Origin of the sequence: Glaesserella sp. (assembly GCF_041814905.1) — a bacterium.
Classification (GTDB): Bacteria; Pseudomonadota; Gammaproteobacteria; order Enterobacterales; family Pasteurellaceae; genus Glaesserella.
On sequence record NZ_JBGXYA010000017.1, the window covers coordinates 1 to 57671 of the forward strand.

Annotated in this window: 46 protein-coding genes, 1 tRNA gene and 2 pseudogenes (1 of these 49 running past the window's edge); 25 read left to right on the top strand and 24 right to left on the bottom strand. The window is 41.3% G+C overall.

The genetic code is table 11. The features are described from left to right. Both ACEYJ7_RS02660 and thrA read right to left on the bottom strand, forming a co-directional pair. Positions 1–270: pseudogene (locus tag ACEYJ7_RS02660) on the bottom strand (homoserine kinase); the annotation flags it as partial. Continuing rightward, a complete protein-coding gene (gene thrA, locus ACEYJ7_RS02665) occupies positions 270–2726 on the bottom strand; it encodes a bifunctional aspartate kinase/homoserine dehydrogenase I (RefSeq protein ID WP_373777477.1) in 2457 nt (818 codons plus the stop codon). The gene thrA and the pseudogene ACEYJ7_RS02660, both read right to left, overlap by 1 nt. 371 nt (positions 2727–3097) lie before the next feature. Here thrA and sodA point away from each other — a divergent pair, with 371 nt between their 5' ends. Together sodA and ACEYJ7_RS02675 are read left to right on the top strand one after the other, a co-directional pair. After that, positions 3098–3739: a superoxide dismutase [Mn] gene (sodA, locus tag ACEYJ7_RS02670; RefSeq protein ID WP_373777478.1), complete on the top strand. Its 642-nt coding sequence runs from the start codon at positions 3098–3100 to the stop codon at positions 3737–3739. A gap of 106 nt (positions 3740–3845) precedes the next feature. Then, the gene (locus ACEYJ7_RS02675) at positions 3846–4574 is read left to right on the top strand and encodes a nitroreductase family protein (protein ID WP_373777479.1); all 729 of its coding nucleotides are present in this window, start codon (positions 3846–3848) and stop codon (positions 4572–4574) included. 17 nt (positions 4575–4591) lie between these two features. Here ACEYJ7_RS02675 and yacG read toward each other — a convergent pair whose 3' ends face one another. Genes yacG through ACEYJ7_RS02705 form a run of 6 tightly spaced genes read right to left on the bottom strand, consistent with a single transcriptional unit; the run spans position 4592 to position 9195 of the window. After that, positions 4592–4774, bottom strand: a complete 183-nt coding sequence (gene yacG, locus ACEYJ7_RS02680) for a DNA gyrase inhibitor YacG (RefSeq protein WP_373777480.1) — start codon at positions 4772–4774, stop codon at positions 4592–4594. Next, positions 4771–5397 carry a dephospho-CoA kinase gene (gene coaE / locus ACEYJ7_RS02685; RefSeq protein ID WP_373777481.1) on the bottom strand — a complete coding sequence of 209 codons (627 nt, stop codon included), beginning with the start codon at positions 5395–5397 and terminating at the stop codon, positions 4771–4773. The genes yacG and coaE overlap by 4 nt, the downstream gene beginning before the upstream one ends. 13 nt (positions 5398–5410) lie before the next feature. Continuing rightward, a complete protein-coding gene (locus ACEYJ7_RS02690) occupies positions 5411–6097 on the bottom strand; it encodes a prepilin peptidase (protein WP_373777482.1) in 687 nt (228 codons plus the stop codon). Beyond that, the gene (locus ACEYJ7_RS02695; RefSeq protein WP_373777483.1) at positions 6094–7290 is read right to left on the bottom strand and encodes a type II secretion system F family protein; all 1197 of its coding nucleotides are present in this window, start codon (positions 7288–7290) and stop codon (positions 6094–6096) included. Before ACEYJ7_RS02695 ends, ACEYJ7_RS02690 begins: the two co-directional genes overlap by 4 nt. Further along, positions 7290–8687 (bottom strand): GspE/PulE family protein, encoded by a 1398-nt coding sequence (locus ACEYJ7_RS02700; protein ID WP_373777484.1) that lies wholly within the window; start codon positions 8685–8687, stop codon positions 7290–7292. The genes ACEYJ7_RS02695 and ACEYJ7_RS02700 overlap by 1 nt, the downstream gene beginning before the upstream one ends. Before the next feature lie 43 nt (positions 8688–8730). Further along, the gene (locus ACEYJ7_RS02705) at positions 8731–9195 is read right to left on the bottom strand and encodes a prepilin-type N-terminal cleavage/methylation domain-containing protein (protein WP_373777485.1); all 465 of its coding nucleotides are present in this window, start codon (positions 9193–9195) and stop codon (positions 8731–8733) included. Positions 9196–9371: 176 nt separating this feature from the next. On the opposite strand from ACEYJ7_RS02705, the gene radA reads away from it, so the two are divergent. The 7 genes from radA (at position 9372) to ACEYJ7_RS02740 (ending at position 21465) form a co-directional block, all read left to right on the top strand. Beyond that, positions 9372–10751 (top strand): DNA repair protein RadA, encoded by a 1380-nt coding sequence (gene radA / locus ACEYJ7_RS02710; RefSeq protein ID WP_373777486.1) that lies wholly within the window; start codon positions 9372–9374, stop codon positions 10749–10751. A 288-nt stretch (positions 10752–11039) separates the two neighbouring features. Further along, a complete protein-coding gene (locus tag ACEYJ7_RS02715; protein ID WP_373777487.1) occupies positions 11040–13160 on the top strand; it encodes a type I secretion system permease/ATPase in 2121 nt (706 codons plus the stop codon). A 31-nt stretch (positions 13161–13191) separates the two neighbouring features. Beyond that, positions 13192–14631 (top strand): HlyD family type I secretion periplasmic adaptor subunit, encoded by a 1440-nt coding sequence (locus ACEYJ7_RS02720; protein WP_373777488.1) that lies wholly within the window; start codon positions 13192–13194, stop codon positions 14629–14631. Positions 14632–14786: 155 nt separating this feature from the next. After that, complete coding sequence (locus ACEYJ7_RS02725) at positions 14787–15536, top strand: hypothetical protein (protein ID WP_373777489.1); 750 nt, start codon at positions 14787–14789, stop codon at positions 15534–15536. 106 nt (positions 15537–15642) lie between these two features. Continuing rightward, positions 15643–16542, top strand: coding sequence for a hypothetical protein (locus ACEYJ7_RS02730; RefSeq protein WP_373777490.1), 900 nt, complete (start codon positions 15643–15645; stop codon positions 16540–16542). A 42-nt stretch (positions 16543–16584) separates the two neighbouring features. Next, complete coding sequence (locus tag ACEYJ7_RS02735) at positions 16585–17319, top strand: hypothetical protein (protein ID WP_373777491.1); 735 nt, start codon at positions 16585–16587, stop codon at positions 17317–17319. Between the two features lie 12 nt (positions 17320–17331). After that, the gene (locus tag ACEYJ7_RS02740) at positions 17332–21465 is read left to right on the top strand and encodes a calcium-binding protein (RefSeq protein ID WP_373777492.1); all 4134 of its coding nucleotides are present in this window, start codon (positions 17332–17334) and stop codon (positions 21463–21465) included. A gap of 112 nt (positions 21466–21577) precedes the next feature. Here the strand turns inward: ACEYJ7_RS02740 and ppc are convergent, their stop codons facing one another. Together ppc and prmB are read right to left on the bottom strand one after the other, a co-directional pair. Then, complete coding sequence (gene ppc / locus ACEYJ7_RS02745) at positions 21578–24217, bottom strand: phosphoenolpyruvate carboxylase (protein WP_373777493.1); 2640 nt, start codon at positions 24215–24217, stop codon at positions 21578–21580. Between the two features lie 114 nt (positions 24218–24331). Continuing rightward, positions 24332–25285, bottom strand: a complete 954-nt coding sequence (gene prmB / locus ACEYJ7_RS02750; protein WP_373777494.1) for a 50S ribosomal protein L3 N(5)-glutamine methyltransferase — start codon at positions 25283–25285, stop codon at positions 24332–24334. A 91-nt stretch (positions 25286–25376) separates the two neighbouring features. Between prmB and smrB the strand changes: the two genes are divergently transcribed. From smrB to ACEYJ7_RS02765, 3 genes are all read left to right on the top strand, one after another. Next, on the top strand, positions 25377–25907 hold the full coding sequence (smrB, locus tag ACEYJ7_RS02755; protein WP_373777495.1) for an endonuclease SmrB: 531 nt from the start codon (positions 25377–25379) through the stop codon (positions 25905–25907). A gap of 108 nt (positions 25908–26015) precedes the next feature. Continuing rightward, positions 26016–26879 carry an EamA family transporter gene (locus tag ACEYJ7_RS02760; protein ID WP_373777496.1) on the top strand — a complete coding sequence of 288 codons (864 nt, stop codon included), beginning with the start codon at positions 26016–26018 and terminating at the stop codon, positions 26877–26879. A gap of 52 nt (positions 26880–26931) precedes the next feature. Continuing rightward, positions 26932–29163 carry an ATP-binding protein gene (locus tag ACEYJ7_RS02765; RefSeq protein WP_373777497.1) on the top strand — a complete coding sequence of 744 codons (2232 nt, stop codon included), beginning with the start codon at positions 26932–26934 and terminating at the stop codon, positions 29161–29163. Between the two features lie 77 nt (positions 29164–29240). Here ACEYJ7_RS02765 and ubiH read toward each other — a convergent pair whose 3' ends face one another. Together ubiH and selD are read right to left on the bottom strand one after the other, a co-directional pair. Then, the gene (gene ubiH / locus ACEYJ7_RS02770; protein ID WP_373777498.1) at positions 29241–30437 is read right to left on the bottom strand and encodes a 2-octaprenyl-6-methoxyphenyl hydroxylase; all 1197 of its coding nucleotides are present in this window, start codon (positions 30435–30437) and stop codon (positions 29241–29243) included. Between the two features lie 53 nt (positions 30438–30490). Continuing rightward, on the bottom strand, positions 30491–31537 hold the full coding sequence (gene selD, locus ACEYJ7_RS02775; protein WP_373777499.1) for a selenide, water dikinase SelD: 1047 nt from the start codon (positions 31535–31537) through the stop codon (positions 30491–30493). 146 nt (positions 31538–31683) lie between these two features. Here selD and ACEYJ7_RS02780 point away from each other — a divergent pair, with 146 nt between their 5' ends. Further along, complete coding sequence (locus ACEYJ7_RS02780) at positions 31684–32118, top strand: type II toxin-antitoxin system RatA family toxin (RefSeq protein ID WP_373777500.1); 435 nt, start codon at positions 31684–31686, stop codon at positions 32116–32118. Continuing rightward, complete coding sequence (locus ACEYJ7_RS02785; RefSeq protein ID WP_373777501.1) at positions 32078–32407, top strand: RnfH family protein; 330 nt, start codon at positions 32078–32080, stop codon at positions 32405–32407. The genes ACEYJ7_RS02780 and ACEYJ7_RS02785 overlap by 41 nt, the downstream gene beginning before the upstream one ends. A gap of 78 nt (positions 32408–32485) precedes the next feature. On the opposite strand, the gene prfB is transcribed toward ACEYJ7_RS02785, so the two are convergent. Next, positions 32486–33584 (bottom strand): peptide chain release factor 2 gene (gene prfB / locus ACEYJ7_RS02790; RefSeq protein WP_373777502.1). Its coding sequence is split into 2 segments (ribosomal slippage): positions 32486–33508 and positions 33510–33584, totalling 1098 coding nucleotides; the frame shifts between segments, so codons are not numbered across the junction. A 139-nt stretch (positions 33585–33723) separates the two neighbouring features. Here prfB and cobB point away from each other — a divergent pair. After that, a pseudogene (cobB, locus tag ACEYJ7_RS02795) lies at positions 33724–34449 on the top strand (Sir2 family NAD+-dependent deacetylase); the annotation flags it as partial. A gap of 103 nt (positions 34450–34552) precedes the next feature. Here cobB and ACEYJ7_RS02800 read toward each other — a convergent pair. Further along, positions 34553–35194, bottom strand: a complete 642-nt coding sequence (locus tag ACEYJ7_RS02800) for a DUF2057 domain-containing protein (RefSeq protein ID WP_373777503.1) — start codon at positions 35192–35194, stop codon at positions 34553–34555. Between the two features lie 159 nt (positions 35195–35353). Between ACEYJ7_RS02800 and corC the strand changes: the two genes are divergently transcribed. The 5 genes from corC (at position 35354) to ACEYJ7_RS02825 (ending at position 39624) form a co-directional block, all read left to right on the top strand. Next, positions 35354–36244: a CNNM family magnesium/cobalt transport protein CorC gene (corC, locus tag ACEYJ7_RS02805; RefSeq protein WP_373777504.1), complete on the top strand. Its 891-nt coding sequence runs from the start codon at positions 35354–35356 to the stop codon at positions 36242–36244. Then, complete coding sequence (lnt, locus tag ACEYJ7_RS02810) at positions 36244–37764, top strand: apolipoprotein N-acyltransferase (RefSeq protein WP_373777505.1); 1521 nt, start codon at positions 36244–36246, stop codon at positions 37762–37764. The genes corC and lnt overlap by 1 nt, the downstream gene beginning before the upstream one ends. 125 nt (positions 37765–37889) lie before the next feature. After that, a complete protein-coding gene (rpoE, locus tag ACEYJ7_RS02815; RefSeq protein WP_373777506.1) occupies positions 37890–38468 on the top strand; it encodes an RNA polymerase sigma factor RpoE in 579 nt (192 codons plus the stop codon). A gap of 15 nt (positions 38469–38483) precedes the next feature. Continuing rightward, entirely contained in the window at positions 38484–39101 is a 618-nt protein-coding gene (locus ACEYJ7_RS02820) for a sigma-E factor negative regulatory protein (RefSeq protein WP_373777507.1), read from the top strand. A gap of 61 nt (positions 39102–39162) precedes the next feature. Then, positions 39163–39624, top strand: coding sequence for a DUF5358 family protein (locus ACEYJ7_RS02825; protein WP_373777508.1), 462 nt, complete (start codon positions 39163–39165; stop codon positions 39622–39624). Positions 39625–39704: 80 nt separating this feature from the next. On the opposite strand, the gene gyrA is transcribed toward ACEYJ7_RS02825, so the two are convergent. The 6 genes from gyrA to hflD form a co-directional block, all read right to left on the bottom strand. After that, complete coding sequence (gyrA, locus tag ACEYJ7_RS02830; protein ID WP_373777509.1) at positions 39705–42368, bottom strand: DNA topoisomerase (ATP-hydrolyzing) subunit A; 2664 nt, start codon at positions 42366–42368, stop codon at positions 39705–39707. 258 nt (positions 42369–42626) lie between these two features. Then, a tRNA-Leu gene (locus tag ACEYJ7_RS02835) sits at positions 42627–42711 on the bottom strand. Between the two features lie 87 nt (positions 42712–42798). Continuing rightward, entirely contained in the window at positions 42799–43677 is an 879-nt protein-coding gene (gene ubiA / locus ACEYJ7_RS02840) for a 4-hydroxybenzoate octaprenyltransferase (RefSeq protein WP_373777510.1), read from the bottom strand. 3 nt (positions 43678–43680) lie between these two features. Then, complete coding sequence (locus ACEYJ7_RS02845; protein WP_373777511.1) at positions 43681–44442, bottom strand: DeoR/GlpR family transcriptional regulator; 762 nt, start codon at positions 44440–44442, stop codon at positions 43681–43683. Between the two features lie 74 nt (positions 44443–44516). After that, the gene (gene purB, locus ACEYJ7_RS02850; RefSeq protein WP_373777512.1) at positions 44517–45887 is read right to left on the bottom strand and encodes an adenylosuccinate lyase; all 1371 of its coding nucleotides are present in this window, start codon (positions 45885–45887) and stop codon (positions 44517–44519) included. A 22-nt stretch (positions 45888–45909) separates the two neighbouring features. After that, positions 45910–46539, bottom strand: coding sequence for a high frequency lysogenization protein HflD (hflD, locus tag ACEYJ7_RS02855; protein ID WP_373777513.1), 630 nt, complete (start codon positions 46537–46539; stop codon positions 45910–45912). A gap of 449 nt (positions 46540–46988) precedes the next feature. Here hflD and lon point away from each other — a divergent pair, with 449 nt between their 5' ends. After that, complete coding sequence (gene lon, locus ACEYJ7_RS02860) at positions 46989–49394, top strand: endopeptidase La (RefSeq protein ID WP_373777514.1); 2406 nt, start codon at positions 46989–46991, stop codon at positions 49392–49394. Between the two features lie 112 nt (positions 49395–49506). Here the strand turns inward: lon and leuD are convergent, their stop codons facing one another. The 4 genes from leuD to rsuA form a co-directional block, all read right to left on the bottom strand. Further along, complete coding sequence (gene leuD / locus ACEYJ7_RS02865) at positions 49507–50109, bottom strand: 3-isopropylmalate dehydratase small subunit (protein ID WP_373777515.1); 603 nt, start codon at positions 50107–50109, stop codon at positions 49507–49509. Between the two features lie 10 nt (positions 50110–50119). Then, positions 50120–51529: a 3-isopropylmalate dehydratase large subunit gene (gene leuC / locus ACEYJ7_RS02870; RefSeq protein ID WP_373777516.1), complete on the bottom strand. Its 1410-nt coding sequence runs from the start codon at positions 51527–51529 to the stop codon at positions 50120–50122. Positions 51530–51855: 326 nt separating this feature from the next. Next, positions 51856–53043: a Bcr/CflA family multidrug efflux MFS transporter gene (locus ACEYJ7_RS02875; protein ID WP_373777517.1), complete on the bottom strand. Its 1188-nt coding sequence runs from the start codon at positions 53041–53043 to the stop codon at positions 51856–51858. Then, complete coding sequence (rsuA, locus tag ACEYJ7_RS02880) at positions 53043–53735, bottom strand: 16S rRNA pseudouridine(516) synthase RsuA (RefSeq protein WP_373777518.1); 693 nt, start codon at positions 53733–53735, stop codon at positions 53043–53045. Before rsuA ends, ACEYJ7_RS02875 begins: the two co-directional genes overlap by 1 nt. Before the next feature lie 134 nt (positions 53736–53869). On the opposite strand from rsuA, the gene ACEYJ7_RS02885 reads away from it, so the two are divergent. The 4 genes from ACEYJ7_RS02885 to ACEYJ7_RS02900 form a co-directional block, all read left to right on the top strand. After that, positions 53870–54523: a YchE family NAAT transporter gene (locus ACEYJ7_RS02885; protein ID WP_373777519.1), complete on the top strand. Its 654-nt coding sequence runs from the start codon at positions 53870–53872 to the stop codon at positions 54521–54523. Between the two features lie 5 nt (positions 54524–54528). Continuing rightward, positions 54529–56061, top strand: a complete 1533-nt coding sequence (locus ACEYJ7_RS02890) for a peptide ABC transporter substrate-binding protein (protein ID WP_373777520.1) — start codon at positions 54529–54531, stop codon at positions 56059–56061. Between the two features lie 9 nt (positions 56062–56070). Continuing rightward, positions 56071–57168, top strand: a complete 1098-nt coding sequence (apbC, locus tag ACEYJ7_RS02895; protein WP_373777521.1) for an iron-sulfur cluster carrier protein ApbC — start codon at positions 56071–56073, stop codon at positions 57166–57168. 258 nt (positions 57169–57426) lie between these two features. Next, positions 57427–57671, top strand: part of the annotated coding region (locus ACEYJ7_RS02900) for a 2,3-bisphosphoglycerate-dependent phosphoglycerate mutase (RefSeq protein ID WP_373777522.1) (this coding region is incomplete at its 3' end). The annotated region continues 79 nt past the right edge of the window; 245 of its 324 annotated nt are in view.

Here is a 57671-nt window from a genome sequence, read left to right on the forward strand (position 1 = left end):
GCGTAGATTTTTCACCACACCACCACGCAATTTCAAGCGCTCGCTAAACAGCACATAGGCTTGATAGACGATATTTTTTTGCGGTTCTTTCGGCAGTTTACGCACAAAATAACCGACACTTTCCAACTCAAACGGTTGATCGCACTCTTCAATTTGTACTACATCACCGAGTAATGAACCGTCTATCGGCGAAATGGCGGTGCCGAGTGAGTCAAATCCAACACTTAAATTCGCACTTGAGGCAGGCGCATAAATGCGTAAGACAGACATTAGTTTGCTCCTCCGTGTAGTGTACGAAGAATATCCGCAAAAATACCTGCTGCGGTTACATCATTACCCGCGCCGTAACCGCGTAAAAGCAGTGGAATCGGGCTGTAATAACGGGTGTAGAAAGCAAGGGCGTTTTCGCCGTTTTTTACTTTATACAGCGGGTCGTCGCCATCGACTTCTTTGATGGCTACACGGCATTTACCGTTTTCAATCACGCCGACATAACGTAATACGTTACCACAAGCGGTCGCTTTCTCGATACGTTTTGCAAATTCGGTATCCAGTTCAGGCAACACGGTTAAAAACTCTTCCGCAGTTTTTCCGTCGGAGAAGCCGTTTGGTAATACGCCTTCCACTTCAATATCGTCTAATTCAAGGGGTAAACCGGTTTCACGGGCTAAAATTAATAGTTTACGTGCAACGTCCTGACCGGATAAATCATCACGCGGATCCGGCTCGGTAAAGCCTTTTTCTTTTGCGATTAAGGTTGCTTGTGAAAGGGTTAAACCTTCTTCTAATTTTCCGAAAATGAATGAAAGCGAACCGGATAAAATTCCTTCAAACTTTTCCACTTCATCGCCGGCAGCAAGTAGATTTTGTAAGTTTTCAATAACAGGCAAACCAGCACCGACATTGGTTTCATAAAGGAACTTGTGTTGGCTTTGGCGTGCATTTTTACGCATTTCCAAATAGTATTCGTAGCTTGATGTATTGGCTTTTTTATTTGGGGTAATCACGTGGAAACCTTCTTTTAACGCGCGCGCATATAAATTGGCGACCGATTGTGCTGTGGTACAATCCACAAATACCGGGTTAATCACGTGGTTTAATTTGATAAATGAAAGCAAAACATCAAAATCAGACGGTTGAGTTGCTGTTTCAAGATCGGTTTTCCAGTTGTCCAAGTTCAACCCATTTGCATTTAATAACATTTTAGTTGAGTTCGCTAAGGCGCAAACACGGATCTCAATATCCTTTTTTGCAAGATAGTCCTTTTGGTGTTTGATTTGCTCAATTAATTCACTCCCAACGCCACCAACGCCGACTAAAAAAACATCAACCACTTTTTTGTCATTAAAGAGATGTTGGTGCGTCGCTTTTACCGCTTCAATTGCTTTATTTAGCGGTACAACCGCTGAAATAGAGCGTTCTGACGAGCCTTGTGCAATCGCGGTAATGCTGATGTTGGCTTGAGCAAGGGCGGAGAAGAATTGTGCCGCAATTCCTTTAGCTGTCCGCATACCGTCACCTACTACAGAAACGATGGATAAATCTTTGATGACTTCAACCGGATCGAGTAATCCTTCTTTTAATTCTGCCGCAAATTCCGTATTCAGTGACACTAACGCTTTTTCTACAGATTTCACCGGGATACAAAAACTGATGCTGTATTCCGAAGAAGATTGGGTGATTAAAATTACTGAGATATTGGCCTTAGACATGGTAGAAAAAATACGGGCTGCCATACCGACCATACCTTGCATACCGGTTCCCGAGACGTTGAACATTGCGACATTATCTAAATTCGTAATTCCTTTTACTTTTAAACCGTCATTTGGAACATCGCCGCTGATAATTGTGCCTTTACCTTCCGGATTACCGGTATTCTTAATTAAACAAGGAATATTTAACGGTACTAACGGCCCGATGGTGCGCGGATGAATCACTTTTGCTCCAAAGTAAGAAAGCTCCATCGCTTCTTGGTAGCTCATCGACTCCAAACAGATTGCATCCGGTACTAAACGAGGATCACAGGTATAAACACCATCCACATCTGTCCAAATTTCACAGATATCCGCTTTTAAGCACGCAGCTAAACAGGCGGCAGAGTAGTCGGAACCGTTACGGCCGAGTAACACCAATTCGCCTTGTTCATTACCCGCAGTAAAACCCGCCATTAACACCACATTTTTCTTTGGAATTGAAGCGGCATCCACCCGTTTGGTTGATTCTTCAATATCCACGGAAGATTCTAAATAACTACCGTGAGCAAGTAATTTTTCAACAGGATTAATTTGGGTTACCTCATAACCTTTTGCCTCAAACCAAGCCCGCATCATCGCAATCGATAATTTTTCGCCACGGCTGTGTACCGTTGCACTGATATTATCCGGACAGAATTTATTTTTAGCCGCTTCGGCAGCGATGTTACAGATGTCGTCTAATTCCGCTTTGATAAAGGCACTTAATCCTTCACGGTCGAAATTGTTATTGACGGCATATAATCCGTTGATGATGTTGTTGAAAATGTCGGTGGCTTCGGTGAGATGAGATTCGTAGGATTCGCCGGTTTGGGCTTTATCGACAATGGCGACAAGATGGTTAGTGATTTTAGCGGGGGCGGATAGTACGCCTGCGGCTTGATCTGCCAGATGTGCTTTCTCGATGATATCGGCAGCCTGCATAAAGCGTTCCGGATTGGCTAAAGATGTGCCTCCAAATTTAAGAACTCGCATAGTTTCTCCTGTGGATAATGGTTTAATATTTGCAAAATTAGATACGAAAAAACCCGCTTGTCAGCGGGTTTTTCCTTTTATTCGTTCCCTTTTTTAACCACGAACACCCGCACTATGTTGGTACATAATGGTAATAATCGTTGTCATTGTCGTAGTTACAACATTCATCTCAATTTCCTAATTGGTTGAGGGTCTAAAACGGTTGAAAGAATGGGCGAAATCGGTTGCTTTGTCAATAAATTTTTTCCGTTTTACTTAGATTTTTATTTGTTTGTCTTAGATCAAAAAATCATATATTCCTTGACTATTATTTGCTACTATAAGCGGTGAGTTTACACTCAAATTTTACCAATTATTTTGAGGATTTAAAAATGGCATACACATTACCAGAATTAGGCTACGCTTATGATGCGTTAGAGCCGCATTTCGATGCAAAAACAATGGAAATCCACCATTCTAAACACCACCAAGCATATGTGAACAACGCAAACGCTGCATTAGAAGCGCATCCGGAATTATTAGATCAGTGTCCGGGTCAATTAATTTCTAATTTAGAGCAAGTTCCTGCGGACAAACGTACTGCCGTGCGTAACAATGCCGGCGGTCACGTAAACCATACGCTTTTCTGGAAAGGTTTAAAAAAGGGCACAACTTTACAAGGTGCGTTGAAAGATGCAATCGTGCGTGATTTTGGTTCTGTAGAGGCTTTCCAAGCAGAATTTGAAAAAGCGGCAACAACCCGTTTCGGTTCAGGCTGGGCATGGTTAGTCTTAGAAGACGGCAAATTAGCGGTGGTTTCAACGGCTAACCAAGATTCTCCGTTAATGGGTAAAGAAGTTGCGGGAGTTTCAGGCTATCCGATTTTAGGCTTAGATGTTTGGGAACACGCTTACTACTTAAATTACCAAAACCGCCGTCCGGATTACATCAAAGCATTCTGGCACGTAGTGAATTGGGATGAAGCAGCTCGTCGTTATGAGAAAAAATTAGAAAATTGCAGTTGCGCAAAATAAGTTAAGTTGATTTATTGCTAACAAGCGGTCAGTTTCGGAAAAAGTTTTGCAATTTGCAAAATTTTTGTAAGATCTGACCGCTTGTATTTTATCAGAGGAAATAAAAATGTCCCTTGCCGATTTGCTCCATCACCGTCGTTCCTTGCGTTATTATGATCCGTCCAAACCGATTGAGAGCGAAAAGGTAAAATATTGTCTGCAACTTGCAACGCTTGCTCCAAGTAGTTCGAACTTGCAACTTTATGAGTTCTATCACATTACCGAACAAAACCTGTTACAACAATTAGCCAGAGCATGTTTAAGTCAGCAACCGGCGACTACAGCGCAACAGATGGTGGTATTTGTCGCCCGCCAAGATCTGCATAAACAACGTGCGCAAGCCGTATTAGCCTTTGAACGCGATAATATCCAACGCAACAGCCCGCCCGAGGTTCGTGAGCGTCGTACCCGAGGTAAAACGCTTTACTATGGAAAATTGCTCCCGTTTTTCTATGCTCACTGTTTCGGGTTGGTTGGCGCATTTCGTAAAAGCATTGCTTGTGTTACTCACTTATTTCGCCCTGTGATGACGGATGTTTCCGAGTCGGACTGCCGTGTAATGACGCATAAAAGTTGTGCTTTGGCGGCGCAAACTTTTATGATTGCAATGGCGGAACAAGGCTATGATACTTGCCCGATGGAAGGGTTCGATAGCTATCACGTCAGAAAAATACTGAATTTGCCACGCGCAGCGGAAATTACGATGGTGATAGCGTGCGGCATTCGTGAAGAGGGACGCGGAATTTGGGGAGATCGTTTCCGAATCCCCTTTGAGCAGGTGTACAAGCGGTTATAATTTGTTCGGATAGGCGATTAAGCTTCTTTTTGCAACTCCGCACTCATTAAATCCTCTCCTTCGCCGGCAATACGTTTTTTTTCATCCGCCCAATCGCCTAAATCGATGAGCTGGCAACGTTTGCTGCAGAACGGGCGATATTTGTTCTCCGGCAACCAAGCTACTTCTTTTTGGCAAGTCGGGCAATTTACTACAGTCATGGTTTGTTTCCTTTTTGTACTGCTAAGGTTAAATAGTGCCGATGAAGGGAATGAACTTGTTGTTTAAGCCGAGGTAAGTTCTCTTCAAGCGGTAAGTTATTTTCGATAATATCATCGGCATAGCTTAAGCGTGTCAGGCGATCAACTTGCGAAGCAATCATATTGCGTATGGTTTCAATATTGCTTTGATCGCGTTTTAGGACTCGTTCCAATTGGATTTCAGGCAGAACATCTACCACCAGTATTCTATCGCATAATGATGTGAGCTGGTTTTCAATCAACAGCGGCACAACCCAAAGGGCATAAGGATAACGGACATTCTCAAGCTGGGTAAGCATTGTTTCGCGTATTGCCGGATGTAATAAATGATTTAACCAGCTTTTTTGTCGGTCATCTTCAAATATAATTTGGCGTAATGTGGCACGATTCAGTTCACCGTTTGAGGTTAAAATCGTTTGACCGAAATGCTCCGTAATTTTTGCCAATAACGGAGAGCCTTTTTCAACTACTTGTCGGGCAACCACATCCGCATCAATTACCGGCACGCCGATTTCGGCAAACAACCGCTCAATAGTGCTTTTTCCGCTGCCGATTCCGCCGGTTAAGCCGACAATATAAGTCATCCGAATGCTTCCGTTAAGTATTAAAAACGGTAGGAATTCTATCAATAAATAGGATAAAAGTCGAAATCGTGATAAAAGGAATAAAAGGCAATCGATGAATATTTTTCCGGCATATCAACTTATAGCATAGGGCAAAAAATAAGCCGCATAGTGATGAATAAAGTAGTAATAGCATCATCTGTTCTATGGTAAATAGCGGTGTAAGCGCAATCAATAAAACCACATCGCCTATGCCCAGCATCTCTTGATTAAACAGTCGGTTAGTTAGCGGGATAAAAATCGTGAAAAACAATGAAGTAAACAGTAAATTAAGTAAATGCAGATAGAGAGCTGTCTGATCGTAAAACAGGAGTTGGGCGATAGACAACATAAATATCAAGGCAACATAGCGGATATCGGTTAAGTAATAAACAGAATCCAACAATGAAAGATAAAGCAAAATCAGACTGATGAATATCAACGGTAGCGGTAATGTCTTGAATATCCATAAAACGAATGGAAAAAGCAAATAGAAAAGATAAAATCGCCGACAGGCTTTTACCTGTAAAGGTGATTTCGATAAAAATTCATTAAAAGTTATATCGGAGGGCAACATCTGCTGATAATCTTCATAAATCTGTTTATTAATTCTTAGTGGAAATTTAGCCCATTCTTGCTTAAACCAATATGCCAATATTAAGCCGATTAACAGTAGCATCATGAAATCACTCCGCCCATATCAAAAATCGGTAGATATAAACCGACAATAATGGTGCCGACAATTACGCCCATTACTAGCATTAACATGGGTTCTAACAGTTGCGAAAGTATATCGATTTGGTAATCAAGTTTTTGCTGATAAGTTTCGCTGACGTGTTCAAGCATTTTTGCCAACTGCCCGCTACGTTCACCCGTGGCAATCATTTGAATGACATCAGAGTTAAACACCATTGGATTGAGTCCTTCTGAAAAACGGTAGCCTTGTTTAAGCAATATCAACATAAACTGCACTTCTTTTTCTAAAATCGGATCGCTTTGTTTCGCGGATAAAAATGAATGTAAAATGAGATCTAATCGTAGGTGTGCGCCCAACATTAATCCACAATTTTGGCAAAAATAGATAATGCGGGATTGGTGAATAATGCTGTTAAAAATTGGTAACCGTCCTAACAAAGCGGTGTTGAACCGGCGTATCAGCGAAGTTTTCTTCGCTAAAATAATTATGCAAACGGCTGTAAGTAGTCCGAAAAGCAGTAGTGTCTGAATATGTTGTTGCAGAAATTCGGATAGAAAAAACAGCATCTCGGTAATTAACGGCAATGTTGCTTTTTTGCTGCTGTAAAGATCAGCAAATTTAGGCACAATAAAAATCAGTAATAGTAGGGAAAGGCTGACGGATATCGATAAAATAATCAGTGGATAAAACAGAATTTTTCTGACCTTTTTCATCATTTTGTCAAATTTTTCACGGGAATGCGCAATATTGGATAAAATTGTGGATAAATTTCCGCTGGCTTCTCCCATTTTAATCAGTTGAATTTCTTGTGGCTGTAAATATGTCGACTGTTTTTCTAATGCAGAGGAAAAAGAAAATCCTGCTTCGATTTGTTGAATAATTCCGTTCAACCATAAATAGAGTTTGCCGTTTTCGCAATTCTCCAACAACATCGATAGACTCTGCTTCAGAGGAATAGCGGCATTAATCAGTAGCGCGAGTTGACGGATAAGTTGCGTGATTTCACTCTGTTTTGGCTTTTGCGATAAAACAAAATTACGTTGAATTCGAATATGTTGATAACCTTTTTCCAGCAGCTGTTTTTCTACCTTGTCACGGCTTTGCGCAAGGTATTTCCCTTGTTGTTTCTGTTGAAATCGATTAATCGCTTTCCAGTGGAACTGGTAGATTCGGGGCATTATGTCTCTCCTCCCATTACTCTTTCAACTTCGGTGATATCCGTTACGCCCTGAGTTATCTTTTGTTTGGCACTGGCAAAGAGTGTCGGATAGTCCAAACAAGCGGTCTGTTTGTCGAAATAATTTGCAAATCGACTGAAACATTGGTAAACGCCGATGCGCCCTTTGTATCCTTGATAACAGCCTTCACAGCCCTTGCCTTTACATGTCGGGCAGATTTTGCGGACTAACCGTTGGGCAATGATTAACAGCAAGGCATTTTTAATTTCATAATCTTCAATGCCTAGTTGCTTTAGGCGTTCAATGGCAGACGGCGCATCGTTGGTATGTAAGGTGGAAAGCACCAAATGTCCGGTTTGTGCCGCCCGTAATGCGATTTTGGCACTTTCTTCATCACGAATTTCACCGAGCATAATAATGTCGGGATCTTGACGTAGAAAAGTGCGTAATAATTGGCTGAAATCCAGCTGAATGGCGTGATTGACTTGTGTTTGAATCAATCCCTCAATTTCGATTTCTATCGGATCTTCGGCAGTTAAAATATGCTTGTCGTTTTGGTTTAAATAGGTGAGGGCGCTATATAGCGTAATGCTTTTACCACTCCCGGTCGGGCCGGTTACCAAAATCAATCCCTGTGGCTGTTTTAACGCGTATAGTAACCTCTCTTTTTGCGTTTCATCAAAACCTAAAGAGAGGAAATCCAATTGAGTCGGTTTATTTTTTTGTAAACGCAACACGACCTTTTCGCCGTGATTCGTCGGCAGGGTTGAAACACGAAAATCCAACGTTTCAGCCAATGCCGTTGTAAAGCTGAATTGACCGTCTTGCGGTAAGCGGGATTCGCTGATGTCTAATTTTGCTAATAATTTCAAGCGGGAAATAATCCTTGCAGTGAATTGGTTGGAAAGTGTCTTGTAGATATGTAGAACACCGTCGATACGTAGCCGAATAATCAATTTGTCCTTATGCGGTTCAATATGAATATCCGAAGCATTTTTACTTAAACAGAACTTGAACAAATTATCCAATAACTGAATAATCGGGTCGGTAAAATTAAGCTGCTCCGATGGTTTTTCTGAAGAAAGGTAAGTGATTTCGGTATTTTCATGCAAGGGATGTTGTTCGGGAGAGAGCTGATTGAGCAGGTATTTCAGTTCTTCCGAAGTAACTAACACCGGCTCAATCTGCTTGTGGGTCATAAAGGCAAAAATTTCACAAGCGCTGAGATTTTTCTCATCATCAATCGCCAGCCATAATTTCTGTTCATCTTCTTTTACCGGTATGGCTAAATAACGTAGCAGTAGTTGTTTCTCTTCACAATTTTGCAGCCAACGGCTTTCCGAAATTTCAAATAATCGCTCGGTTTTATGTTCATAGATTGAATATTGACTCAGCATAAGCATTTCCCGAAAGGCACGCATAATACGTGCCGTTATTTAATTAATTTATTTTCGCTTGCGTGCTACCACAGAAATTCGCAGGGAATAAACTGGTATCCGAACCTGTACAACTGGTTGACCAAGTAATTGTGTTATTAGCAAACTTTGGAGTCATTTCATAACCGTAACCCTCAATACTGCTTTTGCCGCTTACGCTAATTACCCCGGCAGCGACAGAGACGGATTTAAGGTATTTAGCATCATCGTTAGAGGTTTTATTTGCCTGAATGCCATTTGCACCGCCGTTACAGTTCGTTAATGCACCGGTGTTGTAGATACAAATTTCAACATCGGATTTATAGGAGGCGGAGGCTCTTAACAGCTCCGAAAGTGCTGCCTTTTGGGTGTAGTTGGTGTAGGACGGAATGGCAATCGTTGCCAAAATAGCAATGATGGCGACCACGATCATCAATTCTATTAAGGTGAATGCCTTTTGTATCGGGCGGAATAACAAATTGTTTTTCATAATCTTTCCTTATGGTAGAGCGCGGAATTTGCGCTGCTATAAGTTTGCGTTTTTTGAGTTAAAAATCGACCGGCAAAAGTGATTTTGTCGATCTGCGTCGAAAAAATAAGATTGGACTGTTTATTTACACAGTATTTTTTGCTACCATTCGACTGATTTAACTTTTTGAGGTGAGTATGGCTAAAGCAGCAAAAACCGCTTATGTCTGTAATGATTGCGGCGCGGAATATTCCCGTTGGATGGGGCAGTGCCGCGCTTGTCTGGCATGGAATACCATCAGTGAAGTGCGTTTGATTTCGGCAAAGCAAGAGAGTAAAGGTGATCGTTTTAGCGGTTATGCCGGCACGACAACGGGTAAAGTTCAAACGCTGGCTGAAATTGATTTGCAGGAAGTGCCGCGTTTTTCCAGCGGATTTAACGAATTAGACCGTGTATTGGGTGGCGGCATTGTACCGGGTAGCGCTATTTTAATCGGCGGCCATCCCGGTGCGGGAAAAAGTACGCTATTGTTACAGGTCATGTGCGGGTTATCGCCTCATTTACCGACACTGTATGTAACCGGTGAAGAATCGTTACAACAGGTAGCCATGCGGGCGAACCGTTTAGGATTGCCGACCGCCCATTTAAAAATGTTGTCCGAAACTTCCGTGGAACATATTTGTAATATTGCCGATCAAGAAAAACCGAAGCTGATGGTGATCGACTCCATTCAAGTCATGCATCTTGCCGATATTCAATCTTCTCCGGGTAGTGTGGCGCAAGTACGCGAATGTGCCGCTTTTCTGACCCGCTATGCCAAAACCCGACAAGTCGCGATCATTATGGTCGGTCATGTGACGAAAGACGGCACGTTAGCCGGACCGAAAGTATTGGAACATGCCATTGATGCTTCTTTGTTGCTTGAAGGGGAAGCGGATTCTCGCTTTCGTACGCTGCGCAGTCATAAAAACCGTTTCGGTGCCGTGAATGAGCTGGGCGTTTTTGCTATGACGGAGCAAGGCTTACGGGAAGTGAAAAACCCATCGGCAATTTTTCTCAGTCGCAGTGACGAACAAACACCGGGTAGCTCCGTGATGGTCGTGTGGGAGGGAACCCGTCCATTACTGGTTGAAATTCAAGCGCTGGTCGACCATTCCATGTTGGCAAATCCGCGACGGGTTGCGGTAGGGTTGGAGCAAAACCGCTTATCGCTATTACTTGCCGTCTTACACCGGCACGGCGGGTTGCAAATGTCCGATCAAGACGTATTCGTCAATGTTGTCGGTGGTGTAAAAGTCACTGAAACCAGTGCGGATCTTGCCTTATTGCTGGCATTAATTTCCAGTTTTCGTAATCGCCCGTTGCCGCAAGATTTGGTGGTATTCGGTGAAGTCGGGCTCGCCGGCGAAATCCGCCCGGTTCCGAGCGGGCAAGAGCGTATCAGTGAAGCAGCAAAACACGGTTTTAAGCGGGCAATCGTACCGTTCGGTAATATGCCGAAAAAACCGATTAAAGAGATGACTGTTTTCACGGTAAAAAAATTAAGTGATGCATTGGATATCCTTAGCGGATTATAACGACAGCTCAATTTTGCCCTACCAATCGTTTTTGTAAATTTCTTATCAAAACGGACCGCTTGTAACCCTAACAAGCGGTCCGTTTTATATGGAAATTTGCAATATATCGCGTAATCAGTGAAATGTTTGATTAAATCTGACTGTTTGTTCAACTTTTTGATGTAATTGATATTTGTACATTTTGTGCAAAATAGCTATAAAATGATTTTTTATGTATAAAAATGAAAATAAAGTGAATATAATTATATTAATGTAAATTAAATGTGCAAATTTTTTATCAGATTATCTATGAACAATAACCAACCTAAAGATTTGGCTCTCGCAGCATTAGTGTTGCTAGCCAATTTTCACCGGATTTCAATTAACCCGACTCAAATCAAACACCAATTCGATACAGTCGGAGCAGGGCTTTCACAAACAAATTGGCTGCTTGCTGCGAAATCTCTCGGCTTAAAAGCAAGGGTGCTGAAAAAATCATCGGAACGTCTATCGTTTATGCATTTGCCCTTATTAGTTTGGCGAAATGATGGACAGCATTTTGTTTTAGCGCGAATAGATGCGGACAAAAAACGTTATCTTATTTACGATTTAACGACGGATTCACCGACGGTGCTTACTGAGATGGAATTCGACGAACGTTATCAAGGAGAGGTTATTGCCTTGACATCAAGAGCCTCAGTGTTGGGTAAATTAGCAAAGTTTGATTTTACGTGGTTCATTCCGGCGATTGTGAAATATCGTAGAATTTTGAGTGAAGTCATTATTGTATCTATTGTTTTACAAATTTTTGCGCTGATTACTCCGCTTTTCTTTCAGGTAGTGATGGATAAGGTGCTGGTACATCAAGGATTTAGTACTCTCAATGTTATAGCCGTTGCACTTGGTGTAGTGATAATTTTCGAAGTTGTTTTAGGCGGAGTGCGCACTTATGTGTTTGCACATACAACTAGTCGTATTGATGTTGAACTTGGAGCAAAACTTTTTCGTCATTTACTTTCTCTTCCTATCTCTTATTTTGAAAACCGTCGCGTCGGTGATACGGTCGCTCGTGTACGCGAACTAGAGCAAATTCGTAATTTCTTAACAGGGCAAGCACTTACTTCCGTTCTGGATTTATTGTTCTCATTTATTTTCCTGACTGTGATGTGGTATTACAGTGTATGGTTAACATTGGTTGTGATTATTTCGTTACCATGCTATGCGATATGGTCTGCAACTATTAGCCCGATTTTACGTCGTCGTTTAGATGAGAAATTTGCACGTAATGCAGATAACCAGTCATTTTTAGTGGAATCAGTTAGTGCAATGAATATGATTAAGTCAATGGCGGTCAGTCCGCAGATGATTGATCATTGGGATAAACAATTGGCGGGTTATGTTAAAGCAGGATTTAAGGTGACTAAACTTGCAACTATCGGACAACAAGGGGTACAACTCATTCAAAAACTGGTGATGGTCATTAACCTTTGGATAGGAGCGCATTTGGTTATTCGTGGAGAGATGACGGTAGGGCAGCTTATTGCATTTAATATGCTAGCCGGACAAGTCGCTGCACCTGTTATCCGCTTAGCACAATTATGGCAGGATTTTCAACAAGTCGGCATTTCTGTTAGTCGTTTAGGAGATATTCTAAATACACCAACCGAAAATCCCCAAAGCCGTTTATCTTCGCAGGATATTCGCGGGGAAATTCAATTTAATGAAGTCTTTTTTCGCTATCGCCCGGATGGTAACGAAATTCTTAATAACCTTTCGTTAACGATTAATGAGGGGGAAGTAGTCGGAATTGTAGGACGATCAGGATCGGGCAAAAGTACTTTAACCAAATTAATTCAGAGACTTTACATTCCTACACGCGGGAGGGTATTTATTGATGGTACTGATATTGCTTTGGTTGATCCGTCATGGTTACGCCGACAAATCGGTATTGTATTACAAGACAATATTCTGCTTAACCGTTCAATTCGAGACAATATTGCTTTAATTGAACCTGCAATACCAATGGAAAAAGTGATTTATGCGGCAAAACTTGCCGGGGCGCACGATTTTATTACCGATTTGCCCGAAGGCTATGACAGCATTGTCGGTGAACACGGAGCCAGTTTATCGGGGGGACAACGTCAGAGGATTGCCATTGCTCGAGCATTAATCACTAATCCGCGTATTTTAATTTTTGATGAAGCGACTAGTGCGTTGGATTATGAATCGGAACGTATCATTATGAAAAATATGCAACATATTTGCCAAGGCAGAACAGTGATTATTATTGCACATCGTCTTTCCACTGTACGACAAGCGAACAGAATTTTAGTGATGGATAAGGGAAAATTGGTCGAACAAGGTAATCATAGGCAGTTACTTGAACAGAAAGGGCTGTATTACTATTTGCATCAACTGCAATCCGATTAATCCGGTTGAAAAGAATAATAAGGAAAAGTATATGAGTCTTTGGTTGGAAGGTCTTTGTGAGTTAATAAAACGTTATCTAACGATTTTCAGCGAAACGTGGAAAATAAGACGGCAGTTTGATTCACCATTACGACAAGAGGATGAAAATGCCTTTTTACCTGCGCATTTAGAGCTGATTGAAAGTCCGATTTCGGCATTGCCAAAATGGATAGGGAGATTAATATTCGTCTTTTTGTTGATTGCCGTAGTATGGGCATATTTAGGTAAGGTTGATATTGTTGCGGTAGCGCCGGGAAAAATTATGCCGAGCGGGCGTAGTAAAACGATTCAACCGATAGAAACGGCAATGGTAAAACAAGTTTATGTGCGTAACGGACAAGAAGTCAAAAAGGATCAACTCCTAATGGAACTGGTTGCAATGGGAGCGGATGCTGATCACTCTAAATCGGAAGAGGCATTAAATGCGGCAATATTATCCAAGTATAGGCAAAAAGCGTTGCTAAATGCGATGGATAACAATGTAGAGCCAACATTTGTACAAGAGGTATTGAACCAATCAGAGCTTGTGTTACCTGTAGAAATACTTCAACAAGAGCAAGCATTAATTCGTAGCCAGTATACAACATGGTCGGCACAAAAAGAACGATTAAATGCAAGCATTAAACAGCGTGAAGCAGAAATTAAAACGACTGAAATCGAAGTTAATAAATTACGAGCGATGCAGAAATATGAGGTGGAACGACGTAACGATTTCAAAAGTTTGTATAAAACGGGAGGTGTTTCCAAACATGAATATTTCGTGCAGGAAAATAAGTTGATAGAACTTACGAATGAATTACATATACAACGTAGTAAATTAGATGAATTATCTGCCAGTTTGAATCAAGCCAAGCAGGAATACCGCTATTTTATCGAATCTTTTCGTCGGGATGTTTTAGAAGAACTACGTAAAGCCAATGAAAGTATCAGTCAATTGAGCCTGGAAGTCGAGAAATCAAAACAACGCCGACAGTTTACTGAAATTCGTTCACCGGTAGACGGCTCGGTTCAACAGTTGCAAACCTATACAATCGGTGGTGTGGTGACAACTGCCCAACCATTAATGGTTATTGTACCGAAGGACGACCAGTTAGAAATTGATGCGATGATTTCAAATAAAGATATCGGTTTTATTCAGGTTGGACAGGACGTAGTCATCAAAGTAGAAGCATTTCCTTATACTCGATATGGCTATATTACCGGTAAGATAAAACATATCAGTTTTGATGCAATTAATGATGAAGAACTGGGGCTGGTTTTTTCCACTACCATTTTAATGGATAAAAATTATTTAAATATTGATGGCAAAGAAATTCACTTAATGGCGGGAATGACGGTATCGGCAGAAATAAAAACAGGAAAACGTAGTGTAATGGATTATTTATTAAGTCCGTTAAAAACAACTGTTGATGAAAGTATGCGGGAGAGGTAATACAAGCGGTTTGTTTTAGCAGACAATTTGCAAAATTTTTGTCCGTTATTTAAAAACTGTGAAATACATCATGGTTTTTAGCAATTTAGCAATTTAGCAAGATAAGATGATCACCTCCTTGAAAGGCTTAAGATGAAATCAACTTGAGGAACCAAATGAAAAACATATTCCGAAAAAAGCGTTATTATTTTATCAGCTTGTTTATGTTGTTGTTCGGCATTGTTTATTACTGCTTGGATGATTATATCAGTTTGGTGCGCGCCGGTTATTGCCCGAAAACCCGAACCATTTTGACAAAAGAAGAACTTTATCGCAATGCTATGCGGGATTATCTCCAAGTCATGATAGAAATAAAACAGGAGTTGGCAGAAGAGTTTGAATCTAACCGAGAATTCCCTTATTACAATATTTGGCTGGGTAAACCAATAAACGGTTATGAGTTAAAAAATATGATAAAACCTATTTTAGGATCAAGTGTTTTATATTCTGAAAAGTTCTACAATAAATATCAAATTGAAATAAGAGCTTTAAATGATGTTGGTGAGATTAAAGACAGTGAGTTATTTCCGAAAAATAATGCATTGAATATTTATGATAATGCAAATATGAATTTTATTTATGCTTATGATTGTTGTACCGTTTATACGCGAGAGGAAGCTATTGAACGAGTTGCTTTTTTGGAAAGAGAGATTGATAAATATAAAAATTTTCTTAAACATGAAAAGGATTTTTTTGGAATAAAAAGGACGCCAACGGCATTCCGTTATTTAAATGTGAACGCTATGTTTACAGGGTTTGATGATGAGGTTATTGAAAATAATGCATTTAATATTCTCAGCTATTTTATACCGATTAATACTTGTGGCAATATTACAATAAATATGAGAAGTAATAATGATAAATAATAGGGGGATTTATGACTACACTTGCTCAAAATACAATGATGCCGAGTGCTTTTGAAAATTAAATAAAATGTCTTTTTGATTGGGTTTTTAATTGGCAGGAGGGAATATGAAAAAAGTTATAGTGTCAATATTGTTTATTTTTGTGGCTATTATCAGTTGGGGATATTATGAGTATCGTGTTGATCTCGAAAAATATCAATATTGGTATGAGATACTAGATAAAAATAAAAAGCCGGATAATATTTCATATCAAGAATATATAGATAAGAATAGAGAAGGATTTTGTTGGCGGGATAATACTTACTATACCAAAGAAGAATTAAAAGAAAAAGCGATGGTTAGTTTGATTGAAAAAGAACTGGAAATTGTCGAGTTATTTAACCAAGATAAAGCTATTAATGCGGTGCAAGAGGAAGTCTTAGCCGAAACAGCTCGTTATTGTAAGCGTAAGTATTGTGGTGTTTGGTATTCTCCAATAAAATTTCCTGAAAAAGAGATAAAAAATATTTTATATGAAGATAGAGTTTATTTAAAGGAATTTCCTTCCCCCAAAATTACCGAATCATTTCATCCAATAAAAATAGAAAAAGCGGAAGATTTAAAAAAATATTTTAGGCAATATGGAAGTGAACATTATGTTGTATTTATTGTTAAGTATATTTCTCATGAGCTGTTTAATTCGGATTACAGCGATGTAATTGATGAAAATGAGTTTGAAAGTAATGATAGAAAAAATAATATTCTGATTAAAAGAGTAGATTATTTACCTGAACATATAGGAGGCATGCCTAAAGGTGCCAATTATAAAATTCATGGCATCGGTTATCGACTGTTAAAAACCAAATATTTAGAATATTATCCGAGTAATAGAGAAAATGAACCCTTAAGTTTATACGAAAACAGTAGAACATATTTGTTAAGTAATTGTGGAGATGTGTTATATAGCCCTTTTTATGTTTATGATTGGAGAAAGAGTAAAAGATGGAAAATAACTATACCCAACTAAAAATTTATCCGTTATTAAATACTAATCGGAGAAAATAACCAAATGAAAAACATATTCCGAAAAAAACGTTATTATTTTATTAGCTTATTTATGCTGTTATTCGGCGTTGTTTATTACTGCTTGGATGACTATGTCAGTTTGGTACGCGCCGGTTATTGCCCGAAAACCCGAACCATTCTGACAAAAGAAGAACTCTATCGCAATGCCATGCGGGATTATCTCCAAGTTATGATAGACGTGAAGAATGAGTTGGCAGAGAAGAATGAATTTTACAAAAGCCTCCCCTATCTCAATAGTTTTCTAGGTGAGCCGGTAAATGGAGATAAATTAAAGAATATGTTTTTAGGAATCGGTATTGATGATGCTGATAAATTTTATAAAAAATATAAAGATAAAATTAAGGTTTTCGAGGATGTCGATAGTATTTTAGATAATGAGTTATTTCCTAAAAATAATTCATTTAATATTTACGATAATGTAATTATGAATTTTATTTATGCTTATGATTGTTGTACCGTTTATACGCGAGAAGAAGCTCTTGAACGAGTTGCTTTTTTGGAAAAAGGAATGGAAATGTATAAAGATGCACTTAAAACGGATTCTTTTAAAATAAAAAGGACGCCAACGGCATTCCGTTATTTAAATGTGAATTTTATGTTTACGGGGTTTGATGATGAAGTTATTGAAAATAATGCATTCGATATTCTTAGTTATTTTATACCGATTAACACCTGTGGCAATATTACGGTAAATATAAGATACAATGAAGATAAATAATGAGGAGGATTTATGACTACACTGACTCAAAATACCACGATGCCTAGCGCTTTTGAAATCGTATCGCTTTATTTATGGGGGCAGAAAACCCCGCCTACTCCCGGTGAATTAGCGGAGGGTAAATGGATTCGTCCTTTAGAAAGCACATTAGATATTACGATTGATGCGCAGACTTATATGAAAAACGGGGCGGGACGTTTTGTTACGCCGGCTAATTATAAGCTATTAACTAACTTTTTTAATAAAAGAGATATTCCTGATGGAATGTATGATATTAAAAAAATTTGGGGAAAGATTTATGGTATTCCCTATTCTAACCAAGAATTGATATTAAGCATGTCTCAATATGAACTAGGGGTTTGGGATGAGGATTATGTTGATCGTGCATATGTATTTGGTAGTACTTTATTTAAATTAGACAAAGAAAATCTAACATTTGTAGTAAGAACCGATGAAAACGGTCAAAAACACCATGAAGTTCATAACCTGAAGATTTCTCCGGAGCAAGATAATTTCGACTATGAATCGAGTAATTTAGCTGCAAAGATCACAAATAAAATGACGAAATTTATGATAGATCCAAGTGGAATAGGACGAAAAGTCAATTTGGTATTTTCCGGTGTTGATAATCTAAAAACAATTCCTGTTTTAACCGAAGAGGAATTTCGACGTTTTGAAGAACAGGCAGAAAAAGAAAAAAGGTTTCATGGCTTTGATCGTTATATGCAACAATTTTCAAATTCGGATAGTTTTACCTTTTCTCCCTCTGCTTATCATTCGTATAGAGTGGGTAAATTTCTTGAGCTTATGGCTGATTTACACTCTTCCGGAGTGATTAATTATTTGGACGAGAAAGGACGATACGTGCGTTATGACGGGGCTAATGACGGTGGAATATTAGAAGGCAAATTGAGTGAGGATGATACTATCAGTAGTACAGGCCGTGATTATACGGTGAATGGGGCTACCTATTCCGGTGCTCAACGAAGCTATATTAAAAATGCATTAGTCGGAGGTGTTAGAGGAGATATTTTAGTCGGCGGTCATAATGATGATTTATTAATAGGTAATGATGGTGACGATATATTAGACAGTGGCGAAGGTAATGACACTGTTTTAGGCGGAGACGGTTTTGATACTTACTATATCGGCGAAGGTGATACGATCATTGATACGGATGGAAAAGGAAGCGTTTATTTTGTTACACAAAATAATCAGGAGGGGGACTTGTTAGATGTGGCTTCTCTATTACGTTATGAGCCAAATAGAAATTATGCAGTATTTGAAGGCATTAGTTATTCGGGAAATAGATATCGTTATGAAGCGAATAATATTAAATTTTCATCAAAAATTAGCTCAAAAAGTGGCTTGTTTAGTTTTATTTCCGAGTCGTTAACCATTACACAAGTTGATAATAGTGGAGCGGCAATTGGAAAAAGTCTTCAGATTAAGGATTTTAAAAATGGTGATTTGGGTATCAATCTTTTAGATATTCCCGTATATTATAATCAGGAAACACATGAATATTATTTTCACCAAGATTCTTTCTATTTTCACTTAAATGATTTCCCAAGCTTGGGAAAGCTTATATCTAATAGTATGCCCGTTGATTATTACGCTCCCCCCAATCAACCTGAAGGAGAAAGAGAAAATCCGTATGATCTATCATCAGGAAGTGCGAATAACGCTGTGTCCGATAATCAAGGAGGTTGGGGAGGAAATGAGCATGCGGATTCAAGGGCTGATGGTTCTGATTTGAATTCGCCGGATGAAGGTGCGACGGATAATAACAGTAATGGGGAGCGAGGTAATGTAGCACCGAATAAACCGGGACGTAATTATGAAGTATATGATCCATTGGTCTTAGATTTGGATGGAGATGGTATTGAAACAGTATCGCACAATGGTAAATCAGGAGCATTGTTTGATCATGATTTAGATGGTATTCGTACAGCAACGGGGTGGCTAAAAAGTGATGACGGTTTCTTAGTATTTGACCGTAATCAAGACGGTTCTATCAATAATAGTAGTGAGCTGTTTAGCGATAGAGTATTACTTGCCGACTCAACTTATTCTAAGCATGGGTTCTCTGCACTTGCCGAGTTGGACGAAAATGATGATGGCATTGTTAATAGGCTAGATAGCCATTTTAGTGGATTACAGATTTGGCGTGATATTAACCAAGACGGCGAAAGTTCTAGTGAAGAGTTATTCAGTCTAGAGCAGTTTGGTATTGGAGCATTGCATACGGAATATGAACAACGTTCGGATGAATTGACGGGTAATAATTTTCTCAGTCAACTCGGTAGATTTGAAAAAGTAGACGGTTCATTTGGTGTAATGGGAGATGTAAACTTCAGTTTTAATCCTTTTTATAGCCAATTTATTGATAAGGTAGATTTTTCAGCTATACAACATAACATAGTGAATTTAAGTGGCGTGGGGCGAATTCGTGATTTAAAAGAGGCGGCTGCATTATCGAAAGAGTTAAGTGACTTACTACAGCAATATGCGGTAGCAGATACGCGCCAGTCTCAATTAGAACTTTTACCTAATATTCTAAATAAATGGGCGGAAACAGATCAGAAGTATAGCCATTACGATTACATATTGGAAAAAACAGTTGAATCGACATCGCAATCGGATGTTGTTGTACGAGTTACACCAGGTGAATTGGCAAGACTTCGGAATGCTCAGCATAATCCTGAGATTATGCAACGTTTTGAAGAAAATAAGCATAAAATTGCGACAATTAATTCCTTATATAACTTGAATATTAAACAACTTTATTATACGACGGATAAAGACATCGATTACATTACTGATAAAATTAATCGTATGTATCAAAATTCTATTGAATTTGCCTATCAATCATTATTATTTCAAACTCGTTTAAAGAGATATGCAAACCAAGTCTATTTTTTCAAACAAAATAATGAATGGGTATTCGACTATTCTAGAGTTATTCCTTTATTTTTGTCTGAATTTGAACGGTCTCCAATTAATGCATTAACGGATTTAAGTGAATATATTTCATTAATGACAAATCCGGTAGAATGGAATGAAGGATTATTACTCTTAAATAAATTCGTCAGCTATGCTAAAGATCAAACATGGTATAGTGATTGGAAATCAGAATCTACATTTGTGTTATCAAAATTGGAAAAGCAAGGAATTACATTATTTGAAAATTGGAAGGACAAAGATTATAAAGGTAATGATATTGTAATAGGTGATTCAGAAAATAATGTGATCAATGCTGGTAGAGGAAACGATACACTAATTGGCGGTTTAGGTAACGATACTTTAAACGGTAGTTACGGCTCCGATACTTATCTGTTTGCAAAAGGACACGGTCAGGACGTGATTAACGAATATGCCGAGTGGAATGACAGACATATCGATACGATCCGTTTTAGTGATGTAAATTATGATGAAGTGAAGTTCCGTCGTGAAAACAATGACCTGGTGTTATTTGATTATCATGAAGGAGATTCGCTACGAATTAAAGCATTCTACGAGCATAATTATTATGAAATTGAACGCTTTGAATTTGCTGACCGTAATTTGACTTTGGCAGAAATGAAAACAGAGGGGATCCGACTGTTTGGTACGGAAGGGGATGATGTTATTTACGATTGGAATGCAAAAGCGATTATTGATGCCGGCTCGGGTAATGATACGATCAATGCAGGACGGGGTGATGACAAACTAATCGGCGGTTTAGGTAACGATACTTTAAACGGTAGTTACGGCTCCGATACTTATTTGTTTGCAAAAGGACACGGTCAGGATGTAATTAACGAATATGCCGAATGGAATGACGGGCGTATTGATATTATTCAATTCAAGGATCTGAACGAGTCAAGTCAATTATGGTTTTCCCGTAAAAATAATGATTTGGTCATTCAAACACTTTCAACACTAGATCAAGTAACTGTTAAAGATTGGTATACTCATCGATTTTATAAGGTCGAAAAAATCAAATTAGCTGATGGCAGAGGAATTGATATGACTCAGGTTGAAAAATTAGTGGATGCTATGGCAAGTTTTAGTACCGCTTACTCTAGTGATATTAGCCAAGCACCAAAAGAGGAAATGGATCAGTATATTGCTAAACTAGCCGTCCAATCCTATTGGTCTTAATCAGAAAAAACTGGCAGAAGAATGGTTCTAGCTACTGCTTGGCAGTCATCTTCAAAGATAAAACCGCTTGTAATTATTTACAAGCGGTCCGTTTTGTTTAAAAGTTTGCAGATTAGCCTGTATTGCGCATACCGGCGGCAATGCCAGTGATGGTGATCATCAAGGCTTGCTCTAATTCCGGATTCGCATTCTCCGCTTGGGTACGTAAGCGGTGTAATAGTTCAACCTGCAATAAATTGAGTGGGTCGGTGTAGATATTACGTAGCGCGATAGAATCGGCGATCCAAGGCAAATCACCCATCAGTTGATCATCATGGGAGAGTGATAATACGGTTTGAATGTCCGCTTGTAATTGGCTGCGTAACTCTTTTCCTAGACGGTGTAAATGTTGTGGTACAAGACGTTGGTCATAATGTTCCGCAAGCCATAAGTCGGTTTTACTGAACACCATCTCTAACATCCCGATGCGGGTGGAAAAGAACGGCCATTCCTCACACATCTCTTTCAATAACGTTTCGTTACCTTGTTCAATTAATTGGCGTAATGCTGCACCCGCACCTAACCAAGCCGGTAGCATCAAACGATTTTGCATCCAAGCGAAAATCCATGGAATGGCACGTAGGCTTTCTACGCCGCCGTTCGGATTACGTTTTGCCGGACGGGAACCGAGAGGTAGTTTGGATAGCTCTTGTTCCGGTGTTGCGGCACGGAAGTAAGGAACGAAATCCGGTTCGCCGCGAACGATGCCGCGATAGATTTCACAAGAAATTTCTGCGCCTTTATTCATCGCCTCACGCCATGCTTGTTTCGGCTCCGGCGGCGGACAAAGGTTGGCTTCTAAAATTGCACTGGCGTAGAGATCTAAACTTTCTACCGCTACGGCGGGTAAACCAAGTTTGAAGCGAATCATTTCGCCTTGTTCGGTGACGCGTAAGCCGTTTTTGAGTGAACGAGGCGGCTGTGAAAGCAAGGCGGCATGTGCCGGTGCGCCACCACGTCCGATTGTACCGCCGCGACCATGGAACAAGGTGAGTTCGATGTTATATTTTTCACATAAATTCACCAATGCTTCTTGTGCTCGATATTGCGCCCAAGAAGCGGCTAACATTCCGGCATCTTTGGCTGAGTCGGAATAACCGATCATGACCATTTGTTTATTATTGATAACACCGCGATACCAACCAACGTTAAATAATGCGGTCATCACTTTTTCACAGCGATCTAAGTCATCTAGCGTTTCAAATAATGGTGCAACCGGAACGGTTTGCCGGCAACCCGCTTCTTTTAACAATAAATGTACAGCAAGTACATCGGAGGCTTCACGTGCCATTGAGATAACATAAGCGGAAATCACGCCTTGCGGTTGTTCCGCAACGACTTTACAGGTATCGAGAACTTCTTGTGTTTCCGGGCTTGGTTTCCAGTTGGTCGGTACTAATGGACGACGGGAACTTAATTCACGTACCAAAAATGCTTGTTTGTCATCTTCCGTCCATTGCGAGTAATCGCCCAAACCGATATAACGGGTAATTTCAGCAATTGCCATTTCATGACGCGTACTTTCTTGGCGAATGTCCAAACGAGATAAACCTAAACCAAAGCAGCGAACGCGACGTAAACAGTCTAGCAATGCACCGTTGGCAATAATGCGCATGCCGCATTGTTGTAGGGATTGGTAACAGTCGTTTAATGGTTCCCATAATTGTTCATCGTTGGTTAAGATCTCACTTTCTGAAACGGAAAGCGTTTTATCTTCTAACAATTCCGCATAATAAGTGACAGTTTTTACCAATTTGGTTCGCAGTTCTTTTACTACAACACGATATGGTTCCAAGTGATTACCGTATTTTGCTCGGAATTCATCGGTGCAACCGACAACAGAAAGTTCATCGGAAAGTAATTTGATGTCTTCCAAGAATAATTCTGCGGCTTTCCAACGATTCATTAATAACACTTGGCGGGTTGTTTTGGCGGTAACAAATGGGTTACCGTCACGGTCACCGCCCATCCAAGAAGAAAAGCGAACTGGCGCAAGACCGACCGGGTGCTGCACACCGAAATTTTTTTCCAAATGGAAATTAATTTGGCGACAGAATTCCGGCACCGCTTTCCATAAGCTGTTTTCAATCACTGCCATCCCCCATTTTGCTTCATCAACCGGGGTTGGACGTTGAGTACGAATTTCATTGGTGTGCCATGCAAGAGCAATTAATTGCATTAGGCGGCGTTTGTGTTTAGTGGTTTCACTATCGGTGAGGTCGTTGTGTTCTAGTCGGCTTAAACAACGATTAATTTCAACGTGTTTATGCACTAACGAACGGCGGGTAACTTCTGTAGGATGAGCCGTTAACACTAAATCAATCAGGAGTTTTTCGACGGTTTCAATGACTTTTTGTACCGGTACATTCTGTTCTTTCAAGCGAGCGAATAACGCTCCCATCGAACGTTCGCCAAGTAACGCATTTTTGCTGTGACGGGAAATGGTTTGATATTGTTCGGCAATATTGGTCAGATTTAAGAATTGGCTGAAAGCACGGGCAACCGGAATGACATTCTCTGTTGATATATTAGCCAACATATCTAGTAGTTGTTTGCGCGCTTTTTCATCACCGGAACGTGAACTGCGTGATAAGACACGAATACTTTCAATCAGTTCTAAAATCTCATTGCCTTGAGCATCGCGAATGGTTTCCCCCAAGAAATCTCCTAACATATGAATGTTGCTACGCATAGATTCATAAAGTTGGCTCATAAAAAATTATCCTCGTTTTAGGTAAAAAATCAAATGTGCATAGATATACCTAAAAAGAGGATAAATGGCAATATGATTTAATTTTTTTTATGAAATAAATAAAAAAAACTTATCTTAGTTCGAAAATAATGCCTTATTCGCTAAAAGTTGCTCACGGGTTAGGCTGAAAACCCCTAATCCCCCGTTTTTAAACTCAATCCAGTTAAACGGCACTTGTGGGAACTGTTCAATCAAATGCACCATACTATTACCGACTTCGCACACCAATACCCCGTTATCACTGAGATAATCTGCAGCTTGCGCTAAGATTCGTTTGGTAATATCTAACCCGTCAGCGCCGGAACCTAACGCTATTTCCGGTTCGTGATGGAACTCTTCCGGCATATCTGCCAAATCTTCTTGATCAACATAAGGCGGGTTAGTCACGATTAAATCGTAGCGATCTTGAGGTAAGCTATTGAAAAGATCCGATTGTAGCGGAAAGACTTTATGAGCCATATTATGGCGCTCGATATTCACTTCCGCCACATTCAGCGCATCAATAGAAAGATCTACCGCATCTACTTCGGCATTAGGGAAACGTTCGGCACAAGCAATCGCAATACAACCGCTGCCGGTACACATATCTAAAATTCGTTTCGGTTCAGCACGTAAAATGCCGGTAAAGCCTTTTTGAATTAGCTCACCGATGGGGGAGCGCGGAATAATGACGCGTTCATCAACATAATATTCGCTACCGGAAAACCATGCAGAATTAGTGAGGTAAGCAACCGGTTTGCGGAATCCCAAACGCTGTTCCACCATTTCCACAATACGGGCTTTTTCAATGGCGGTCAAACGTGAAGCATACAAACTTTCCGGCACATCAATCGGTAGCGCCAAAGCACTTAATACCAGCTGATTTGCCTCATCCCACGGGTTATCATGTCCGTGTCCGTAGTAAAGATCGGAGGCGTTAAAATAACTGTAACTCCAGCGCATCATATCTAAAATTGTAGACAAATCTTCCGCTACATTCGATTCGGCAATTTCGTGTAATAATTCAAGATTATATTGAGGTTCAAACATTGGATTCTCTTTTACGGTCTTAAAATTGGTGTTTTATACCATATTTCTCTTTGTGTTAGAATGGCGTTCACTAAATTTAAGAGGAATCTTTATGTTGGAAAATGATGATTTCGCACTGTTTCGCGAGGCTACAAAAGGCACGAAAAAGATAAAGCAGGATACCTTTGTACCGAAATCGGAACCCCGTAAAAAAGTCAGTGAAATTCGTGAATTAAAAGAACGGACGGATACGTTATTCTATTTTTCGGATGAATATGAACCGCTTTTAATTGAAGAAAATGAAAAGGTGAAATACCGTCGAGAAGATATTGATCCTTATATTCTCAAGCAACTTCGTCGTGGTGATTTCCATCCCGAGCTGTTTTTGGATTTACACGGCTTAACCAAAGAACAGGCGAAAAAAGAGTTGGCAAGTTTGATTTTAGCCTGTGAACGAGAAGGTATTTACTGTGCGAGTATTATGACAGGCTACGGTACAAAAGCGCTGAAAAATCAAATTCCTCGTTGGCTGGTGCAACATCCGAAAGTGATTGCGCTGCACCAAGCGCCGAGAGAGTGGGGCGGTGATGCGGCAATTTTAATTCTAGTCGAGCAACCGGAAAAGGCGGATTACAAGCGGTGAGTTTTAAGACATTTTTTGCAAATCAAATCAGACCTCTTGTCATAGAAGTGAAATGTTACATTTTGGTAAAATATTGAATTTCTACTCTAACAACTTTTAGGAGACCTTATGTTAGAACTTGTCCTTGCTGTGTTATGCAGTGTATCGGTTGGTGTATTAATTAAAGTTGCCAGAAGCAAAGGTGTGCTGATTGCCCAAAGTATTGCGGTGAACTATCTTGTGGCAATGACCCTCTGTTATTTCCTATTAAAACCCGATTTTAAAGGACAAACCATGGTTGAAATAGTTGCACAACATCCGTCTTCTTATCTCTTTTTCGCATTAGGATTGTTATTGCCGAGTGTCTTTTTGATTCAGGCAAAAGCGTTGGAATTTGCAGGCATTATCCGTACTGATGCTGCGCAACGATTATCGCTTTTTCTTCCGATTTTGGCTGCGTTTACCCTGTTTGGTGAAGCCGTAACCGGTCAAAAATTAATTGCGCTGTTATTGGCTTTCGGAGCATTAGGCTGCTTACTTTGGAAAAGTCATGAAGGTATGGGTAAAGGCGGCAAAACGGCGATTATCAGTTTGGCGTTAGTTTGGGTTGGCTTCGGTGTCATTGATATTTTATTCAAACAGATGGCGAAATCCGGCTCCGCTTTTCCGCTGACATTATTTATTTCTTTTATCTGTGCGGGCTGTGTCATGTTTATCTATCTGTTACTGAAACGTACACAATGGAATATACCCAGTGTTGCCGTCGGATTATTACTAGGCGTACTCAACTTTGGTAATATCCTATTTTATATTACGGCACATCAAGTTATGAAAGACGATCCGACTTTGGTGTTCACCGGAATGAACCTTGGTGTTATCTGTTTAGGCACTCTGGTAGGCGCACTGTTATTTAAGGAGAAAATACATCGAGTCAACTATTTGGGTGTCGTGATCGCAATTATTGCTATCGTCTGTTTATTCTACTGGCGATAATATTTTCGGCGGGGCTTTAGGTCTCGCTTTTTTATGATGTAACGAGCGTGATATGAAGAGTTTAAAACAATACGGACAGAATTACGTCAATTGGGTGCTACGTTTAGGCAAAATGCGAGCAGCACTTTTCGGCTTTTGCGTTCTCTCTTTCTTCGCTATTGTCATTCAAGGTTTGTTAAGTTTGGCTTTTACCGGTGAAATTGATGCTAACGACATCTTTCGTTCCATTATTTTCGGTTTGATTTCCGTTCCGTTTGTTATCTATTTTTTCAATTTGATCGTAGAAAAATTAGAACGTTCCAGAATGCGATTGGAACAGTCGCTTAAAGATCTTTCATTATTACGTGAACAAGATGCCCGTTTAAATGTAGAGCTGGAGCAAAAAGCCGAATTTTTACGTTCTTTCTTTGATGCGTCACCGGATCTGGTTTTCTATCGTGACGATAAAGGACATTATTTGGGCTGTAATCGGGCAATGGAAGTTTTAACCGGCAAGCCGGAAAAAGAGATTATCGGTTTAACGCCTTACGATAATTATTCAAAAGAAACCGCAAAAATGATCATGGATACCGATCGCGATACTCTGGTTAGTAATACTGTGGTGACATCTGAACAATGGATTCGTAATCCGAATAATAAATTATCCTGTTTTGAAATCCGTAAAGTGCCTTATTACGACCGAATGCATAATCGTCACTGCATTATGGGCTTTGGGCGCGATATTACCGAACGTAAACGCTATCAGGAAATGATCGAAAAAAACAGCCGTGATAAATCCAAACTGATGGCGACCATCAGCCATGAATTGCGCACTCCGCTTAACGGTATTATCGGGTTAAGCCGTATTTTGTTAGATGGCGAACTCACTCCTCAACAGCGGGAATATCTTAAAACTATCAACGTCAGTGCCGTTTCTCTCGGACATATTTTCAGTGACATCATTGATTTGGAAAAAATTGACAGTCGTCGTATCGAGCTATTTCGTAGCGAAGTGGAATTCTCTCAATTAATCAGCAATATCAGCCATTTTGCCAATTTAATGGCAGAGCAGAAAAAAATCCGATTCCATGTTCAATATGATGGTAATTTACCGAGTTTTATTTACGTTGATAATGCCCGTCTTAGCCAAATTTTATGGAATTTAGTGAGTAACGCCGTTAAATTTACTCCGCAAGGCGGTAATATTTCTCTTAATGTTGTGCGTTATGATGAAGATCATTTCGGCTTTATTTTAAAGGATACCGGTATCGGTATTAAGAAAAGCGAACAGCGAAAAATTTTCGCCATGTTCTATCAAGCAGAAAGTGCGAAGAATAAAAAAGCTGCAGGTAGCGGTATCGGTTTGGCAATCTCTAAGCGAATCGCCAAGCTGATGGGGGGTGATTTGACGGTAGAAAGCGAATTAAATCAAGGCTCTACATTTACGCTGACGATTCAAGCCGATGAGGTGAAAAATCGTAAAGAAGAAATGTCGATTAGCACTCATCCGCTGAAAGTTTTATTGGTGGAAGATATTGAAGTGAATGTGGTGGTTGCTAAAGCCATGCTGAATAAGTTCGGCTGTGAAGTAGATGTTGCAATGACAGGTGCTGAAGCCTTTGAACGTTTTGCACAAAATAGTTACGATTTGATTCTGCTTGATATTCAACTGCCGGATATGACGGGATTCGATATTGCAAGCCAATTACGTGAATGTTACGAAAACGGAGATGTGGAATACCTTCCGTTATTGATTGCGTTAACGGCTAATATTATCCAAACCAAAGAGGAATATCAAAAGCAGGGCATGGATGACGTACTGCGTAAACCGTTATCGTTAGAGGCACTTGCCGAATGCCTGAATCGCCACTTTGATGAAGCATTTTTGAAAAATTCGACGGAAAACCCACCGCTTGTAAATCATAGTTTGCCTGAAAACGAACCGTTCGACCGTCAGTTATTAACCGAACTGGTGGAAGTTATGGGGAAAAAAGCGGTATTGGCAAATTTTGCGCTGTTCGGGCGGCTCATGCCGGAATATTCCGCTCATCTTTCCCGTTATCTTGCTATGTGGCAACAAAATCAAGATCAGGAATCCCGTAAACAGACTGTGGATGAAGCACATAAAATCAAAGGCGCGCTGGCTTCTGTCGGTTTATTTAAATTGCAACATATTGCACAGCTTGCGCAAACCGATAATGGCGTAGCTTGGGAGCAAGGAATCGCGGCTTGGGTGGCTGAAATTCAATCCAAATGGCAAGCGGATCTCACTCTTGCTACAGAATGGGTCAATGCGTTGGACTAATAAAAGAAGACAATAAGTGCGGCGGAAGTGTTCACATCCGCCCATGAAAGAAGCCGAAGAGGGGCTCCACACCCTTTTTACCACCCCAAGGCGCGATTTGCCACGTGTTCCCGTAAAAATTTACAGTGAGATAAAGTGCATAATCCGAGATTTCTTACCACCGCGACCGGTAAAAATTCGCAACAAAAGACCGAAATCAGACCGCTTGTTGCCTGCATAATGCGGGTTTGATCCGCCTGTCTTTGCCGTTCAAAACGATTGAGTAGTGCAAATTCGCCTAAATCCTGCCCTTGTTCAAAGGCATTCGCTAATAACATTGTCAACTCAAACAGATCACGCATACCTAAGTTAAATCCTTGCCCTGCAACGGGGTGGAGTAGTTGGGCAGCATTGCCGACAATCGCCAAACGGTGGTGAATATGCGATTCGGTTTTTTGCGAGGAAAGCGGATAGACAAAACGTTTGCTGACACGTAAAAATTTACCGAGTTTCCAGCCGAATTGTTGTTGTAGTGCCTTCAAAAAAGTGTGATCGGACGCATTCATCATTTCCGTCGGATCTGCCAAACACCATACCAATGACATCGTTTTTCCGGTTAATGGCAGCAATGCAAAAGGTCCTTGCGCGGTAAAACGTTCAAACGCTTGATTTTGGTGTGGTTCCGACAGTTCAACATTGGCAATAATCGCAGATTGTTGATAGTCTTTGATGAATTGGGTTGATACACCGCAAAGTGCTGCAATTTGCGATTGAATGCCATCGGCAGCGACGAGTAACGGGGTAATCAAGGTATTGCCGCTTGTCAGCCGAATTTCATTCTGCTCGGCTCGACGTGTCATATCTTCGACCGTATCCGGACAGAACAGTTGAATATTTGGTTGCTCAGTAATCATTGCCGCAAGTTTTTCTCCGAATTTTGCCAACTCGACGACAACACCGAATTGAGGTAAATTCAGTTCAGCGGCGGAAAGGATTGTTTTGCCGAAATGCGATTGATCGGAAACCAGAATTTTTTCAATCGGCGTTGCCGTTTTTTGCACTAACTCGGCTAAATTCTCGCCGATAAGCGGTCTGATTTCGGCTAATTTTTGCAAACTGCCGTAAGCCAACGCAATACTCCGCGCATCGAATCCACCTTGTTCGGCATAATTCGGTAAAGATTTTTCCACAATTGCAATCTGTATTTTATGTCGGGTTGCCGAACTTAATGCAAGGGCAAGGACCGAACCGGTAATTGCCCCGCCGACGATAACGAGATCAAATTTTTGTGACATACTTTTCCCTTTCCAAATGCCCGGAGGCGTGCGTCGCCTCTAAGGTTTCATTTTTATACCCGAACGTCAATCAAGACTTTTGTGCTATCTGCGGCAAGTAGTCTTCCGACAGGGTATAAATTTACACTGGTCTCTTTTGCAATTTTTTGCGCCAATTCGACCGCTTGTGGTTTTACCGCAATTAACAAGCCGCCGGAAGTTTGTGGGTCGCACAAAATTGCTTTCTGTTCGTCACTCATTGGAGAAATTAAATGACCATAACTGTCGAAATTGCGCGTGGTTCCGCCCGGCACGGCTCCTTGAGCAATATACTCTTTGACTCCGTCAAGGGTGGGAATTTGGTGGAAATACACTTCCGCCCGTAAATCGGAGCCTTGGCAGATTTCACTCAAATGTCCGAGTAAACCGAATCCGGTGACATCGGTCATCGCGGTAATTTCATTGACCTTCGCAAATTCGGCACCGACTACATTCATTTGGCACATCAGATCGCGCGCCAGATTTTTATGTTCCGCTTTCAGTTTGCCCTGTTTTTCTGCCGTGGTCAGTACGCCAATGCCTAACGGTTTGGTTAAAAACAGTTCACAGCCAGCCTCTGCAGAGGCATTTTTCTTCACTTGTTCCGTAGAAATAATGCCGGTAACCGCTAAACCGAAAATTGGCTCGGGGGAATCAATAGAATGCCCGCCGGCTAAACTAATTCCTGCTTGTCGGCAAGCAAAACGCCCGCCATCAACGATTTTTTGTGCAACGGATGCAGGGAGTTTGTTAATCGGGAATCCGAGAATTGCAATCGCCATAATCGGCTTACCGCCCATGGCAAAAATATCACTGATTGCGTTAGTTGCGGCAATGCGTCCGAAATCAAACGGATCATCGACGATTGGCATAAAGAAATCGGTGGTACTCACAATGCCGATACCGTTACCGATATCATATACTGCGGCGTCGTCTTTAGTTTCGTTGCCGACTAAAAGATTCGGGTCGATAAATTTTGCCTGTTCCGTATGGAGAATTTGTTCCAATACTTTCGGTGAGATCTTACAGCCGCAGCCTGCGCCGTGACTGTATTGGGTTAAGCGAATCGGTTCGTTTTGCATGGTGTATCCTTCTTATTTAGCCTAAATAAAGAGAGTGTTAAAAGATGCGTAATTCTACTCTTTTTTGCAAAAAATTGACAGTAACTGACCGCTTGTCACATCTGTGGTAAACTGTCGCCATTATTTGGGATAATAGTGAAATAACGATGCCGACAATTAATCAATCCGCCCTTGTGGCATATAGTGCCGAGCAGATGTATCAGCTGGTTAATGACTACGAAAAATATCCGCAGTTTTTGTCCGGTTGTGTAGGCGCCCATACATTAAGTTTGGGCGAAAATGAATTGAACGCCGAATTGGTGATTCAAAAACTAGGGATAAGCCAACGTTTTAGCACCCATAATACGATGATTCCGAACCGTAAAATCAGTATGGCACTGCTGAACGGACCTTTCCGTTATTTGCACGGTGCGTGGTTGTTCGAACCGTTTGACGAACAGAGTTGTAAAATCAGCCTGCAATTAGAATTTGAATTTTCCAGCCCTGTGATTGGTATGGTATTCGGTAAAATTTTTAACGAATTAACGCTGAAAATGGTCAATGCTTTTAAACAAAGAGCGAAAGAGGTGTACGGTGTCTGACGAAAAACAAAAAATCGTGGTGGAAGTGGTTTACGCTTACCCGCAAAAGTATTTTCTCAAAAGAATGGAATTAGATAATCCGCTCACGATTCAAAACGTGATTTTACAATCGGGAGTATTGCAAAAATATACGGAAATCGATTTACGTGAAAATAAAGTCGGTATTTTTAGTCGCCCAGCAAAATTGACGGATTTGGTCGAAAACGGTGATCGTATCGAAATTTACCGCCCGCTGTTAGCCGATCCGAAAGAGATCCGCCGCAAAAGGGCGGAAGAACAGAAAAAATAGGAGATGATCAACGGAGACAAGCGGTCAGTTTCGGTCAAAAATTTGCAAATTTTCACGGCAAAACGACCACTTGTATTGTTATAACCCCGCCTTCAGACTCGCTTCAATAAACTTATCCAAGTCGCCGTCTAACACGGCCTGCGTATTCCGATTTTCCACGCCGGTACGCAAATCTTTAATGCGTGAATCGTCAAGTACATAAGAACGAATTTGGCTGCCCCAACCGATATCGGATTTGCTGTCTTCCATGGCTTGTTTATCGGCATTTTTCTTCATCATTTCCATTTCATACAACTTTGCTTTAAGTTGTTTCATGGCTTGATCTTTATTTTGATGCTGAGAACGACCGTTTTGGCATTGCACCACAATGCCTGACGGTATATGCGTAATTCGCACGGCCGATTCGGTTTTATTAACGTGTTGGCCGCCGGCACCCGATGCGCGATAAACGTCGATTCTCAAATCGGCAGGATTGATTTCGATATCAATATCGTCATCAATTTCCGGATAGACGAATGCTGCGGCAAACGAAGTATGGCGGCGATTGTTCGAATCGAACGGGCTTTTACGTACAAGGCGGTGAATGCCCGTTTCAGTGCGCAGCCAACCGAACGCATATTCGCCGGAAACTCGGATGGTTGCGGATTTTAAACCTGCCACATCGCCGTCGGAAACTTCAACCAATTCGGTTTTAAACCCTTTGCTTTCTGCCCAGCGTAAATACATACGCAGCAGCATTTCCGTCCAGTCTTGCGCTTCGGTGCCGCCCGAACCTGCTTGTAAATCGACGTAACAATCGGCGCTGTCGTGTTCGCCACTGAACATTCTGCGGAATTCCAATTTCGCTAATTTTTCTTCTAATTGATCGGCTTCAGCTTGTGCTTCGTTAAAGGTTTGTTGGTCTTCGGCTTCCACTGCGAGTTCGATTAATCCTTCCACATCTTCAATTCCTTGAACAAGGGCTTTGATTGTATTGACGATGGTTTCCAGTTCAACGCGTTCTTTACCTAACTGCTGCGCTTTTTCGGGTGAGTTCCACACATCAGGTTGTTCTAATTCGGCGTTAACTTCTTCCAAACGTTCGACTTTCGCATCAAAGTCAAAGATACCCCCTAAGGGTATCGGTACGTTCGGCTAAATCGGCTAATTGGGTTTTGATCGGGTTCAGTTCAAACATATTGTTATCCTCATATTTTAAAAACGCGCAATTATAGCAGAACCGATTACAAGCGGTCTGTTTTCGATGATTTTTTGCAAAAAAACTTTGCCGCAGAATTTATCGGATAGGGTTATAATGATTAACCGACAGAAGAGGAACTGAAATGACCACATTACCGAAAATCGTGATCCTAACGGGAGCAGGAATTTCTGCCGAATCAGGGATTCAAACCTTCCGTGCCAGCGACGGTTTATGGGAAAATCATCGTATTGACGATGTCGCAACGCCCGAAGGATTTTCCCGCAATCCGGAATTGGTTCAACGTTTTTACAATGAACGTCGCCGTAAATTATTTTCTCCGGATATTCAACCGAATGCCGCTCATCTTGCATTGGCTGAATTGGAAGAAAAAATCGGCGAAAATTTATTAATCGTGACTCAAAATGTGGATAACTTACACGAACGTGCCGGCAGTCGTAATCTTATCCATATGCACGGCGAACTGTTAAAGGTTCGTTGTAGTTGGTCGGGTAAAATTTATGATTGGGAACAGGATGTGAATGAAACGGATCGTTGCGATTGCTGCCAACCACCGCGTCGACTTCGTCCGCATATCGTGTGGTTCGGTGAAATGCCGTTTGAAATGGAGCGCATCTATCAAGCGCTTGCCGAATGTGATTATTTTATCGCCATAGGAACATCCGGTAATGTGTATCCTGCCGCAGGCTTTGTGCAAGAGGCAAATCGGGCAGGAGCAGTTACGATCGAGTTAAATTTAGCGCCGAGTTTGGTTAAAAATGCATTTCAACAAACGCAATACGGAAAAGCGAGTGAACTTGTACCGGCATTTATCGCAAGATTTTTAAATTCGGATCACGATTAAAAACGCAAAGCCGACCGAAACTCGGCTTTTGTTATAAACAACAAGCGGTACGTTTTGGCAAAAATTTTGCAAAAACGCACCGCTTGTCTATTAATGGTATGGGTTACTGTTTTTTCGCCCAGTTTAAGAAACGTTTTTGGGTTTCTTTATCCGCTTGTTGGAACCAGTATTGTAATTGTTGCTCTGCGATGTTTTCACCTTGAACCATGACTTTACCTTTTGCCGCTTTACCGGTGCTGGCTCCCATTACTGCCGTCATTGGCGTAACCGCCAAGCTTTTCACTACGGCAGGACCGTTACCGGCGTTGTAGGTTGCAAGGTTTTCAAGGATATTTGCGTTCGGCATAAAACCTTCGCCTTTCAAGTAATCTTGTTGGTATTGCAATGCTTTGCCTGATGTAGTTTTCACTTCGAATGTCGGTGATTTTCTAAATTTATCCACTTCGGCTTCGTTACGTAAGTTAGGCGCAAGAATTTGGATATCTTCGGCGCTGCCGCTAAAGCTCAATACAATCGGGTCTGACTCGTAGAATGTGTCGTCGGAGCCTGAACGGTAAATACTGGAAACTTCTAACACCACTTGATGTTGGTTGCTGTCGTTTACTTGTAGTGCAGTGTTTTTCTTCACTTTCTGACCGTCAAACGCAAGAAATGTTACATTTGAAGAGCCGGTAATGGAGCCGGCAAGCGTCGTTGTGCTTGCGACTAATGCCGCTACAGCAAATGCAATTTGACCTAATTTCATAAAATGAACTCCTTTAATTGGATAAATGTATAGGGAACAAATGTGGCATATCCTATGCTAAATTTGTGTAAATAGAAAGCACAGAATATGCCTTAATGTCGATTTTTTATCTAAATTGTGATAATTTTCGCCTGTTTTATTTGTTAATGAGTAAATTCAATGAGTGATGACCAATTTAGCGTAAGTGCGCAAGATAAAAAGTCTTTTTTAAAATCCTTATTCGGCGGATTATTTCAACAAGAGCCGAAAAATCGTGAAGATTTAGTGGAAGTAATACGTGATTCTGCAGAAAACGAATTAATTGATAGCGACACCAAAGAGATGATCGAAGGGGTGATGGAAATCTCGGAACTGCGTGTGCGCGATATTATGATTCCTCGTCCGCAAATTGTATTTATTGATGCAGACCAACCGTTAGACGCTTGTGTGGATATTATTATTGAATCCGCACATTCGCGTTTCCCAGTTATTCGTGACGGTAAAGATACGATAGAAGGTATCTTACTCGCTAAAGATTTGCTGAAATATTTACGTTCTGACTCCGAACCTTTTGAAATGGCGGAAATTCTGCGTCCGGCGGTGATTGTGCCGGAGAGCAAGCGGGTTGACCGAATGTTAAAAGAATTCCGTTCGGAACGATTCCACATGGCGATTGTGGTGGACGAATTCGGCGCGGTTTCAGGGTTGGTCACCATTGAAGATATTTTGGAGCAGATTGTCGGCGATATTGAAGATGAATTTGATGAAGAAGAAGTCGAACCGATTCGTCAGCTTTCCCAGCATAGTTATGCGGTACTTGCGTTAACCGATATTGAACGGTTTAACCAGCAGTTTGCGAGCGGTTTTGATGATGAAGAAGTGGATACTGTCGGCGGATTAGTGATGCAGGCATTCGGACATCTACCAAAACGAGGGGAGGAAATTAACTTACAGGGCATCACTTTTAAAGTGACTTCCGCAGACAGTCGTCGCTTAATTCAATTGCGCGTGACGGTTTCCGATGAACAGCTTGAATTAATGGAACAACAAAAAGAGAAGTCTGGCGAATAATGAAAATAGCAAAAAATCCTTCTTTTCTGACCGCTTGTGTCGCATTGGTTTCAGGGGGAATAGGCGTGTTAGCTTATTCCCCGTTTGACTATTGGTTGGTGGCTTTTGTTTCTGCTGCAGGGTTAATTTGGCTTGCCACACTGGATCATAAAAAAGCGGCATTATGGGCAACATTGCTTTGGGCAGTGAGTTATTTTGCCATCGGTGTAAACTGGGTGCAAATCAGCATGATCCAATTCGGTGGTGTTCCTGAAATAGTCAGCTATCTTGCAGTACTGCTCTTAGCACTTTATTTGGCATTATATCCGCTACTTTTTGCTTATACGGCACAATGTTTTCAACTGAAAAATCCGTGGGTATTGGCGAGTATTTTTACCTTTACCGAATATTTGCGTGAAGTCGTGTTTACCGGTTTCCCTTGGCTACAATTTGGCTATAGCCAAATTGATAGTCCGTTTTACGGAATCGCCCCGATTTTGGGCGTAGAAGGCGTTACTTTCTTTGTCATGGTAATAAGCGGCTATGTCGTACAACTATGTCGTCAATTTGCAAAAAAATTGCTAAAACAGACCGCTTGTATCGTGCAACTGATTGTAGTACTGGCTATGGCATTCGGTGCGCAGTTTATTCGTTTTGTTGAAACGGATACCGAGAAAGCGGCAATTAATATCAGCCTGGTTCAAGGTAATATCGAGCAGCGGATGAAATGGGATCCGGCATATTTCCGTAATACTATCACGACTTACGAACAATTAATTGCTCCGTTATTGGGGAAAAGTGATGTAATTATTTTGCCGGAATCGGCGATTCCGGCGTGGGAAAATGAAATTGAACCGTTGCTACAACAGTGGCAAATTACGGGGCAGAAAATGGGAAGTGAGATTATTATCGGAACCTTATATCAACGCGGACAAGAATTGTTTAATAGTGCGGTGGTGTTGGGGAGTGCATCTTTCCCTTATTCACTGCATCAATCTCCGCGTTTTAACAAATATCATTTAGTTCCTTTCGGGGAATATGTTCCTTTTGGTAATTTGTTGGATTGGATGCGCGAAATGTTTATATTACCAATTAATCTTTCTAAAGGGGATTATATTCAAGCACCTTTAGTGGCAGGTCAGCGTCGGTTTAATATGGCGATCTGTTATGAAATTATTTTTGGTGATCAGGTTCAGCAAAATCAAAAAGCTTATCAAGCAGACTATCTGTTAACGATTTCAAACGATGCATGGTTCGGTGCGAGTATTGGTCCATGGCAACATCTCCAAATGGCGAGAATGCGAGCGTTAGAATTAGGTAAACCGTTAATTAGAGCCACCAATACCGGTGTGACGGCATTTGTTGATGCTTTCGGCCAAGTGATTTTACAGGCTCCGCAATTTGAAGCGACAAGTTTGACCTACACTTTACAAAGTACAAAAGGAAATACGTTATTCGGGGAATTCGGTCGTTGGTTAAGTTACGGAATGTGCTGGATAATTTTATTATTATCAGGGGGAATTTACTTATTTCGTCGATAAGTAAATTGTTTGATGAATTTTTATTCAATTAAATCGTTCAAATGAACTTTTCGATTAACAAACACACTAATCGGTGTGCAAGAGAGAAAAATAAAATAAGCGTAGAACTTAGGAGACGCAACTAGATGAGTGAGCAGATAACCGATCAGGAATTGGTTGAGCGTGCACAAAATGGTGATAAAAAAGCGTTTAATTTACTCGTCGTGCGTTATCAAAACAGAGTCGCAGGGTTGCTGACGCGTTATGTGGCACGTGATGATATTCCGGACATTGTGCAAGAATCTTTTATTAAGGCTTACCGTTCGTTAGAGTCTTTCCGAGGCGAAAGTGCCTTTTATACATGGCTTTACCGAATTGCAGTGAATACTGCAAAAAACCATTTAACCGCTTTAGGTAGAAGACCGCCCAAAGAAGACATTTTGGCAGAAGATGCCGAAAGTTATGATAGTGGCGTGCAATTACGTGAAGCCGATACACCAGAAAATCTGGTGTTATCAGACGAACTGAAACGTGTGGTATTCGATACAATCGAAAGCTTACCCGAAGAACTTAGGACCGCAATTACTTTGCGTGAGTTGGAAGGATTGAGTTACGAGGAAATCGCAGAAGCAATGCAATGCCCGGTCGGGACGGTTCGTTCACGAATTTTTAGAGCCAGAGAAGCGATTGACGCTAAAGTTAATCCTTTAATGCAACAGATTTAAACCCTTGGAGTCATTATGCAACAAAAAGAAACACTATCCGCCTATATGGATGGACATGAAGTGGATGGTAAATTTATCAACACTTTGTGTAATAGTGATGAGCTAAAACAAAAGTGGGCAAATTACCATGTAATCCGTAGTGTGATGCGTGGTGAAGAGCTCCTTTTGGGAAGTGATTTCTCAGCGAAAATGGAAGCGCTAATTGAACAGGAAAACATTGAAAAAACAGTTCAAACTGAGAAACCGCGTGGCTTATTGCTTAAACTTAAACGTTGGGGAACTCCGCTTTTACAAGGCGGAATTGCGGCATCAGTCTGTTTAATCGCGGTGTTAAGTGTTAACACCATAAATAGTAGTGATGAAGTTGCTCAACAAACCGAACAACCGGCATTACAAACACTGCCGTTTACTAATGCGGTTCAGCCTGTAAGTTATAATGCGCCGACGAAAGATCAACCGACAGCGGAGCAATTAGAGTATCAGCAACGTCGCATTAATGCATTATTACAAAATCACGAATTACAGCGTCGCACAAATATTGGTGCAGTCGGTTTAGATGAGACTGAAAAAGCGCAATCCCAAACATCCGGAACACAAGAAACGGTAACGCCGGAGCTGCCAGCGCAGAAATAATGAGATATACTATACATATCCCCACTTAGGTGGGGATTTTTGTATTTGTAGGAGTTAGATTATGATTAAAAGAACAATATTTACGGCAGTATTGGCGTTATTTACCTCTTATTCGGCAGTGGCGACCGCCAATGATAATTATGTTGTAAAAAATGTGCCAGCTTATCGAATTTCCGATACGGATGTAAAAATTTTGATTCGCCAGATGAATAATATCGAACAGTGTATTTACCCCGAATTAGGTAAAGAAGGTTATGAGAAGATTTATGAAAACTGGAAACTGGAAGATACTTTTGCCATGCGCTTTTATCAGGACAAAATTTTGGAGAGTTTAATCGGTCCGGAAAACTTTGCAATATGGATGCAAGATAAAGCCTCTCAAGATTTCTTTTTCAATAAAGTTAACCAATTTAATCATCAAGTGGCAAATGTTGATCCAGAGCGTTGTGAAGAATTTAAACTTGAATATCAACAACGTCTAGAGCAGGCGAGAGAGCTTATTAGTCAATATCCGAATAAATAATGGCGTTAATTAAAACAGGTTGTTTATGTAATAAAAAAGTCCGGTTTAATGCCGGACTTTTGTTTATAAGAATATAGACGCTATTCTTGAGAATCTGCCGTCTCAGCGTCTTCATCATCTTCGATTTCACAAATACGCTCAAGGCTGACCACATGTTCATCTTCCGCAGTACGGATAAGACGTACGCCTTGGGTGTTGCGTCCGATAATGCTGACTTCGTTCACTCGAGTACGAACAAGGGTTCCTGCATCGGTAATCATCATAATCTGGTCGGTTTCTTCTACTTGTACCGCCGCAACAACTTTTCCGTTACGTTCGTTTACTTTGATAGAAACAACCCCTTTAGTTGCACGGGATTTCACCGGATATTCGTTCAATGCTGTACGCTTACCGTAACCGTTTTGAGTTACGGTTAAAATTTCACCTTCAGTGTGAGGAATGACTAATGATACCACTTTATCGGCACTGAGATTAACTCCTGTAGTTTCATCTTCTTCATTTTCCATTAGCTCGATTTCGACTTCTTCGGCATCATCAGCCGAAATTTCGCTGGTTGCTAATCGAATTCCTCGAACCCCTGTTGCCACACGCCCCATACCTCGTACGGCTTTTTCTGCAAAACGCACCACACGACCTTGTGCCGAGAACAACATAATTTCACTATCGCCATTGGTAATATCAACACCAATAAGTTCATCGCCTTCGCGAAGTTTTAACGCAATCAGACCGCTTGATCTCACATTGCTGAATGCGTCTAACGACACTTTTTTCACTGTGCCGCTGGCAGTTGCCATAAAGATAAATTTATCGGCACTGAACTCGCCGTTTGGCACAGGTAGAATTGCAGTAATACGTTCATTTTCTTCTTTAACTAACGGTAAAATGTTTACAATCGGTGTACCGCGTGCGCCACGGCTTGCTTGTGGTAATTGATACACTTTTAGTTGATATAGGCGACCACGGCTTGAGAAGCAGAGAATCGTATCGTGGGTATTTGCTACTAACAATTTCTCGATAAAGTCATCTTCTTTCATCTTCGTTGCGGATTTCCCTTTACCGCCACGACGTTGTGCTTCGTAGTCGGAAAGCGGTTGATATTTCACATAACCTGCGTGAGAAAGCGTTACAACCACATCTTCTTGTGCAATTAAATCTTCTAAATTGATATCTGCAGAGCTTGCAGTAATTTCGGTACGGCGTTGATCGCCAAATTCCGCTTTGACTTTCTCAAGCTCTTCACGAATGACTTCCATTAAACGTTCTGCACTGTTTAAGATATGGAGTAATTCACCGATAACCACGAGAATTTCTTTGTACTCATCCACGATTTTCTCGTGTTCTAAACCAGTTAAACGGTGTAAACGGAGTTCTAGAATCGCACGAGCCTGTGCATCGGATAAATAATATTCGCCATTACGCACACCACAGTTTTCAGGTAAATCATCCGGGCGAGAGGCATCGACACCGGCGGCTTCCAGCATTGGAGCCACGTTACCTAAATCCCAAGCGCGCGCCAATAAGCCTTCTCGTGCTTCTTCTGCAGTTTTAGATGCGCGGATCAATTCGATAACCGGGTCGATATTCGCTAATGCAATCGCCAAACCTTCCAAAATATGGGCACGTTCACGGGCTTTGCGTAATTCAAAAATAGTACGACGAGTAACCACTTCGCGACGATGTAAAACGAAGGCTTCAATAATTTGTTTGAGGTTTAATACTTTGGGTTGGCCATGGTCAAGTGCCACCATATTAATACCGAAAGTCACCTGCATTTGAGTTAAAGCGTAAAGCGTGTTTAGCACGATTTCACCAACGGCGTCACGTTTAATTTCAATCACAATACGTAAACCGTCCTTATCGGATTCATCACGCAATTCACTGATGCCTTCAATTTTTTTCTCTTTGACCAATTCAGCGATTTTTTCGATTAAACGGGCTTTATTTACCTGATAAGGAATTTCTGTCACGATAATTTGTTCGCGCCCTTTTGCCGTAGTTTCCACACTGGCTTTTGCCCGTACATACACTTTACCGCGTCCGGTGCGATAAGCGTCCTCAATCCCTTTACGCCCATTGATAATCGCTGCCGTCGGAAAATCAGGACCCGGAATATACTGCATTAATTCTTCGATAGTGATTTGATCATTTTCGATATAAGCAAGGCAACCGTCTAATACTTCATTTAAGTTATGCGGAGGAATATTCGTTGCCATACCAACGGCAATGCCAGATGAACCGTTAACCAATAATGCCGGAATTTTAGTCGGTAATACATCGGGGATCATCTCTTTACCGTCATAGTTCGGAGAGAAATCTACGGTTTCTTTATCTAAATCCGTCAGTAATTCTTGGGTAATTTTCTGCATACGGACTTCGGTATAACGCATTGCCGCCGCCGCATCGCCATCAATCGAACCGAAATTACCTTGCCCGTCTACCAACATATAGCGCAATGAAAACGGCTGCGCCATACGAACAATGGTGTCGTATACGGCAGAATCACCGTGCGGGTGATATTTTCCGATGACATCTCCCACAACGCGCGCAGATTTTACATGCGGTTTGTTATAGGTGTTGTTGTTTTGATCCATTGAGAAAAGTACACGACGATGAACCGGTTTTAAACCGTCGCGCACATCGGGCAACGCACGTCCGACAATAACGGACATTGCATAGTCAAGGTATGATGTTTTCAGCTCTTCTTCGATACTGATGGGGGTAATATCTTTGGCTAATTCGCTCATTGAAATTTCCTAATCACGTGATAAAAATGCCCTAAGTAAAGGGGCGAAAATTGAGCGGGATTATAGCATAGAATGGCTGGAAATGGGCGGAAAGTTTGGCTTTTTATCGTTGGATGTGGAAATACAAGCGGTTGGTTTTACGCTAAAATTTGCAAATTTTCGGTTAAAACTCACCGCTTGTAATGAAATCGTTATGAATAAAAAACCTAAAAGAATGTAACCATTCTTTTAGGTTCTTATGGAGATAATTCACTGATTTGGTGCCTAAGGTCGGACTCGAACCGACACACCCGAAGGCGGCGGATTTTGAATCCGCTGCGTCTACCAATTCCGCCACTCAGGCAAATCAGTGGGAGCGATTATAGAAATCTTCTTTTTTTTATGCAAGCGGAATTATGATGAAATTAATCGTTTGTCTTTATTTTCAGCATTATGCGCTGTAAATGCCGATAACAATCGCAATAAAAAATCCCATTCCGACATAATGGTTATTTAAAAATGCTTTAAAACACGCTTCACGTTCGCGCTGCTTGGTTAAATAACATTGATAAATAAACAGCGTAGACGTCACGGCAAGAGCAATAAAATAGGCAATCGAAAACCCGTTGAGTTTGCCGTAAGCCGTTAACAATAACAAAGTAATAAATTGAAGCAGTGCAATAATTTTGTTGTCGTATTGCGCAAATAAAATTGCAGTCGATTTTACCCCGATACGCAGATCATCATCACGATCGACCATCGCATACTGTGTGTCGTAGGCGACTGTCCATGTTAAATTCGCAAAGAAAAGCAGCCAACATGCCAACGGAAGAGACTCACTGACTGCACCGAATGCCATTGGAATTGACCAACCGAACGCCATTCCTAATACAAGTTGCGGTAAATGGGTATAGCGTTTCATAAAAGGATAGACAATGGCCAATCCGGCGGCAATCACGGACAACCAAATTGTATATAAATTAAGCTGAAGTACTAATAAAAATGCGATGATAAGCAACGAAATAAACAGCACTTTTGCTTCCGCTTCGGTTGCTCTGCCGGTGGCAAGAGGACGTTGTACCGTACGTTTTACCTTGCCGTCAATATGGCGATCGGCATAATCATTAATCACACAGCCTGCAGCACGCATGACAATAACGCCCAAAACAAAAATCATCAACGATGAAAACGGCGGAACCCCTTTGGAGGCAGTAAATAACGCCCAAAGAGTCGGCCATAATAATAAAAACGTACCGATTGGCTTATCCAGCCGCATTAACTGGATGTAAGCCAACCATTTATCACGGGTAAAATGTTGGACTAAGGACATAAATTATTCGTTACAGAAATAAACGGCGACGTTTGAAAGACTTAAATGTTGTTGCAATTCTAACGGTAATTCACTGTCTGTAAACAGGTAATCGACCTCTTTAATGTCACCTAAACGGGCAATCGCTTTACGGGTAAATTTGGAGTGATCCGCAACTAAAACAACCTTACGTGAACTTTGCATTAATGCACGTTTAACCTGAATTTCGTGATAGTCGTAATCCAACATTGAACCGTCACGATCGATTGCGCTAATGCCTAAAATACCGAAATCCAATCGGAATTGTTGAATAAAATTCACCGTGGCTTCACCGATAATTCCCCCGTCCGCACGTAAATCACCGCCGGCAAGGGTGATTTTGAAATCATCCTTTTGCATTAAAATATAGGCGGCATTGATGTTATTTGTCACGATGCTCAAATTTTTGTGTGTTAGCAGAGCCTGAGCCACGGCTTCGGAAGTGGTGCCAATATCCAAAAATAGCGATGAACCGTCCGGCACCAATTTGGCGACTTGTTGGGCAATGCTGTTTTTTTCCTTCGAGAAAAATTGTTTACGCTCCGTGTAATCACTGTTTTCCGTTGTCGATGGTGAACCTGCGCCGCCGTGATGACGGCGAATCAAATTGTTTTCCGCCAATTCATTGAGATCACGACGAATAGTTTGCGAACTTACCCCCAATTGTGTCACAAGTTCCTCGGTACTGATGTAGCCAAGTTGGTTAACTAACTCAATAATTTTGTTGTGTCGAATGGATTGTTTCATTTTTATTTTCCCATCGTTTTGCAAACTACCACGCGAAACAGACCGCTTGCAAGCGGTCTGTTTCGGCTACTTTTTTACAATTTTTCTACTAACTCCACCGCATAGCCGATATAGCTTGCCGGTGTCATCTGTTTTAAGCGATCTTTTTCTGCTTGCGGTAACGTTAAACCGTCGATAAAGTGGCGCATAGCCTCACCGTCAACCCGCTTACCTCGAGTCAGTTCTTTTAACTTTTCATATGGTTTTTCAATGCCGTAGCGACGCATGACGGTTTGAATCGGCTCTGCTAACACTTCCCAATTTTGGTCTAACTCTTCGGCTAGGTGCTGCTCGTTTACTTCTAATTTGCTGATTCCTTTTAAGGTTGCCGCATAAGCGATTAATGCGTAGCCTAAGCCGACACCTAAGTTACGTAGAACAGTAGAATCCGTTAAATCACGTTGCCAACGGGAAATCGGTAATTTTTGACCTAAATGGGTCATTACTGCATTGGCTAAACCTAAGTTGCCTTCAGAATTTTCAAAGTCAATCGGATTCACTTTGTGCGGCATGGTCGATGAGCCGATTTCACCCGCAACAGTGCGTTGTTTAAAGTGATTTAAAGCAATATATCCCCACATATCGCGGTCGAAGTCGATCACGATAGTATTAAAGCGTGCGACACAATCAAAAAACTCGGCGATATAGTCATGCGGTTCAATTTGCGTGGTGTACGGATTCCACGTCACACCTAAAGATTGTTCGATAAATTCTTGACTGAACTGATGCCAATCAATTTCAGGATACGCCGCTAAATGTGCATTATAATTGCCTACCGCACCGTTGATTTTGGCTAAAATCGCTATATTTTCAAGTTGTTTATATTGGCGCTTTAACCGATAGGCGACGTTTGCCATTTCTTTACCAATAGTCGTCGGGCTGGCCGGCTGACCGTGCGTACGGGAAAGTAGCGGAATTTTTTTGTAACGGTCGGCAAGTTCAGCGATGGTATCAATGACTTTTTTCCATTCGGGAAGTAACACTTCTTCACGTGCTGTTTTTAACATTAAAGCGTGCGACGTGTTGTTGATATCTTCCGAAGTGCAGGCAAAGTGGATAAATTCGCTGATTTTTGCAAGTTCCGGCAAAGCTTCGCTTTTCTCTTTTAAGAAATATTCGACTGCTTTTACGTCATGGTTGGTGGTTCGCTCAATGGTTTTGATTCGTTCCGCATCGGCTAGCGAAAAATTGGTCACAATTTGGTTTAAGTAATCGTTTGCTTCTTTTGATAAGGCTGAAACTTCACTGATTTGTGGGTGAGAAGCCAATTTTTGTAACCAGCGTACTTCTACGGTCACGCGGAATTTCAGTAAACCGAACTCACTGAAAATCGGACGAAGTGTCGCAGCTTTATCTTGGTAGCGGCCATCAATAGGGGACAATGCAGTTAACGCATTCAGTTGCATAAATTTGTTCTCCGGTTATAGATTATAAAGAGGAATATAAAGATTGTACGGTGCTTAGAATTTTTCTGCGTGAGAACAGAAATTGCCAGCGGCTGCCTCCGACCTGTTGCCATAAAATGCCTGCGCGGATTCCGGCGAGCAAGGTGGCGCGTACGCGGTGTTGAATATCCGGGCGGGCAAGATAATCGTGTACGCCTAACACTTGGATTTTGGCACCAAGCGGGCTGATGACGTCGCTATACACACTTGCCATATTGGCGATCATTTGCTCATGCAAAATATCGCTGTCATAAAGAGACAGTTGGCGATTTAATTGTTGTAATCGTTGTGCTAATACGGTTTTAGCTTGCGGATTTTTATCCAACTTTTGGCTAAGAGCAAGAATGGCAATCCAATAACGTCCTATTTCGGTATCCAATTTTCCTTGTCTACCGCCAAATTGGGCTAATGCTGTTTCCAGCCCGAATTTAAGGTGTTCTAACTGACCGTCGAACACGGCGAGTGTCGAATCCGGTTGCGTGATTAACAAGCTTTCTAGGGAATATTTGAATATATTTCGATCCGCCGTGCCTTTGTGCGCGAATTGCTGAACCAGCGCGGCACTTTGACATACGCCCGCCAAAGCGATGGAGATTTCTTGATAATTTGCCATTTTTCAATGCATCGATTTGTAAAATTAGGCGGAAAATATAGCACAAAACAGTGAAGAAATGTAGATGACTTTAGCAATGTAAGTTCGATGGAAAGGTATACAACGTCTTTGGCTACGTTCTCATTTACCTGTTGAAGACGATAGTGTCTCCGCATATATGTTGAAAGACGAAAAACGGTGGCAACTTTTTTCAGTTTACAAGCGGTCGGAAACCGCACTATTTTTGCAAATTATTCGTTATTTTCGACCGCTTGTTTTGACTGACAGATAGTGTGTTCTTCAAAATAGGGATAAACGCCTTAATCCGAATGCGATTTGGTAAGTCTGCCCAAAATATCCGTATGATTTTTCAGCGGTAAAATTTCCTCTTATCAATTTATCTATTTTTCTCTTGTATTTCCCGAATCAACCCCCATAATTGAAAGTATTGAATTGAGGAGAGCAGAAAGATGGCAAGAAAAAAGAAACCAATCGAATTACCACTATTACCGCTACGTGACGTAGTGGTGTTTCCATTTATGGTAATGCCGTTGTTTGTAGGGCGGGATAAGTCTATCCAAGCGTTACGTGCGGCGATGGAAACCAATAAGCAACTGTTTTTAGTGACACAAAAAGATCCGAATAAAGAAGATCCGACAGCGGACGATATTTATGATGTCGGGGTAATGGCAAATATCATTCAAATGCTGAATTTGCCTGACGGCACGGTGAAAGTGTTGGTGGAAGGGCAAGTGCGCGCCAAAATCGACCATATTCATGATGATAAAAATGGCTTCTGGGTAGGTGTTTCACCGCTGGTTTCAGATTATCAGGACGATAATGAAGAGTTAAAAGCAATCGCCAAAACCGCATTAAATGAATTTGAAAATTATGTGAAAAGCAATAAAAAAGTGCCTGCGGAAATTGTGCCTAAACTGCATAAAATCACTTTTGAGGATCGCCTTGTCGATACGATGGCGGCAAATCTCGTTGCGCCGGTAAAACAGAAACAAGCTCTGCTAGAAGAAGCAAATCTGATTGCGCGTTTTGAAGCGCTGTTGGTTGCGATGGCAACGGAAATGGATACGATGGAAACCGAAAGCCGTATTCGTAACCGCGTGAAACAACAAATGGAGAAAAATCAGCGCGATTATTACTTAAACGAACAGATCAAAGCGATTCAAAAAGAATTAGGCAATGGCGAAGAGCATGAACAGACAGAGTTGGATAAACTTAAAATCAAGATTGACGAAGCTAAACTTCCGACTGAAGTCAAAGATAAAATAGATAATGAGTTCAACAAACTCAAAGCTATGCCTCAAAGTTCTGCCGAAGCGACGGTGGTTCGCGGTTATATCGATTGGATTTTACAGATGCCGTGGAACAAGCGGTCAGTTGTGAAGAAAAATTTACAAAAAGCGCAAGAAGTGTTGGATAAAGATCACTACGGTTTAGAACGAGTAAAAGAGCGTATTTTGGAATATCTTGCGGTACAAAGCCGTTTGAACAAAATTAAAGGTCCGATTCTCTGTTTAGTCGGACCTCCGGGAGTCGGGAAAACGTCGTTGGGTCAATCGATTGCTAATGCAACCGGACGCAAATATGTACGTATGGCATTGGGAGGCGTGCGTGATGAGGCGGAAATTCGCGGTCACCGTCGTACTTATATCGGTTCCATGCCGGGGCAGTTAATGCAGAAAATGGCGAAAGTCGGCGTACGTAACCCGTTATTTTTGCTCGATGAAATCGACAAAATGGCACAGGATATGCGCGGCGATCCGGCTTCCGCATTATTGGAAGTATTGGACCCTGAACAGAACAAAGCCTTTAACGATCACTATTTAGAAGTGGATTATGACCTTTCCGATGTGATGTTTGTGGCAACCTCTAACTCGATGCATATTCCGCCGGCGTTGTTAGACCGTATGGAAGTGATTCGTCTTTCAGGTTATACCGAAGATGAAAAAATGCACATTGCGAAAGAGCATTTGATTGCAAAACAAAAAGAGAATAACGGTATTAAAGAGAACGAACTGACTATTGAAGACAGTGCGGTTCTCGGCATTATCCGTTATTACACCCGTGAAGCCGGTGTGCGTAATTTAGAACGTGAAATCGCAAAAATCTGCCGTAAAGCGGTAAAAGCATTAGTATTGGATAAGACGTTGAAATCAATTTCCGTTTCCGATAAGAATCTGAAAGAGTATTTGGGCGTACAGCGTTTTGATTATGGCAAAATGGACAACCAAAACCGTATCGGTGAAGTGACTGGTTTGGCGTGGACGGAAGTCGGTGGTGATTTATTGACCATTGAAACTGCATCTGTTGTCGGTAAAGGTAAATTCTCTTACACCGGTTCTTTAGGTGATGTGATGAAAGAATCTATCCAAGCAGCAATGATGGTGATGCGCGCGAGAGCCGAAAAATTGGGCATCGCGATGGATTTCCACGAAAAACGGGATATCCACGTTCACGTACCGGAAGGTGCAACACCGAAAGACGGTCCGAGTGCGGGTATTGCGATGTGTACGGCGTTGGTTTCCAGTTTAACCGGTAACCCTGTTCGAGCCGATGTAGCGATGACCGGTGAAATTACACTTCGCGGTAAAGTGTTACCGATCGGTGGTTTAAAAGAAAAATTGTTAGCCGCACACCGTGGTGGTATTAAAACCGTGATTATTCCGAAAGAAAATGAAAAAGATCTAGAGGAAATCCCGGATAATGCAAAACAAGCGTTAGAGATTCATGCGGTAGAAACTATCGATGAAGTACTGGCAATTGCATTGCAAAATCCGCCCGAAGGTGTTGAGGTAATACCGCAATCGACAAAGCCGATTAAGGTGAAAAAAACCAAAACGGTTCCTGCAATTCAGTAGTCATAACCAAAATGAAACAGCACGCCGAAAAGCGTGCTGTTTTTTTTATGTAGTAGGTTTTGGCGGATACCATAAAAAACGCCCACTAAGTTGTGTGCGTTTTTTTATTTTCTTAGCGTAAAAATGCCGGAATTTTACTTTCGTACTCTGCAATTTTGTCTTCGTATTGTAGAGTTAAACCGATATTATCCAAGCCGTTTAACAGGCAGTGACGGCGGAATTCGTCCAACTCGAAGCGATAGATTTTTTCACCGACCGTTACGGTCATTGCTTCTAAATCAATATGAATCGGTTTGCCTTCATTTGCCCACACCCATTGGAAAATTTCTTCCACTTCCTCTTCGCTCAGACGAATCGGCAACATATGGTTGTTTAAGCTGTTGTTGTAAAAAATATCGGCGAAACTCGGGGCGATCATGGCTTTAAACCCATAATCTGCTAATGCCCATGGCGCATGCTCACGGGAAGAACCACAACCTAAATTTTTACGCGCCAACAGAATGGTTGCGCCTTGATATTGAGGATAATTCAACACAAATTCAGGGTTGGGCTGCGTTCCTTCAACATCCAAATAACGCCATTCGTGAAATAAATGCTTGCCGAAACCGACACGGGTAATCGCTTGGAGAAATTGCTTCGGAATAATTGCATCGGTATCGACATTTGCCGCATCAAGCGGAACGACTAAACCGGAGAGTTGTTTAAAACCTGCCATGATGAGCTCCTTAATTTAATTCTACGTGGCGAATATCAACAAATTTGCCGAACACGGCTGCAGCGGCAGCCATTGCCGGGCTGACCAAATGGGTACGCCCGTTACGCCCTTGGCGACCTTCAAAATTACGGTTGCTGGTTGACGCACAACGTTCCCATTCCCCCAAACGGTCATCATTCATGCCCAAGCACATAGAGCATCCCGGGTTACGCCATTCAGCCCCTGCTTCAATAAAGATTTTATCCAAGCCTTCTTTTTCCGCTTGTTCTTTAACCAAACCGGAACCCGGTACGACAAGGATACGTTTTACGTTGTCGGCTTTTTTGCGCCCTTTCATCACGGCGGCGGCGGCGCGTAAATCTTCAATACGGGAATTGGTACAAGAGCCGATGAAGACCTGATCGACAGGGACGTTTTTGAAATCCGTGTTTGGTGTTAAACCGATATATGCCAGTGCTTTTTCGGCGGAAGCGCGTTGCACCGGATCCGCCATATCGGCAGGATTCGGAATAACTTGATCGATGCCAATCACCTGTCCCGGATTCGTTCCCCAAGTCACTTGCGGTGAAATGTCTTTCGCTTCTAAGGTGACAACCGTATCAAATTCGGCATCTTCATCGCTTTTTAAGGTTTTCCAATATGCAACGGCATCATCCCAATCCTTTCCTTTCGGCGCATGAGGACGATCTTTTAAATAGGCAAAGGTCGTTTCATCCGGAGCGATTAAACCGGCTTTCGCCCCCAATTCGATAGCCATGTTACACACGGTCATGCGGCCTTCCATCGATAAATCACGAATGGCTTCGCCGCAGAACTCTACGACGTGTCCGGTACCGCCCGCCATGGTGGTTTTACCAATAATGGCAAGCACGATATCTTTTGCGGTAATACCCGGCGCGACTTTACCACGGACTTCGATTTTCATATTTTTCGCCCGAGCCTGTTTTAAGGTTTGGGTCGCAAGGACGTGTTCCACTTCGGAGGTGCCGATACCGAACGCCAATGCACCAAACGCCCCGTGCGTTGCAGTGTGCGAGTCGCCGCAAACAATTGTCATGCCTGGCAAAGTGAGTCCCTGTTCCGGTCCCATCACATGCACGATGCCTTGTTCTTTGGTATTCATGTCAAATAAGGAAATACCGGTGGATTGACAGTTTTTTTCCAGTTCCAATACTTGGATTTTGGCTTGACCTTCCAGTTTACTGACATCACGTACTTGAGTGGAAATGCTGTGATCCATTGTGCCGAATGTTTTTTCAACTTGACGGACTTGGCGATTGGCGACACGCAATCCATCAAAAGCTTGAGGACTGGTCACTTCATGAATCAGGTGGCGGTTAATATAAAGAATCGGGGTTTCGCCGGCTTCTTCATGCACCACATGGGCATCAAATAATTTTTCGTATAGGGTTTTTTTCATAACTGTGTTCCAACTCTAAAATAAACTAACAAGCGGTCGGATTTACAAGAAATTTTGCAAATTTTTCAGTAAAAGCAACCGCTTGCATAAGTGGTAAGGAATATAACCGCTATTAAAATGAAAGTAAAACGCTATTTTTGCTTAAAATAGTGGCTTTTATGCTGCGAAATAAGCGAAAAATCGCCACTTTTCTACACTTTAAAGTGAAAAATTCTGTTTGATGTAAATCTGAAAAGATCTTATCCAGAAAAATCTTCAATTTGTAGGGCTTTGATAAAAAGGACACTCACTTTGATAGGTTTTCCCTTTTTGCACAAACTTCATTTTTACTCACTTTCTTTGCAAGAAAGGAAGTAATAAGCAATACAGGACGTAATGACACAAGTTGCCATGGCAAAGACCATTGGTCGTTCAGTGACTAATGGAATATGCGAGAGGACTAAACCGATTAAAGATCCGATCCCGAAACGTGCGGTGCCTGCCACGGCATTTGCCGTACCCGCCATTTGCGGATAACGGTCTAAAATCGCGGCAGAAGCGTTACTACCGATAGTCGGGTTAATCCCGATAAATACGGCTACGGCAATTGCCATCGGCCATAAGCCAAGTTGAAAAATACCGCAGATGATAAGCCAAAGACCGGCAAGTAGTTGTATGGACAGCCCGAAACGTAGCATTTTTTCAGAACCGATTTTTGAAATTAAACGCCCGTTAATAAATGTCATCACAATCATGATCGAGATATTCATGACGAAAAAATAACCGAAGTGTTCGATTGAAACACCGTATATTCCGATATAAATAATCGATCCTGATGTTAAAAAACAGAACATTCCGGCAAAAGAAAGTCCGCCGACTGAGACATACCCTAATGTTGCTTTATGGGAAATCAATGCGGCAAAATTTTTTAATACTTTTCCGAAATTAAGCGGTACTTTATTTTCTGGTTTTAAGGTCTCCGGTACATAGGTTGCAACCAATACCGCGCATAGCATTCCCATTGCCATCAACACATAGAAAATAGAATGCCAATGGAACCACTTCGCCAAATAACCGCCGACGATTGGAGCGACTAACGGTGCTAACATCGTGATAATCATCATCGTAGACATAAAACGGGCGAATTGATTGCGGTCGAACATATCCCGCACAAGTGCGCCGACAACGACAGCCGGAGCTGCGCCGAAGAGTCCTTGAATTAATCGTAATAAATAGAAGCTATTAATGTCTGCTACCGTGGTTAGAAAATAGGAGGAAACGGCTCCGCCGATAATGCCGATTAAAATAATCGGTTTACGTCCGAAACTATCGGCAATCGGCCCCCATAGTAATTGACCGCCAGCAAAGCCAATGGTGAATATTGCCAACGTGGTTTGGACCTTTTCCTGTGAAACGGCTAAATCACTGGCAATATTTAAAAAAGAAGGAAGATACATATCAATAGCCAGCGGAGGCAGCATTGATAATAATCCCAGAATGAGGACTAATAAGCCGTTTGGTCTGATTTTATTCATTAAAAACTCTCTATTTCTTGTTCGGTTAAGGTGCGGAATTCACCTTCCTGTAAATTGTCATCTAAGGTGACATTACCGATTCGCCAACGGTGTAATGCGATAACTTTGTTACCGACGGCGGCAAACATCCGCTTAACTTGGTGATAGCGCCCCTCACTAATAGTGAGATTCACATTATAATCATCCAAAATTTCTAATTGAGCCGGTTTAGTTACTGTTTTTTCACCGCGTAACAATATACCTTGCTCAAATTGTGCCATATAGAAATCCTCAACAGGGTCGGCAAGGGTCACTAAGTACGTTTTTTCACAATGATATTTAGGGGAAGTAATGCGATGTGACCATTGCCCATCGTCGGTTAATAGTACAAGTCCGGTAGTATCGGCATCCAAACGCCCGGCACAATGTAATTTTGTAGTAAGAGGATGGTCAAAAAATTGAAAAACGGTTGGATAATCGCCGTCATCATGTGAGCAGACACAATTTTGTGGTTTGTTAAACATAAAATATTGTCCGTCTCCCATCCATTCCAGCAGTTTGTCCTCAAAACAGACTTCGTCTTGTTCGTTAATTTTTGTCGCACCGTTTTTTTCGATTTGCCCGTTAACGCTAACAAGTCCGTTTTTTAATGCTTTGCTTGCCTGAGAACGGGTTAAGCCGGTATTTTCGGCGATAAATTTATCTAATCGCATATTGATTTTATTAAGTTATAAAAATAGACATTATAGATCTATTTGACCTTTTTCGTTGTAAATTTTTGCAAGCCTTTTGTGATATTCCCGAGTATAATGCACACCAATTTTTGGTGACATTTTTGAGCTATTTTGTGGAAATTGTTATTAATTTTGCGATTTATTTGCAATTCTTTATTGGTCTGTTTGCGATTGTAAACCCTTTCGGTACTTTACCGATCTTCTTTAGTATGACGGCTCATCAATATGAAGCGGATAGAAATCGTACTAATTTGATTACTTCGATTTCGGTCGGTGTAATTTTGCTTGTCAGCCTTTATTTCGGTAAATTAATCCTTGATGCTTTTAGTATCTCACTCAATTCTTTCCGTGTTGCGGGCGGGATTTTGATTGTCAGTATTGCAATGACGATGATCAGCGGTAAGCTCGGTGAACATAAACAGAATAAAGAAGAGAGTAAAGAAGATGTTTCCGAATACGAAAACATCGGCGTTGTACCGTTGGCAATGCCGATTATGGCAGGACCGGGAGCAATAGGCTCTACCATTGTTTGGGGAACCCGCTATCATAATTGGGTTGATTATATCGGTTTTAGTGTAGCAATTATTTTATTTGCGATTATTTGTTACGTGTTGTTTCGTTTTTCTGCACCTTTGGTGAAAAAATTGGGTAAAACGGGTTCAAATGTTGTCACACGTATTATGGGCTTAATCTTAATGGCGCTCGGTATAGAAATTATTGTCGCGGGGTTAAGTAATTTATTTCCGGGACTGACTTCAATAAATTAGAGGATATGGCAAATTTTTTATCTAAACGGCTGGCAAAAGTGGCTGTGAGTCTTTGGTTATTAAGCGGATGTGATGATGTTACCATTACGATTCCTCCGTCTTCCGAACAAAAAACGGAAGCAAAGACAGCGCTAAAACCAGTAGAACTCCAACGTGTACTTTATGGAACAACTTGGCAGTTTGACCCGCATTTTGTTCAAAATACGGCGCAAGGTGCATTACTACGCGATCTCTTAGTCGGATTGGTTGCTTTTAATGCTAAAGGTGAAACGGTACCTGCAATCGCGGATGAATGGTTTAGTGAAGATGGAAAAAAATGGCAATTTATACTGAAAGAGACTGCTCGTTGGTCAAACGATGAGCCTGTGACTGCTGCTGATTTTATGGCAAGCTGGCAGCGTTTGAGTAATCCGCAATATCGTTCTCCGTTAGCGCATTATTTGATTTATATGGGAGTCGAAAACGCAAAAGCGGTGATAGCTGGTGAAAAACCGGTCTCTGATTTAGGCGTTCAAGCATTAAACGAACACACTTTACAGATTACACTTCAACAGCCGAATTACCAATTACCGAGAATGTTGGCACATTTAGCCTTGTTACCGACTTATCAAGGCTTAAAGCCTGAAGCGGAACAAGTTTTTATTAGTAACGGCAGTTATAAAATTGCAGGACAGACGAAAGATAAAATCAACTTGCAGGCAATCGAAATGGATACACCCTTTCAGCAAGTGGTTTATCGGTTAGCAATGAATGGTACAACGTTACAAAATACCGACATTGTGGAAAACCCGACGGAAAATCATTTACCCAATAGTGTAAAATTACCTCGTTTGTGTACCTATTTTTATGAGTTTAATTTTGCCGATCCGATTATGCGTAAACGTGAAGTTCGCCAAGCTATTCGCGCAATGGTTTCTTCGGCGGAAATCAGCCAAGATTTAGGTATGCCGAATCATTTAGTTCTGCCTAAAACGATGTTAAGCGAACAAGAAAGACAATTATCCACAGCCAGTTCCGAACAATTATTGCACCAACTTGGCATTGAGGCAGGCCAACCAATAAAAATCAGTCTCACATACGACAATCAAGGACAGCATGCTGTGATTGCAGAACGTATCGGGCGGACGTTAGGTCAATCGGATTTATTCCGAGTGAGTTTACAACCAGTGGATTGGCAACAATTATTGGAACAGCGTGAACAAAAAGCTTTTCAGCTTATTCGCTCAGGTTGGTGTGCAGATTATGATGATCCTCTGTTATTCTTAAATCAGTTCCATTCCGCAAGCCCGGACAATAAAAGCAACTATAAAAATGAGATAGTAGATAAACAATTGGAACAACTACACAAAGAGGCCCTAACCAAAGAACAGCGTGATCAATTGATTTTAAACATCGTTTACCAACTAGAGTATGATGTTGCGATTTTGCCGTTATTTCAATATCAACGCAAAATGGTGATAGACCCAAGTATTCGCGGCGTTAATCCTCTTAACGCTAGTGAAGTGATTTACAGTAAAGATTTATATCGACAAGAATAAGGATAAACAATGAATCAACTTAATGAGCAACAACTTGCTGAAATTAAAAGCATTTTGCAAAGTTTTCAGCATGCGACGTTGCAAAAAGATTTAATTACATTAAATACGTTGAAAAAAGCCGAATTAGGCGGTGGAATTTTACGTATCGAATTAACGATGCCGTTTGCGTGGAACAGCGGTTTTGCACAGCTTAAAGCCGCAACCGAACAAAAATTGAAGGACGCAACAGGTGCAAGCGGTGTGAAATGGATATTAAATTACCAAATCGCCACCCTTAAACGCGCCAATAATCACCCTCCGGTAAACGGGGTAAAAAATATTTTGGCGGTGACTTCCGGCAAAGGCGGCGTGGGGAAATCTACTACAGCCGTTAACCTTGCACTTGCATTAAAAGCTCAAGGTGCTCGAGTGGGGATTTTGGATGCTGATATTTATGGCCCTTCCATTCCGCATATGCTAGGTGCGAAAGATCAGCGTCCTGTTTCGCCGGATAATAAACATATTACTCCGATTGAAGCGCACGGCTTATATTCAAACTCTATCGGTTATTTAATGGCGGAAGACAATGCAACTATTTGGCGCGGTCCGATGGCAAGCAGCGCGCTAAGCCAATTATTGCAGGAAACGTGGTGGCCGGATTTAGATTATCTTATTATCGATATGCCGCCGGGTACAGGTGACATTCAACTTACCTTGTCACAGCAAATTCCTGTGACCGGTGCCGTAGTGGTGACAACTCCGCAAGATATCGCACTGTTAGACGCAATTAAAGGGATTTCAATGTTCCAGCGGGTATCAGTGCCGGTTCTCGGCATCATTGAGAATATGAGTGTTCATATCTGTTCAAACTGTGGGCATCACGAGCACATTTTCGGAACCGGCGGAGCGGAGAAAATTGCGCAAAAATATCACACGCAAGTGCTAGGACAAATGCCGTTACATATCCGCTTGCGTGAAGATTTAGACAGTGGTAAACCAACGATGATCGCCGCTCCTGAAAATGAAATCAGCCAAGCCTATTTGGGATTAGCGGCTAAAGTCGCAGCAGAACTTTATTGGCAAGGCAGCGTCATTCCTTCTGAAATTATGATTCGCGAAGTAAAATAACATTTTTTTATTGATGACAAGCGGTCACTTTTTGCAAATTTTTTGCAAAAAGTGACCGCTTGTCTTTTTACTCGGAAACATAAACGAAGCATCATTCCTGTCAGCGTTTAAATTAATTTTTTTGCCGAAAAATTTATCAACTATTTGCGAAAGATCAGCTTTTCAATGAAAGAACAGTGGTTGTACTTTCAAAATGGGGCGTTTTTTGCTATAAAGAAAAGGTTTTCAAATCAACTCAACATTCTTATAGGAGAACGTATGGAATTAGTATTTATTCGTCATGGCTTCAGTGAGTGGAATGCTAAAAACTTATTCACAGGTTGGCGTGATGTTAACTTAACAGAGCGTGGTATTGAAGAAGCAAAATCGGCAGGTAAAAAATTATTGGACGCCGGTTATGAGTTTGATATCGCTTTCACTTCTGTACTAACTCGTGCAATCAAAACCTGTAACATCGTGTTAGAAGAATCTAACCAACTTTGGATTCCACAAGTGAAAAACTG

What these genes read in the sequence shown, in the direction of transcription:
- thrA (WP_373777477.1), bottom strand. Translation starts at nt 2,726, where the DNA reads ATGCGAGTTCTTAAATTTGGAGGCACATCTTTAGCCAATCCGGAACGC.
- sodA (WP_373777478.1), top strand. Translation starts at nt 3,098, where the DNA reads ATGGCATACACATTACCAGAATTAGGCTACGCTTATGATGCGTTAGAG.
- ACEYJ7_RS02675 (WP_373777479.1), top strand. Translation starts at nt 3,846, where the DNA reads ATGTCCCTTGCCGATTTGCTCCATCACCGTCGTTCCTTGCGTTATTAT.
- yacG (WP_373777480.1), bottom strand. Translation starts at nt 4,774, where the DNA reads ATGACTGTAGTAAATTGCCCGACTTGCCAAAAAGAAGTAGCTTGGTTG.
- coaE (WP_373777481.1), bottom strand. Translation starts at nt 5,397, where the DNA reads ATGACTTATATTGTCGGCTTAACCGGCGGAATCGGCAGCGGAAAAAGC.
- ACEYJ7_RS02690 (WP_373777482.1), bottom strand. Translation starts at nt 6,097, where the DNA reads ATGATGCTACTGTTAATCGGCTTAATATTGGCATATTGGTTTAAGCAA.
- ACEYJ7_RS02695 (WP_373777483.1), bottom strand. Translation starts at nt 7,290, where the DNA reads ATGCCCCGAATCTACCAGTTCCACTGGAAAGCGATTAATCGATTTCAA.
- ACEYJ7_RS02700 (WP_373777484.1), bottom strand. Translation starts at nt 8,687, where the DNA reads ATGCTGAGTCAATATTCAATCTATGAACATAAAACCGAGCGATTATTT.
- ACEYJ7_RS02705 (WP_373777485.1), bottom strand. Translation starts at nt 9,195, where the DNA reads ATGAAAAACAATTTGTTATTCCGCCCGATACAAAAGGCATTCACCTTA.
- radA (WP_373777486.1), top strand. Translation starts at nt 9,372, where the DNA reads ATGGCTAAAGCAGCAAAAACCGCTTATGTCTGTAATGATTGCGGCGCG.
- ACEYJ7_RS02715 (WP_373777487.1), top strand. Translation starts at nt 11,040, where the DNA reads ATGAACAATAACCAACCTAAAGATTTGGCTCTCGCAGCATTAGTGTTG.
- ACEYJ7_RS02720 (WP_373777488.1), top strand. Translation starts at nt 13,192, where the DNA reads ATGAGTCTTTGGTTGGAAGGTCTTTGTGAGTTAATAAAACGTTATCTA.
- ACEYJ7_RS02725 (WP_373777489.1), top strand. Translation starts at nt 14,787, where the DNA reads ATGAAAAACATATTCCGAAAAAAGCGTTATTATTTTATCAGCTTGTTT.
- ACEYJ7_RS02730 (WP_373777490.1), top strand. Translation starts at nt 15,643, where the DNA reads ATGAAAAAAGTTATAGTGTCAATATTGTTTATTTTTGTGGCTATTATC.
- ACEYJ7_RS02735 (WP_373777491.1), top strand. Translation starts at nt 16,585, where the DNA reads ATGAAAAACATATTCCGAAAAAAACGTTATTATTTTATTAGCTTATTT.
- ACEYJ7_RS02740 (WP_373777492.1), top strand. Translation starts at nt 17,332, where the DNA reads ATGACTACACTGACTCAAAATACCACGATGCCTAGCGCTTTTGAAATC.
- ppc (WP_373777493.1), bottom strand. Translation starts at nt 24,217, where the DNA reads ATGAGCCAACTTTATGAATCTATGCGTAGCAACATTCATATGTTAGGA.
- prmB (WP_373777494.1), bottom strand. Translation starts at nt 25,285, where the DNA reads ATGTTTGAACCTCAATATAATCTTGAATTATTACACGAAATTGCCGAA.
- smrB (WP_373777495.1), top strand. Translation starts at nt 25,377, where the DNA reads ATGTTGGAAAATGATGATTTCGCACTGTTTCGCGAGGCTACAAAAGGC.
- ACEYJ7_RS02760 (WP_373777496.1), top strand. Translation starts at nt 26,016, where the DNA reads ATGTTAGAACTTGTCCTTGCTGTGTTATGCAGTGTATCGGTTGGTGTA.
- ACEYJ7_RS02765 (WP_373777497.1), top strand. Translation starts at nt 26,932, where the DNA reads ATGAAGAGTTTAAAACAATACGGACAGAATTACGTCAATTGGGTGCTA.
- ubiH (WP_373777498.1), bottom strand. Translation starts at nt 30,437, where the DNA reads ATGTCACAAAAATTTGATCTCGTTATCGTCGGCGGGGCAATTACCGGT.
- selD (WP_373777499.1), bottom strand. Translation starts at nt 31,537, where the DNA reads ATGCAAAACGAACCGATTCGCTTAACCCAATACAGTCACGGCGCAGGC.
- ACEYJ7_RS02780 (WP_373777500.1), top strand. Translation starts at nt 31,684, where the DNA reads ATGCCGACAATTAATCAATCCGCCCTTGTGGCATATAGTGCCGAGCAG.
- ACEYJ7_RS02785 (WP_373777501.1), top strand. Translation starts at nt 32,078, where the DNA reads ATGCTTTTAAACAAAGAGCGAAAGAGGTGTACGGTGTCTGACGAAAAA.
- ACEYJ7_RS02800 (WP_373777503.1), bottom strand. Translation starts at nt 35,194, where the DNA reads ATGAAATTAGGTCAAATTGCATTTGCTGTAGCGGCATTAGTCGCAAGC.
- corC (WP_373777504.1), top strand. Translation starts at nt 35,354, where the DNA reads ATGAGTGATGACCAATTTAGCGTAAGTGCGCAAGATAAAAAGTCTTTT.
- lnt (WP_373777505.1), top strand. Translation starts at nt 36,244, where the DNA reads ATGAAAATAGCAAAAAATCCTTCTTTTCTGACCGCTTGTGTCGCATTG.
- rpoE (WP_373777506.1), top strand. Translation starts at nt 37,890, where the DNA reads ATGAGTGAGCAGATAACCGATCAGGAATTGGTTGAGCGTGCACAAAAT.
- ACEYJ7_RS02820 (WP_373777507.1), top strand. Translation starts at nt 38,484, where the DNA reads ATGCAACAAAAAGAAACACTATCCGCCTATATGGATGGACATGAAGTG.
- ACEYJ7_RS02825 (WP_373777508.1), top strand. Translation starts at nt 39,163, where the DNA reads ATGATTAAAAGAACAATATTTACGGCAGTATTGGCGTTATTTACCTCT.
- gyrA (WP_373777509.1), bottom strand. Translation starts at nt 42,368, where the DNA reads ATGAGCGAATTAGCCAAAGATATTACCCCCATCAGTATCGAAGAAGAG.
- ubiA (WP_373777510.1), bottom strand. Translation starts at nt 43,677, where the DNA reads ATGTCCTTAGTCCAACATTTTACCCGTGATAAATGGTTGGCTTACATC.
- ACEYJ7_RS02845 (WP_373777511.1), bottom strand. Translation starts at nt 44,442, where the DNA reads ATGAAACAATCCATTCGACACAACAAAATTATTGAGTTAGTTAACCAA.
- purB (WP_373777512.1), bottom strand. Translation starts at nt 45,887, where the DNA reads ATGCAACTGAATGCGTTAACTGCATTGTCCCCTATTGATGGCCGCTAC.
- hflD (WP_373777513.1), bottom strand. Translation starts at nt 46,539, where the DNA reads ATGGCAAATTATCAAGAAATCTCCATCGCTTTGGCGGGCGTATGTCAA.
- lon (WP_373777514.1), top strand. Translation starts at nt 46,989, where the DNA reads ATGGCAAGAAAAAAGAAACCAATCGAATTACCACTATTACCGCTACGT.
- leuD (WP_373777515.1), bottom strand. Translation starts at nt 50,109, where the DNA reads ATGGCAGGTTTTAAACAACTCTCCGGTTTAGTCGTTCCGCTTGATGCG.
- leuC (WP_373777516.1), bottom strand. Translation starts at nt 51,529, where the DNA reads ATGAAAAAAACCCTATACGAAAAATTATTTGATGCCCATGTGGTGCAT.
- ACEYJ7_RS02875 (WP_373777517.1), bottom strand. Translation starts at nt 53,043, where the DNA reads ATGAATAAAATCAGACCAAACGGCTTATTAGTCCTCATTCTGGGATTA.
- rsuA (WP_373777518.1), bottom strand. Translation starts at nt 53,735, where the DNA reads ATGCGATTAGATAAATTTATCGCCGAAAATACCGGCTTAACCCGTTCT.
- ACEYJ7_RS02890 (WP_373777520.1), top strand. Translation starts at nt 54,529, where the DNA reads ATGGCAAATTTTTTATCTAAACGGCTGGCAAAAGTGGCTGTGAGTCTT.
- apbC (WP_373777521.1), top strand. Translation starts at nt 56,071, where the DNA reads ATGAATCAACTTAATGAGCAACAACTTGCTGAAATTAAAAGCATTTTG.